The organism is Bradyrhizobium huanghuaihaiense, assembly GCF_007830635.1.
Classification (GTDB): domain Bacteria; phylum Pseudomonadota; class Alphaproteobacteria; order Rhizobiales; family Xanthobacteraceae; genus Bradyrhizobium; species Bradyrhizobium huanghuaihaiense.
Genome location: NZ_VLLA01000025.1, coordinates 57,672 through 115,342, shown reverse-complemented (window position 1 = coordinate 115,342; position 57,671 = coordinate 57,672). Strand labels below are relative to the sequence as shown.

Genomic DNA, 57,671 nt, shown 5'->3' with positions numbered 1-57,671 from the left:
AAGGGTGCAACGAGGCGCAGGGATTCCTATTCAGCCGCCCGGTCCCTGCTACCGAGATCGCATCAACGATCCTGAATCTGAGAGGCGGCCTCGCGAGACGTCATTTAAGCGGTGCGATGACCGGCTAAGACGAACCAGGACTTTCCTGAGTGTTGTTCGGTCCTGAGTTCGCTCTCGCCGTTGGGTTTCAATGCGTTCAGGATCCACATGGTGCGTCGACATGTTAGCAACCGAGCCACAAAGGTTCCGATCGTCGGGCGCGATCATAATCAACGGCGCTATCAGCGCGCCGCAGCTCCTGCCTACGGTTTTGTTGAGCGCTCTGAAATGAAACTCATCGAGGGCTTCCATTATAATGTCACACGGGCCCACTTCATCAATTGTTGGCGCGCCCCAGTCATGGAGGCGCAAGGGTTCTCTGAAGGAGATTTCGATTAATCGCCAGCATCCGATACTTGCTATTAAGGCTTTTTTTCCGGGGTTGCCATATAGGAGCACTATATCGTCGAGGAGCCGATGAGGATCTGGGTCAGCTTAGCTTTGCTCGCGGCCCTTTTTCCGCTGGGCCAACCTTTTGCCTCGGCAGCGGCGGAGACATCAGCGGATGCCACGGCGCGCGCCAGCTATCGTCGGCCGGCGGCGATCCCTTTTCCCGATCGTAATCCCTACACGGTGCCGAAAGCTGCTCTCGGGGAAAGACTCTTCTTCGATGCGCTGCTCTCGAAGTCCCGCACCCGTTCCTGCGCAACGTGCCACAATCCGTCGCTTTCCTGGGGTGATGGCCTCGCGCGTGCGGTCGGCGAGGATCCCAGCGGCCTGCCATTGCGTGCGCCGACCCTGATCGACGTGGCGTTCACCGAACCGTTGGGGTGGGACGGCAAATTCAAGACTCTCGAAGCCGTCACGTTCGGGCCGATCACAGGCCGGCCCAACATGAATTTGACGGAATCAGAATTGATCGCGCGTCTCTCCGCTATCCCGGCCTATGCTGATGCATTCGCAGCCGCATTCGGGGACGGTGCGATCACGCGACCCAGGATCGAAGCCGCGTTGGCGACTTTTGAACGAACCATCGTGGCTGGCGAAGCGCCATTCGACCGGTGGATCATGGGAGACGTGACATCCGTCAGCGCCGCGGCAAAACGCGGCTTTGAGATTTTCAACGGCAAAGCCCATTGCTCAAACTGCCACAGTGGACCATCGTTCACTGACGGATCGTTTCACGATATTGGCGTCGCAAGGAACGACGACGTTGGACGCGGTCGGCTTTTTCCGACGTCGCAAAAGCTGCGGTACGCATTCAAAACGCCGACACTGCGCGATGTCGCGCGGCGTGCTCCCTACATGCATGATGGATCGGTCGCAACCCTCGAAGAGGTCATCGAACTCTATGACAAGGGTGGGATTGACCGTCCGAGCCGCTCGCCTTCAATAAAGCCTCTATCTCTGACGGAAAGCGAAAAGGCGGATCTGATCGCTTTTCTTCAGACGCTCACCGCATCCTCGACGGATACGACTTTTCCCAGGTTGGCGCGATGACCGGTACCCCGATCGCGCGGTCGGGGAGGCTCTCAGGGGAAGTGCGGCAATGCCGCTCCCAGCAAGCCCAACACGAGGATGAGGAAACCGCCCGCCCACGTCTCCAGGGTTTCACTGCATGCTGTGAGCCGCATCGCGGTGCGGGCCAGCGCAGAGCCGACTGGCACCCTCTTCGTACGAAACGCACCAAACATGGACTACTCCGGACATCCGTTTTTTGTCTGACATTCAGTACGACACTTGCATTGAAGGCCCGTCGTCAAAATCTGTAAAATTGAAGGGACGTGCGCGATAGTCTCGCCGCACAAATCCTTGCCGGCGTGTCCCCATTAACCCAGCAAACAACCTTCGGATGCGAGCGCCGTCACATCCTTAAGATTTGTGCTAAGTTGAACAAATCGTCAGAGGCGGGCGCTTTTCCAAAAGGGGTGGTTTTTTATGTTCAGGTCTCCGACGCGGGATGCCTTTGCGGCATTCCGGAGAAGCTCCCTTTTTGCAAGGTCCATCGTGGCACTTTCTTTCTGGTTCTTGGGAACACAAGGTGCCAGTGCCCATGTCAAATGGTTCTGTGCCTATGACGCTGCCGGCCAGCCCCGATGCCTCGAAAACGTACTGTGCCAGGATTTTGAACTGCTGTTGGCTCTTGCCCTGCTCTGGTTTTTTTCCGGCTGCATGGTTGAACGGACGTCTTTGGCTGAGCTGGCGGCCCGCTCCCTCAACCGCTTCACGGACGGATTGCGACTACACACTGAGGAAATCATCCGGGCTGTCTGCGGATTTTTCTTCATCTCGCTTTGGGCGGTGGGCGGTATCTTGCTGACCCCGGAATTGAAAACGACTTCGTCAATGGTTGGGCCTTTGCAACTCGCCATCGCAGCAGGCCTGCTGTCGCGCCGCACGATGCCCTTCTCCGCGGCGGGAATTGTCGTTCTGTTCGGGCTCGCCGTTCGAGATTACGGCACGTTTCATCTGGCCGATTATCCGATCTTTTTGGGCCTTGCGGCCTACCTCGCCCTCGCTGGCTTGCAAAAAGATCTGTTCGGCGTTCCGCCACTCGATGTCGTGCGCTACGCAACCGCCGTCACGTTGATGTGGGCTTCGGTGGAAAAGTGGGCCTACCCGGAATGGAGCTTCCCACTTCTGATCGAGCACCCCGGCATGACGCTCGGGTTCGATAGTGAGTTCTATATGCGCGCCGCTGGCATGATCGAATTCACGCTCGCGTTTGCCCTAGCTTGGACGCCCTTGGTCCGGCGCGTTGCGGCTGCCATACTGCTTGGAATGTTCATCAGCGCGTGCTTCGAATTTGGCAAGCTTGATGTGATCGGGCACTCGGCGATCATCGTCGTACTGGTCGCGATACTTTCCGATAATCAGCCGAGGGAAGCCGACTATCGCGCTCCCTGGCTCGCTCCGGCCGGACTATGTGCGGCGTTGACGGTTACGCTGTTCGCCTACTATGTCGGTCATGCAGCGATCTTCAACACCTCAATTCTGTAGGGCCCTACTTTTTGACGTGCACGCCAAGCTTCATCTTGGGATGAATGCCGCACAACACAGTGTAATCACCAGCCACAGAAAAGACGACGTCGAATTGGCTGCCTGGCTGTTGATCGCCAGAATCGAACTCGAAGGTGTCTGAGCTCAAATAGGTGTGGTGCATGAGCTCACCGTCATCGTTGATAAACCGTAGGGTCTCGCCGCGCTTTATTACGATTTCTTGGGGTCTGAATTCTCGGTCCTTTTGCGAAATTACATAGGGGGTGGCGCCTAGAGCGGCTCCAGCGAGGAGCCCTCCCACTATTGCGGCTATCATCTGAAAACCGAACTTGCCTGTGCGTGAAGGTATTAGCCTTTCTCTCATTCCGACCTCACTGAAGCTAAATTCTATAAAAATGCGACCTTACCGCGGACCGCCGGAGCCCGGGACTAGCGACCCTTATGACAGATTGATCTTTATTTTGCGCCTCGGTTCCAATCATTATTAGAGGAAAACTGACGCGAGGCAGGCGGCCGGCTGTGTCCACGCAGCATGTTTGCGCTTTGGCGGTGCGAGGGGACTGCCAGTCGTCGCCAGGTGTCCCTGCGGCGAGACAAACGGTGCTCCCTCATGGCATCAGCGGTTGAAAAGGTTGATTGATTGTCTTGAGATCATCAGAGCAAAACTCGTGTGGGTCACAATGAATTTCGGCATAGAGGGAGCATGACTAAACTCTCGCCTGACATCTGAAATGTTCTCTGGCGAGGCGCGGTTGCCTTAGTGGTGCTGTGTTCGTCTCACGCAACGGACTTCGCAATCCCCGGCCAGGCGGTAACAGCGTGGCGCGCTGGTCTGACGGCGTTCCGGCGCCGACGAGTCCAAGGCGAGTTGCTCCACACCCCGGTCGGTCCCCGTCAGGCGTTGAAATTCGTCAAAGACGCCGTCTTAAGGCCGGATTTGTGCTCAACGCGCTGCACATTGCAGGAATCCGTATGGGTATTTGGCTACGTTTCCAGCAGATATCCACGCTATGAGGACGCACTGCACTATGACCAATCGGGTGCCAGCCGTCCTTGAACCGCGGGACAGCTCGGGTGACCCCGCTCTCGCAGGAGTTACCGGCACACAGCCGACGCTTCGTCGGCTCGATAGCCTGCGACCTAATACGCGGCCCCCTGTCAGAAATGCTATCCTGTCCAGAATTTCTCCGGACGGCCTCGCGGCATTGGGGGAGTGCCTTGAGCCGATCGTCCTGAAAGAGCGTATGGTTCTGCAAGAGCCGAAAAGGCATGTAGAGCACGTCTACTTCGTGGAGTCGGGCCTCGTCTCGCTAAGGGTTGTCGCGGCGGGGAGCATGCTTGAAACGGCCGTCATAGGATATCGGGGTGTGGTCGGTGCTTCGTTCTTGTGGGGAGGACATCTTTCGACGCATCAATCTGTGGTGTTCTTTCCCGGAAGCGCGTACAGGATCCGTGTTGAGGAATTGCGCCGGCTAGTAGAAGAGCGTCCTGAGATCCGAGAGCATCTCTTTGAGTACGTTCAAGCGCTGACATTTCAGTGCGTTCAGACAGGATTGTGCGGGGTTCGGCACGATCGTGAACAGAGGCTCGCGAGCTGGCTTTGTTTGGCGAGTGATGCTGCTGACGTTCGTGTGCTGCCAGTTACCCATGACTACCTTTCGTCTGTCTTGGGACTTCGTCGCGCTGGGGTGACGCAGACTCTAAGCCGATTCGAAGAACGAGGGCTGATCCGCAAGATGCGCGGTGTCTTGGAGATTGATGAACCCAAGTGCCTCGAGAAAAGGGCATGTTGTTGTTACAAGCTCATTTCAGGCGCCTATGCCTCGTCTCAGTCCGCGATTCCAGCAAAAGAGCTGATGGGGTAACAACGTCGCATAGGCTTCACCTCTCCAGTTCATATCGAGACGACTTGCCGAACACGGTATTGCTGCGCGGAGCGAAGAGCCGAACAGCATTTGCGCTTGACTCCTACTCAAACAAAGCAAGTTTGAGGATAGAGGTTCTAACATCGATGGCGCCAGAATCGCCTGGCAAGTGCACCGTCGCGAGGATTGCGGGAGGTGAGGAGCTTTTTCAGTCTTGCGCCGGCCCGTAGTCGCTCGCCAGGAACTGATCTTGTGTCCACTGCCTCAACGCATCATCGTTGATTGTCGAGTTGACTAGGGCATTCCAGTTCTCACCTGCCTCTTTCCATTTCGTTCTCCGGTCCGGAAGGCTCCGCAGTAACCGGAATGCGCTCGTTGCAATCTTGCTTGCCTCTTTACCTTCAGCAGCCTCGCGGATCACGTCCTTGAAAGTTTGCTCCGGAAAGATCCACCCGGCGCCCGTGAAGCGCTCAGCAAAGATGTATTCGAATGAGGCCCGAAACGTAACGGCTGCTAGAGCATCCTCGTGTTCCGTGCCTTCACTACGCACGTCAAACCATTGCAACAGTCTTCGGACAGCGGCAGCGGGAGCAAACTGGCGATCACCGAGAGTCAGAGATACGAACATGTACGCGATGTCTGATTGAAGTTCGTTGTCCAGGGACACGTACCAGTCTTTAATCGCTTGAATAGGTGACATAAAATAATCCCGAGAAACGACGCCAAGGCACGTGCTGAGGATCTCCTCGAGAATGAACCTAGAGCTCAGGGATGACCCGCGCAGAGTAGCGCGCTTCGAACCGAAGTATTAGCGAAGTGTCTACCACCCGAACCGCCGAATGCAACTGCTCGGGACTGGATCGGTGCTGGTCAACCTGCCGCTCGAGCTCTTCTACGAGGGCGGAGAATAGGCCGAAATCCGCCGCGTCGGCGCGACGCTGGGCCCGCGCGCGCCGGGCTCAGCGTCACACGCCGCTTCGGAGTGCAGACGTCGCGAGAGCGATCTTCAAATCTTAGGTCGCTGCGTTTGCAGGAAGATTGAAAACTACCATACGCGCGTGAATATATCCGCACCCTTCAACCTGCTAGGCTTGCCTTTGTTATCAACGTAGAACAGCGTCCAAGACGTTGGCATCTGAGACCCCTTAATTGTTCCAACCCAGCGGGTAAAGGAATTGCACTGGGCAAAGGTAACAACAAAATACAAGCCGGTTGGACTAACGGATCCCGCTGCAGGATACGGGATGCCCTGGCACGCAAACCCTTGAGCATGGTTTGTGAAAGTCCCTTGTATCGTCCCGCTATTGGCGGACCAAATAAGCAGTTCCGAACCTCGTTCATTTTTCCAGTATGAGGGAGCGGAAGCCCCTGCGCCATGGCCTCGGCGGAAAGCAAGAAGGATTGGGCGAGCAGCAAAAGCCCCAGAAGTCTCTTCATATTGAAGCCCCAAAATTAGTCGCTTAAAGATCATGTAGTGTGGTTCAACTTGAGGTCATGTTCGCTGCTCTTATCTCGCATTAGGCAACGGAATGCGGCGCATATGCGCCAGGTAGCGCTGGATCGCGGCGGAGTCGGACTCCGTCGAGCCCCCCGGCACCGTTACCCCGACATGGTTCCTGGCGGCCGCGCGCCGAGCCCACTGCTAAAAGTGGATCAATTCGCCGGAAAGCACCAATGCGACACGGGCGGCGAAACACTGACCGACTACGACTTAATGGGATTGAACATTCATCCCGAATGGTGGCTACCGACGGTTCTTGTCCTGGCCGGTCTCAACATCGGAGACTTCGTCAGCGTGCTGATCAAGGCTGTGATGGGTCGCCGAAGCGTTTCGTCTTGATCGGCGACGGTTAACGAACTCGTTGATAGCATCGTAAGCCTGAAGCAAAGGCGGCGTCAGCGAAAAGAAGACGCCCAGCCCGATCGCGATGACAACGTGGCGAAGAGAAGAGCTATCATCCTCTTCGCTTGATGGTTCGGCGTTCTCCTTAATTAATGCGGGTGAAAGCCTACCGGCGGTGCCGTTCTGACGGCTAGATTTCCGCGGTTTGCGCGGAGGAATCATGACTAGTACAAAGAGGACGTTGATCAACAACCAAATACTTAGAGCTATAAGAATCGTTCGCATCAAGTGTCCCAACCCGCTTGCCAAACAACGCTGCGAATGATCGATCCCGTAATCGGCCTCGATCGTGTGATTATCACATACCTCAGAAATCAATCGGTTAGCCTATCGCCTCGGAGGTGCATACAGCCACGATCGAATATGACGAAGCGCGTCTGCATGTTGTCACCGCGAAGTCCACAAAAATGCAACGGCAAGCGTGGTAGACGCCAGGAGACCTATGAGCGCCGTGAAATCTCATGTGCAAATCTCTTTAGTTGGGCTGTTGGCCGCGAGCTGCACGAGATTGGCCAGCGCGAATATCCAAGAAAGATGACGGTCCCGTTTAACGCGGAAGAAGCGGCGCAGAAAGACAGCGCACGAAGGCCCTCCTGCGCTGATTATCATCGCGACTGCCATCTACCGGGATCAGTATCATCAACCATAATTGGAATGCCGCCCGGATACTTGCTGCGGCATGTGCCAAATCGGCGACAAGGAGCATCAGCGCGGCAAAAAACGCGCATATGATGCGTTTCATGAAGTTTTCCTTCACGTTATGTGGGAAATGCGTGAAATCATTGCGCGGCGATTCTAGGTCGCTAAAAAATCGGGACCGGAAAGTCGGGAGATCTGTCTGCGCCGGCGGGAGACCCCTGCGGGGCTTACTCGCGGCGATTGTGTCGGCTATAGGATTGTCCCGAGCCGTCAGTAGTTCTGAACGCCGCACCCCAGAATGACCCACCCCACTCGTCGATGGCTGCTTGCCGCACTGGCCATCCTGGCGGCCGCCGGCGTGGTCTACAGAACAAGGCGCGTGACGAACTCACGGCCATGAAACTTCAGCAGGCTTCGATCGGCCGCGCTTTAGAGGTCATCAAACATCAGCAAGCATCTACCGGCCGTGATCTAGAGGCCGTCAAACATGAGCAGGCATCCACCGACCGTGATTTAGGGGGCCATCAAACATGAGCAGAAATCGACCGATCAAGCGATCGTTGCGCTGACGAACGCTTTGCGAACCTACCGCTCCGAGGTGACCGACTTCGCCGCGCAATATCAGGCGATGTCCACTCGGCTGATGCTACTCGATGTGGCGCACCGGCCGGCATCGGCCACTGCGCTGCGCCTGATGCGCGCGAAGCTTGACGTGATCGAGGAGGCCCTGCAGCGCCAAAGCATCCTGCTCGCGCAGAAACTAGCTAATCTCAGCAAGACACCTGCGCATGCTGACCCGTAGACACCTGCTGGCAGGTTTTTCCTTGCTGGCATGCCCGACGATCTTGCGGGCCGCATCCGCCGTCGTAGTACCCGAGCCATCTCAAAAGCGCATAACCTCACCAATCAGCGTCAGCCATGCCGGGATCGACGGCGCTCAGATCGGCCGCAAAGAACTGCTTGAGGCCCACCCCTAGCCAATTCGCCCGCGGTCGGACTGTCCACGTCTCACCTACCGGCTATACCGCCGCAACTTGGCTGATGCAGCGAGCGGCACCGATGTGGGAAGCCGCGGGCTTCTTGGGTATGAGCGAAATGACGCTTCGCGAAACCTATGGTCATCACCACCCGGCCCGCCCTGCGTACCGCAGCGAACGCTATCGGAACGCATTCGGCACCGAGCAAGAACGTAGGATTGGTTGTTTCGTTGGTTGACGAAAAGACGAAGCGCGAACGGGCGGGCCAAGCCCTCCTTGAAAATACTGGTGGGCCCGGCAGGACTCGAACCTGCAACCAGACCGTTATGAGCGGCAGGATGCGGCAGGATATCGATCGGCTTCGTTGATTTTGCTGCTTTTTCGTTTGAGTTTGATCGCGTTCGTTGCGTTTTGTTGAGGTCGTTTCTGGTGCGAAACTGGTGCGGTTAGTGAATCGGGATCGAACTTGGCTAGCCCCGATCGTTCGGAACACTGCATGTCGGGGTGTGAGCCTGGCCCATGCTGGATTGGACCGGGACATCTGAAAAAGCGAAGCATCATCAGCAGTTAAAAATGTGAGTGACGTCGTGACGGCGGGCGAAGCTTCTGAAGACCGTTGAGGCTGATCTGACCGGAGACGACGACACAGGTCTGACCGATCTAACAGAAGGATCCGATGTCGATCGTACGAGAAATATTCAGGGCAGCGGAGCAAATTACGACATCATCTACTTCAGAGGGCGAGTCGAGCAAGGGGGGGCCGGTCGAGGTCTCTTTCTTGAAGCCTCGCTGCATGCACTTCGCGTCAATTTTACCCGCCTTGGGTCGTGTGGGTGCCAGATGCCCGCAATGGTAGTGCCGACGAGACGCATTGCCATTGCAACTTGGTTCGCCCCCAGTCTAGCCTGTCCGGACTTTCAGTCCGGCATATCTGATAGAGAAGCCGCAAGTTGGCTTCCGAGGTCATTTGATACCTCAGATCAGATTCTTTCACGGATTTTCGAGCGATCCGCTCTTCCACTTCTACTAGCATTGTATTACGATGCTACTTTCCTAGCATTGCAGCAAATGACTGCTAGAGCCTCTGACACAAACTTCGTCGCCTGGTTCGCCGTAGTGACGGTAGATGCTGCCATAATGGCTGAATTTTTCTAGCGAGCGAACATGTCCGCGAGCCGAACAATTCTCATAACGGTCCATGGGATTCGAACGTTTGGGGAATGGCAAGAGCGGCTTAAGAGCCTCGTTCAGGACGCAAATCCGAACATCGACGTCAAATCGTACCGTTACGGCTACTTTAGCGTTATCGCCTTCCTGATTCCGATTTTTCGCTGGCTGGCTGTCCGATCTTTCCGCAACCGGCTTCGTGAGATTATCCGGGAAAATCCAGGAAGTCCGATCACGATAGTTTGTCACTCTTTCGGAACGCACCTTGTGGCTCACGCCCTCCGCGGCATCAAGCCTGACGAATTACCTGTCATCCCAGCACTGATCCTTTCCGGAAGCGTCCTTCGATCCAATTTCAACTGGCGTCGCTTGCGTGCGACTGGAAAGTTGAAGTTGGTGGTCAATGATTGCGGAACGAACGACGGAATTCTAGTGCTGAGCCAAATGCTGGTACTGTTAACTGGTATGGCCGGACGGGTCGGCTTCTACGGATTCACCGACGACTTCATTGTCAACAGGTACTTCGCAGGCGGTCACAGCCATTACTTCCGCCCTGTCGGGAACGATCCGGATTCGTTTATGCGCGAATGGTGGGTACCCATCGCCGCTCTTGCTCAAGCTCCGAAGCCGGCCGGCGCGCTATCGCTAGGCGGGACTCTGCAAGGCGTTTTACATGCATTCATGCGGATTGCGGATCCATTGAAGGGTGGACTGTATTTTGGACTGATCGCCATTTTAGTTTTCTTCGGATACGTTCAACCGCGACGTGAGACGGCGCTTGAAGAGGGACGGCGCCAATATCAGGCCGCCGCCGGACAAGTGGGTAGCGACCGGCTCGTGTCGGATGCCGTGGCGTCCCTCGCTCGTCTGATCAATGCAGGGACATTCACTACCGAAAGGGACGTGGCCCGAATGTCCGATGTCGCGAGGTTCGGCTTGCAACGCCTGCTCACCGCGAACGAGGTTCTTGCTACAGTTCCAGCGGGAAGCATCTTCCGGTGGTCCGGTGGAATCTACCTCAAGGGGGATAGGGTTCTGCGGCTCGACGTTCCGCCGCCGCTCTTTCAGTTTCGACACTCCGACGCTGGAGTATCGGTCCTTATCACCGAGAAAGTAGTCGAGGTCGTTGAGCAGGAGCGGCAGCAACGTCAGATCGAGTTCATCGTGTTTGATCTAAAGCGTGCCACGGTTCTGATGCGCGTTCCTATCAACCACGATGGTCGCGCGAGCCGAGAATTTGTCGTGCGACCCTTGCGTGCCGACCGGAACCGCATTCTCATCGAATTTGCCGTGAGGGAAATCGAAGGAGACGACAGTACGACATACTACGTAGGTATTGACCTTGCGCGCCGAACAGCCCGGACATCGGCGATAAGGGAGGATATTGATCTCCGCTTTCATTCGAACTGCCAGAACTTGGCATGGTTCGACGATGAAGATAACGATGCAAAAAAGACAATCTCAATTGCACCACTGAGCTACCTGTTCGAGGATGCTATCGAGAGACGCACGGTGCCGCGACATGAGGATACGTCGAAATCCTATTCTGATGATCTACACCAGGACTGCGGAACGACTCTAGAGGTTCTCGGAATATCCAGGCTGCAATTCCCTCGATCGGTTCCCGAGCAGAAACTGTTCCAGATAGTGCAAGCCCCGACAATGGAGAATGAGGCAGCCGAAGATGCCTGCACGCCCGACCACAATCTGGGTACCGATACGCGGGTAGTAAAAGACATGACGTCGCTTGACTTGACGTCCATGAGCCTCATCAAAGGGACCAGCACGTCGCTTGAGCAGGCTAAGTCAGACATCCAAGATATGGGATGCCCTCAGATATTCTCCGGAAGCAAAGGGAAACAATATTTAGCGACAGCTATCGCAGTCGGACAATGGATGTACGGTCGTGTGATTTGTGAGATGATAGACGAGCGGCGGGTCGGTAGATGCGGGATCTACCCGTTTGCGTCCGAAGGTGGGGGCAGCATATGGAAGTCCGCTGCAGGAGATCTCGCAGTCCTCGGCGACGCGAGGACTGAGACGAATCCAGGCGGGTTTACAATCGTAGAACTTGCGAGTGGCACGCAGCTCGCGCCCAATGACATTCCACCTGGAACTGTTTTTGCCGCCGCGGTCGATAGCGAACGGCACGCGGTGATGGTGATCTCCGACGTGGAAGGATATCCGGGCGCCGCAGAGGTGTCCGCCTATCGCCTCGAAGCTGATGAGGTGAAATTGACTGGTCGGCGCACGTTTGAAGCGCCCTATGACGGCGTGCTCACTCACGAACGCGGTTCGGCCAACAAGAATGATGCGGCTCGGCCCAGGTTGGTGTTCACGGGCGGCGCGTTCGTCCTCTCCATGATGCCGGACACGCTAATCGCCCTCGACGTTCCAACGCCGACGAGTTGGTTTGATCAGGCCGCCGGGACGATCTCGAGCTGGTTTGTAAAACGTCAGGTGCTCCCGGATGCGTCGATCCCTCTTCGGTGGAGCGTACAACAGCTAGACCTAGGCGATACAGTTGCTGAGCTAACGGCGCGATCTGGAAGCCGAATACTAATTGCGCAGGTCGGTAGCAAGATTCGGCTTTACTCAGCACTAGACGGCGAAGCATTGACACCGCGCATCGATCTGGCTCAATTGAATCTGAGTTGCGTAGGCCGGTTGCTGTCAGCCGTAATCGAAGCGGATGAAAGTCTGACGTTCACCCTCGAAGGCTGCCGCGTACAGCGTGCTCCACCAGCGGCCGCCGAACGTGTTCCACATCTGGTCTCTAACCTCGAGCACTATTTCGAGATCGATGGAGTGAAGTCGAACGAATAGGAGTTTGCGGAGGAGCGGCTGCCTCATGCGTTGCAATTATGGGCAGGCAGAGCGCGCCGATGGACCACGGTGTAGCGCAAAGTCTGAACTCGAAACAGGAATTCGGTTTGTCTGTGCTGGCGGCGCTCAGACGGGTCCTGCTAGTTCGTACGCGGCCAAGAATGGGATGCTTTTGCAGCGCTTCGCTTGCACGTGCCAGATAGCTTGTTCTCAAGAACAAAAGCGTAGATCGCAAGCGTAGATGCGCTTTGCTTCGATTGAGTTCGGGCACGCCATTGCGCCTTTGGTCCATACCTCGTGCTCTCGTCGCTGACGGTCGGACTGCACCTTCAAACAGGAATTATAACGGGCGATTGACTTCAAAAGGGCTCCCCACGTCGGACCGCCATAGTCGCGGTTGTCCGGTTTCAGGCGAAGCGCATTGACTTCTGCCTCGGATTCGGGCCGCACCCGCACGGTTTCTCCCAAGGCACCTGACGGACGCGGCTGTCCGGCCTCGAGATTGATCTGGTCGATGAGCGCACCGAGAGGGTCGTTCTGCGACCAGTTGCGCAGTTTGAAGTTCTCGACACGCTGGAGCGCCTCAACGATTGTTCGGCGTAACCACTGATGCCGGTTGTCTTCAATGTCGATCGGTTTGGCCAAGGCCATGTGGCTCTGAGTGATTGGCTCCTGCTCGAAGCATCCGGCGGTATGGGTATATATGCGCTCGACGACAGTCAACTTGAGTGCCGGGATCTCTGCGACCGTTTCGTACGCGCACGATACGACAAAGGGTTTTCCCTGGCGCGCCTTGATTACCGAGCCCCAGTCCGTCTGCAACCCAGCCAGGAGATGATTGTGTCCTTCCAGCGTTTGCAGGTCCGTAATCTGGTGCCAGCCCGCGCCATACCATTGCGCGACGTATTCACCCCAGCAAACTTTGCGCAAGATGGCTGGAATCCAACAACCCCACGTCTTGACGAAATCAGCGAGCGGTGCACCTTCAGAGGGTGACCCGAGAAGGCCGAGGCCCACGATCCGGTCGAGACGAGCTTGCTCGCCATTCAACTGGAGACGGACAATGGCGCGTCTCAGAACAATACCGCCCATGCTATGGGCTACAAAAAGGACGTTGTTGTATTCGTCCAAAATCCGAAGGAACTCCGGATTGCGTACGAGCGATTCACCGATCTCGGTCGCAGAAATCGTTGCGGGCGCCGCATCCATATAGCTAACCGTATACAAGTCGATATCGCCGAGCGTCCTGCCGCCGGGCAGTGCTGCCGCGTGGTCCCGCTCGAAAATTGTGAACCAGCTCAGTGCTGGCTTTCCGTTCACCGTTCGCTTCCCAGGCTCGTAGCGCGGGCATTCGAAGGATCGTTCGGCAGCATCGGCATTCGTGGTGCTGCTTTCGAAGGTCGAGCAAGGACCGCCTCCAAGCCCATGGACGAAGACCAAGGCGACATCCGCGCCTTGAGGATGTTTACGAATGGTTTCGACCCCGATCGCGGCCGCGGAGCCTATCGAGGTGAGGAGAAGCATGAAGACCAGGAACCCTATTCGCGGCATCGGGTGCGTCCTACGGCTCTGGGAGACTTGACCATTAACGTGACGGGTTTCTCGCCGCGGACCACTAACTCGAGACAGCCGCGTGCGCTCATGTCGACGAACTCAAAGGAACCAGCCTTGTCCGAAATGACCTCTGGTTTTTCGGCCTGAAAGCGGGCAAGAATCATCTTGGGGTTGTTGGCAAGGTAGTCCACCAGCGCCGCTGCCACGGCGTCGCCTGCCTGGCCCGACACGGCTGGTCCCAACAAGATCAGAAGGCTGATGAGGAGCGGTTCTGGCTCGAGCTTGTTCGGATCGATGGCGAGATAGGCGGCGGCTGTCTCCAAGGGCGTTGGCTCAGGCGGCAATTTGATGTCGCTGCTCTTCACTTTCTCTTCAAGAAAATCGACGCGGAGATATGCTGTGTCCCTTGTTCTGACCGACAGGCTGCCGCTGCGCACGCGATCCAGAAATTGACGCTGCGTTGCCCCGGCTCGATTCGGATCAGTGAGCTTTTCGTCGTTGCCGCGCGCAGCATCGAACCAGCGAAGCTGGCATGCGCCGCCGCCCGGTTCGATGATCCGGCACGTCCCTCGCGGCGCGAACGATGCGATCGACCGTACCTCACGGCACGCACACTGGCACTGCGGTTCTGGGCTCGTTCGGCATTGCTCGTCCTGCGCGCGGAGCGAAACGATTGATGAGCAATACACAACTGGAAGAAGCGCGAGAATTCGTAGCCGTCCCATTGTCTATCCCCGGATCTCCGACGAAAGCCGGCCAGTCCTACCCGACCAACGGCCATCGCGGTAGTTGTGGACCTTATCATGCACGCCCTCTGCTGAACACATGCTTATCGTATTCCGGAGCCTGCGGGCGCTACGAGTGAACCGAGGGCAGCCGGTCTACGGAACGCTATGCAACCAGAGGCGCCGTGTCACGCACTCGCGCTAGCGTGTAGCTGACATTGGTAATAGCGACGCTATCCCATTCCTGGCCGGTTTCGTTGGTTTGATCGCATCGGCATCGCGTATGACATGCAATTCGTTTCTTTGCATCAGCGAGATACATCGCGGAATGACCATATGCATTCGCCGATGGATCCCAATAAAAGATCAAATCTCCGGCGGCGAGTTGAGAAAGCTTGTTCGCAGTTTGCGTGTGATTTGCCTTTTCGAGTATTGTTTCGATCAATCCGTCCTCGGTCAGTGTGCTGAACAATCGACGGGCGCTGATGACCCCATAGATCGCAGACGGGAAATCCCGGCGTATTGGCAGTCCGCCGCCGGCCTCGTTTGCCTCATGTCCAAGGCAGCATGAGAGAAAGTGGGCGCAATCATCGACATTGTCGATCTCCATCCCATCTGGTCGGCGCGCTGTTTCGTTAGTGTCAGTGCGGACGAAGATGGTCCCGTTCGGAACCTTAACGTAAGGAGTTGCTTCGCGAACGCCGATGTATCCATCAGAGCATGACTTCGTCCAATACTTGCGGGCGTACGCGAGCGCCTTGGTACGATCGTATGTCATTTTACCTCGTTATGTGCTCAGTTAAAAAACAGATCGAAGCAATGTCATTTACGACGACGTAGAAGACGTACGCAGGCATGCGATGGTATTCGAATCGGCACGCCGGCCATCCTTCCGATCAGCTCTCGGATTTCTCGAAGTCAGCCTTGGCCGAAGGCAGCTGGCCGCCGCCTGTTCGATCCACCTTGACGAGAAATCCGAACGCGTGACCCGAATCCGCTCCTGCCGGTCCGTTGCCGGCAAACGGCCAGAGAAACATTCCGCGCCGGCGAACGTGACCTGCGACCAAGTCGCTGAGCAGATCGGGATACTCGATCGCTTGGGGCAGTGGCGCCGTCGCAAACAGCGTTGTGCCGACGGCAGCGTCCACACGTTGCAGGGTTGCGAGCCCATACGTGGCGGCCGGCGGTGGTAGCACCGGTTGGGCAATGACGCCGACATTAAGTGTCAGTTGTTCTTTGTCGGCTGCTTCGTTGTTCACCGTGACCTGCAACCGGTCACCCGCCTTCAATTTTGCGGGCACGTCGGCCGACGGGCTTTTCGGATCAACGGGCTCTCGCAGCGCGGAGAGCGGAATCGCATAGATTTCGCAACCTTCCACGACATAACGCGAACCAGGGAATTTGGGGTTCGAGGGTTTGGCCTCGGTCGCCGCGATTTGCAGTGATCGCGACGGTCCGCCGTCGCCCGGCACGACCTGAACGATCAACGCCCAGGAGCCCGCAGGCTTTTCGACCTTCGTGTTGAGGCCTTTTTGCCGCTTCCAGAACGCCAAATGGATCGTCGCGGCAGGATCATATTCGGCCCGATCGACCGCAAGGACGTGCGGTACGTCTCCGATACCGACCTGATTGCTGGACGTTGGGCCGCCGAGTTCGCGATCATAGGCCGGATCGCCGAACGCCAGCGTGAACGTCTTGACTGGCAGCCATCGCTGCCGGCTCGGGATGTGCGGCAGGTCGAAAACCAGAACATGCGGCGGACCGGGCAGAAGCTGATTGACGGTTCCGGTTTCAAGCTGTGCAGAGCCGGATCCATTTATCGACGGATCGCCTTCATTCGCCTGATTGGGCCGCGTGCCGCGGATCGTTATCCGTACCGGTGTGTCTGCCGAGGAATCGCGAAGCGCCTGCGCGACGGCTGCCTGCGCCGCGTCACGCGCCGGTCCCTCGACGATGAAATCGATCATCAAGCGTGTTGGTCTGGGTCCGCTTGAAGGAAGCGGTGCCCAAATCATTTGGGTGAATACGACAATGATGTCCCCAACCCTGAGCTCAACCCGTGGACGCCGCTTCTCGGTCTGTGAAGGCAGGAGGCCGATCCGTGCCAGTGCGACGTGAGCGGCGGGATCGGGCCCGGTCAGATCAGTTGGCACGGTTGCGATCAGGCGGAGTCTTCCGTCCCAATCGGCCGAAAGACGCCCGTGATCTGGATTCTCCACGCGGATCGTCACGGCATGTGGGCTCCGCGTATCGCCTGTCAGGTGGCGATCGAAGCGTACGACTTGCGCCGGCCCCGCGACAACCTTGAAGGTTTTCAGATTCTTCGCGCCATCGATCTCGTCCATCGAGAGGTAAGTCTTGCGCCGGATCGCCAGGTCGGAGATTTCGGGGAGCGCCGATGATCGCGGGGCTCGAACCTGGCGTAGGGTTAGGGGTCCACGCCAGGCCGGGCGACCGAACCGGCTGAAATCCTTGTCGAACGGCACCATGAACGATGTCAGCAGTACGCCCTCAAACTGCGAGAGCATGACACCAGGCCGTTGTCCGGTGACAGTGGCTTCGATCGCGCCCGGAAGCATCGGCGCGAGACCGGCACGGTCCGCCGATTTGGCGGCTTCAGGCAGCGGATTTCGAGCCTGACCGAACGCCGCGGCGATCGCGTCAATGGTCGGCGCGCGGGCTCGCGGAGGAGCCAGCACGGAATGCCGGTCGGGTGGGGCGCGCAGACTCTTTGCGGCACGGCGACGGAATGCAACCCGTTGTCCGGCCGTGATGAAGGCGCTCTCGCGCATTTCTGCGGCATCGGCCGGGAGATAGCCGCCTTCAACAGTCTGGTCAGGAGCGCCGGTCGGGTCGTGCTGGATCTCGTCATCCGCAATCGCGCTGCGGTTCCATGCGATTGCTGGCCATGCCAAGCCCCGCACGCGCCCCGCCCAGGCGTGCTGCTCGTTGCGGCGAACTTCTTCCTCGCCAAGACTGACCTGCGCTTTCGCGGTGTCATCGGCACGGGTAACCAGCGGCCAACCCAGTGCCGGCGAGGCATAGATCGTATCGGACAGTCTTCGCAAAACGTGCGGCCGCTGCTCCTTCATGAGCGGCATCGCGGGCTGCGTAACCAGCCACGAAACGTGCGGTGGCGGAATCCGCGACGGCGAATCCGGATCGCGAGACGATTTAGGATCGTGAATCGTCAAGTAGCTGCTGTCGACGCTGGCGAGTATCAGAACCCGCGGATTCGCGCTCAACCCGAATGCGCGCATCGACGCATCGGCGCGTTGCTTGCCGTCAAGGACCACCTGGTTGCTGGCGGAATCGACCAGCGTGGCGGCAAGCGCGGCGGGAAGAAAGTCATTTTGCACCGATGCTGCGTCGGTCACGATAAGTGTCACCGCCGGCGCGGCAGGATCGAGGGGCGGCGAATTCGGGGGCCATGCCGTCACCGTAAACCTGACCTCGCCAGAAGCACGGACACCGTCAAGGGGTACCTCCCGTGCCGTCAAGCAACTGATCCGCCGGACAAATGGTGGCACGGGATTGCTGCTCAGCGCCTTGCCGTAGGCTTCCGCCACCGCACTCAACGCCAGCAGCGTGCGCGGGAAAAGCGGCCGGGACAGCGGGGGAACGGCCGCGGTCTTTGGCACTAGCATGGCCTGATCGACGGCGACCATCGCGCGGGCCTTGCCGCCGCCCACGATGGAAGACATCAGTGTTTCAAGCAGACTTTGCGTTCCGTCCTGAACCGCACACGAACTGGGCGGCGGTCCCTCCAGCGACCGTGGCGTGCCGGCTGTCGCGTCATACAGAGCAATATTGTAAACGCGATCGCCGTTGTCGGTGTGGGTTTGCGGACAGGCTTTCAGCGCACCAAGGGCGGCCTCGCCGTTCGCGTCTCCCCCCGGAGAACTGGACAGGGGCGACCATGGCAGGATCCATTGGGGGACAAGCACGACGCCTCGGTTCGGCGTTTCCAGCGACGTCACGACTTCGGTCAGTGCAGCGCCGGTGAGAACGAGCGAGTCCGGTGCGACGGTCCCTTTCAGCGCCTGCATGACATATTCAACGGGGAAGCCTGCATCAGCAAGCGCGCGGCGAACCACGCCGGCTATGCGGACATCGGCGTCCAGCGCGGAGTCCTTGTAGCGCGCGAGGAATGCGTATCGATCTCGCGCCGGATCCGGCTGCAGATTTGCCGCCGCAATGAGCCCGTGCATGTCGAACATAATGACTTCATCGATTGACGTCCATATCAGCGGAGTGTTCGCCAGCGTGGCTGGCGCACCCGGCCACGCTCCCTTCACGGGTGTCAATGTGTGATCGACGACAGCTCGGAACGACCACGACCTGCCAAGGAGCACGGCGTTCCCGTTGGCAACAAGGATGTCCGTCGGCAATTCATGTGCGCAAAGCCGCGGTTGTACCTTGTGCGCGAGCATCAGCTTTGCAAGCGGGTCGCCGCTGCCACGCATGGTCAGCGTTGCCGGCCAGTCCCCCGGCACGGAGGAATCGGGATCGAACGTGACGCGGCTCGGCGTCGCGTAGCCGACGGGCCACGAAACCGAACTGATGTCGAGGCCCGGCGCCGCAAATGCGGCGTCGAACAACAACCGCGAGGTCCAGCGCACCGGGTTGCCGTCAACTGCCGCGGCGCCGCTGTGACGATGCCGGATGGCGGTGATCCGTTGCGGCGATGTCGACGTATCGGCGTCAAACGCGAATTCGACCAAGGCCGAGCCGAGCGCAGGGGTTGGCCATGTCGGCCATTTCTGGCCTTCGACGGCATGTCCTTTCGGGAATACGACGGCCACCACCCCCTGCAACGTCCCGGCCGGCAGATGGAAGCCGCGGAAAAGCATCGGAGGTTGCTGCCCGTCGACCGGGCCGGCGATCTTGTCCTTGACTTCGATCGTGACCACCCCGGTTTCGTGATCGATCGATTCCGCCCCATCGGCGGGGCGAGATCCGAGGCCAAGCCATTGCAGCGTACCGTTGGTAAAGTTGCGCTTGAAAACTGGCGGGCTATTCGCGTTGCGTAGCGGAACGGTGAGGTCGCCGTCGGCGAGATAAAGCATCGGACCGCCGCGCTCCGGCCAGATCAGTTCCATCTTCTTGAGGTTCAGGATGCCTTCTACCGGCGAAGCGCTGAATGACGCGGTCAATCCGGGCGGATTGAAGCCCGCATCAGTGGTGTCGAGATTGCAGTCCTGTCCGAACAGACGCACACGAAGGTTGGCGGACGCGATGTCGGGTTTACTGTTCTGGACGTCCCGGGTGAAATGGAAATCGAGGCTCAAGCGTGTTTTCGAGGTCTTCGAGGCAGCCTGATTGGGCCCGTGATGTACCTCAACATCCGACACCAGAGAAACCGACTTCGGTTTGTCGCCGGGTTTTGGATCAACCTTGGACGGCGGAACGAACGGGTCGGAGACCATGGTCGGATCCGAAGGATCCTTGATTTCGATCCGAATCATCTTGGTCAGGGCGAGACTACCGTCCGGCATCGATCCGGGCCCAAACGTCAGCCGCACAAGATTGCCGGTCGCATAGATCGCTTCGGCGGCGAACGGCGCGGTGTCATTGTCGTCGGAAGGAGGCGACTTGTATTGCACGGAAGCCAGCAATTCGAACTGCAGCACACCGCCAGCGGAAGCGATGTCAACACTGAGCAGACGTAACGGTCGGGCGGACAAAGGACCAGCCAAGTCGAACTCAAACCGACCGCGCTTTGGTTTTTTCTGGTTCCACGATTTCCCCCCCGGCGGTCTCTCTTCTTGCGGACCGAAGAAACCCCATTCGTACACCGTGCGTGTGACCCGGTTGCGATTGATGGCGGCGGGATCGGGCCCGAGTCCGGTTTCAAGACCACCGGAGGTATCGAAGGTCAGCTGGCCGGCGTCCGTCTTGAGCGGCAGGTCACGGAACCAGAAACTGCAACCGACGTCACCGACCATGACTTTGACCGGCTTGCGCAACGTTGCCAGCACCAGGGCCAGGTCGTCGGGCGCCGCACGCAGCGCCGCGGTCCGGCTAGTTTGAAGAGGCGAAGTCAGATCCGGAACCAACGCGAGCGACAAGCCACGCGCGTCTTGCAGATGGTTGGGCTGGGTCACGGGCGTCGCTGAACCGGGTGACGTGAAGGCGACGGGGAAAGAAGATGCTGCGAAGCCCTTCACCTCGATCTGGCCGGGACCGGGCGCCGTCGAGGGCTTCAGTTCATTGCCGGTCGTGGGAATTGTGAAGTTAGTGTCGGGCAGGCCAGCCAGCGCCGCGGGTCCATACTGCCAAGTGTTACCAAGGATATAAGCGCCGAGATGGACGTCAACGTTTGGTGCCGGAGGCAGAGCACTGAAACCGAATGTCGGCGGCTTCCAGACATACGGCTCTGCGATACCGCGAACGATGCCATCGGTTACGCCGCTTAACCGATGCCAAAGTTCAACAACGGGCTTGTGGTCTTGATCTTGCAATTCACGAAGCACGACGCGATCGCCTTCGGTCCGTGCGCGCGCCAATCGTCGTGCGTTTTCGAACCACACGCCGGATAGCCGCGCCAGATCGAGTGCCGTTGGCGGTGTGTCGATCCTTTTCGGGCTCTCGGGCGCCGCATCGGACGATCCGGCTTGCGATTTCGCGTCACCGGAAATCGGCACCTTCGGCTCCGGCGCCTTGGAATCTGCGAACAGCTCGTCGAGCACCGGCAAGTCGTAGCGGAGTGACACCCGCATCTGGCTGCTCGACACAGGCGTGGCTGCATCCGCCGAAGGCGTGAACTCGATGCCCGGCAATGTCAGCGAAGCCAGCGCCACGCCCGCGCTTTCTTCGGGAGATGACGGATACGGCCCGGGCGCCACGGCCCGCTGCGGTGGCCAAGGCCAGCGCCAGCGGCCGTCGCCATAGGCCGTCGTATTCAACGGCAGTGTATCGATGTACGGCAGCCGTAGCGCGTTGCCGTCGGTGTCGGTGGCGAAAGTCAATGTCAACGGTGTGGTCGGGCTGCCGATCACTTCGGCAGGGACCAGCTCGCGTGTTGCCGAGGGCCGCTTGGCGCTTTCGGCAGTTCTGGTCATCGATACCGATGAGACCAGCGCAAGGGTCTGATGCGGCTGCCAGACCAGCAGGGGATCCACAGCAGACGGGAACAGCGGCAGCCTAAAGCTGATCGACCCAACGCCTTTTTCACGGAAGCCGGCCACCTGGACTTGCCAGTTTGTCGGACCGCTGACACCGAATGCAATTGGAGCGCTGGTCAGGGAAGCCGGACCGGCGTCCAGCGGCGGCAAGATTTCGGTCGGCGAAGGACTGGCCTCGCCCGCCCACAATACGCCTTCAAGCGTTCCGGCCGCAGCATTTACCGCAACGGCGATGCTGCGCGGCAGAGCGGTGTCGAGCGGCTTCTTCCAGATCACGGTGGCGTTGACGCTTTGCGCGCCGACGATTTCCAGACCCGGCAGCGTCGGATCGTCGGCACGTGCGGTGGAGCCGCCGGCATCGACCGCAACCCGAAGGAAGCCGCGGAACGCTGAGCCTGCGGCGAGCAGCTTGACCGGCGGTGGATCATCGGGCTTCGGCGCGGGGGGAAGCGGCATCTGAACCCAGCCGCGTTCGAGCGCAATGAAAGCATAGGGCGGCCGCGTCCCGCTGGCGATGGCGCCGGATACCGCCCAGACCTCGCCGAGACGCGCCGCGAGCGGAGAGGCGTCGACAATTCCCGAAAACGGCTTGACCTCTATCTTGTCCGGATTGAACGGCGGCTTGGCGGCCTCGCTCCATGTCAGCAGGATAGTGGGCGATGCCGTGGCAGCTTCTTCCAGCGCGGCCGGACGTTCGGCTTGCGATGTGATGGTCAGGACAACAGGATCGGTCCCCCTGCGTGCGGATAGGGTGGCCCTGTGACCGGTAAGCTCGGCGACGCCGGGTTCGCCGCCGCCATAGTCCTCGCGCGTCAGCAGCCGAGCGGCCACCGCGTCTTCAAGCATGCGGATTGACGGAATCAGATCCGCGCCGGGCACAGCAGCCGGATTGTCGCACACCCAGACCGGCGCAGCCGGTTCACCTTTGACCTGAAGCGGCCAGGCCAGCGGTGGAAGGGCGGAAGTATCGACCTGCAGCGAGATGCAGCCGCCTCGATCGGTGAGGTCGCGCGACATCCAGTTCAGGCCGGCTTTCAATTTGATCAACGATGCCGAATCCGAAACTGGATCGATCAGGTCCAGTTGCAGGCCGGTCAGTCCGTTGCCGATTTCCACCGGAACCAGACGAAGGCGCAACGGCAATCGGTCACCATTGCTGGTTCCGAACGGATTGGGGGCGAGGACGTCGAATTCGACTCCGTCTGGCGTAAGATCGAAGGTGATGGCATCCGAGACCTTGGTATGGCCGGGGATGGGCTTTGCGGTTTTCCGCCGCCGGATGAACAGCCCGCCGAAGATTCGAATGTAGTCGCCAGGCGTCGCCCATTCGATTGACAGCTGTTTGGTCAGCGCGTAGCCGACGCTAGGTTTCGGTTCGGCATCCAGCGCGCAGGCGACGGGAATCCGGCCGCGTGTAGCGCGAAGCTGAGGCGCGGCAAGTTCGAATACGTTGTCGATCTTGACGAATCCGTCCGGCCGCGGCGGCCATGCGGTTTTCGGCGCCACCCTCAAATCCGAATAGCGGGAAGGGCGGGGCGGCGGTCCAGCCACGCCGGCCGCCGCCGGCAACGGCGACAAATCGGCGAGGGCGAGCGGCGTGAATTGCGCTCTTCCGATCGTGATAGAAGGCGCCGAGCCAGGGTCGTTGCGGAAGTCGACGGTTGTTGCCGCCATCGCCAGCAACATCGGTTCCTGGAACAGGACGTCGGCCTGATCCTGGATGGGTACCTGATCGGCGCGCGCGGCCTGCAAGATCACTCGGATCGAACTATTTCGCGGCGGTTGGTCGGCCGCTTTGGGTTGCGAGCCGAGATCGAGCCAGGCCTGCCACAGCGCTCCGTTGCTGCCATAGTCAGGCCCGTCGATGCCTACCCGGCGAAATGCGGTCATGCGACCAGCCATCGCTACGCCCCTGCTCTTGCGATTGGATCAAACAACGGTACGGCTGTGCCGCGGTAGACTTTCACGCGCGGCGATCGCCCACTGCCGAAAATCTGGTCGGCAAGGCAGCGGTCCACAAATTTCACTAGGCCGGCCTTGTCCTCTTGCGGATCAGACGCGAGTTGATTGATCGCATCCATGATCGACTTGCGCTCTCCGTCGTCAGGTGGCTGCCGCAGCAATAGCGAGCAGACGCGGAGCCTTGCCATGGCGTTGCCATCGAGATCCCCCAGTGCTGCGACAATGCTCGGGTCGGACAGTGCTTGACAGGGCAGATGCATCTCCAGCACGGCGGCAACCCCGTCCTCAAAGGCGCCGAGATCGAGAATGGCGGTTGCCGTGAAATCCCTGGCTTCAACCGCCAGGATCAGTGCGTTGATCTTGGCGTACGTACCTGCCGCGCGGGTATCGACAGTGATCGGGATCGCGACAATCACATCGACAGAACTTGGCAGCGTCTTGGTGGTGGCGAGGCGATAGGCCGCCTTTGCGATGGAGCCGGACGCCGGCAGGACGGCTGGATCGGCCGGCAACACGGTGTTGAGCGGCGAATAGTTCGCAAAGCGGCTCTTGGCCTCCTTGCGCGCGGCAACGACGCGACGCATTTCGGCGCAAATGGGTCCGCTGATCATGGTCTTGAAATCTGCCGCGTTGTAACCGGTCCTTGGGATGAGAGCACGGACACTTTGGCGCTGCGTGATGCCGCCGGCGCTACTGGCGAGCGTCGGCCATGTCCATCCGCCAGTCTGGGTGGTGCTGACGTCGGCCGGCAGGGTCGATGGCCACGGAAGACCCGCGGCGAACGCGGCGGTGGTGAATTGTCTCGGCTGGTCTGCCGGCGGAGGCCAATTGGTGCGGGCCCAAAGATCAAGGAATTCCCAAATGTCCTTGGCTTTCACAATGGCCCGGTAGTCTTGATAGACATCGCGCCACGCCGCGACGGCTGCGGTAAAGGCCGGCCAGCCAGTGTTGACGGCGGGGACATGCACTTCGAAGGTGAGTGTCGTGGTCGGCGCAACGACCGGCCAGATTCCGGCCGCGCCAAAATCTTCCGGCGCAAGCACGAATTTGCGCAACGGGTCGCCGCCACCGCTTGTAGGATCCGTCGTGGCGATCGATGGCGCGAATTTTTCCGATGGCAGCGTCGCGTCGCCCTTTACCAGCACCGACGGATAGAGTTTCCAACATATCCCGTTGACGGCGGGCGGCTCGACGGGGGGAGACGTCGGCGACGACGGGTCGAACAAGGGGCCGACCAGGTTCATCCGGTAGCCGGATGCTGCGGCCGGCTGCCCGGGCACTGGTATGACTGGCCGCTGCTGTCCGATGATGTCGAGTTCAGCCGATGCGGCCGACAGCCCGGCGTCATCAGTCGCGACAACGCCGATCTCATAGCGCGCCACTGGATCGGGCAACATGAAGACGTCGGGAATATTGTTGGCTTGCAACCAGACTTTCCGCGAGTCCTGCGGCATCGAATCGAACAACCGCGCAAGGGGAAGACGGAAGGTTACCCAGACGCGATCGGGATTGTTCAGCCTTTTGACACACCAGTCAGGCGGCGGAGTGGGAGCATTGATGTCACCAGGCTTGGGCGGGACGCTCGGCCTCCACGGCAACGCGAGTTCGTAGTGCCCTTCCTCGATCGTCGCGACGACCGGCTCCGACACCACCACGCCGGCCGAGGCAAATGCTGCGACATGGGTGCGGAAGAAGAACGGAAGCGCTTCGGTGCGTAGCGCTAGAGCACCACGCCAGCCATCAGTGTAGCGGCCGGGGACAAAGTCGGTCTTGCCCTGCGGCGGAGGCAATTGCGCAAGTCCGCCGAACTCGTCGCTGCTGTCGATCAGCTTGAACGGGGCAGGGCGATGGTCCCAGCCGCCAAACGCCTCCGTGGTGTCGATATTCGCTTGCAGGTCGTTGGCCCAGCTCTGCATCGGGAATTCACGCCAGAAGCCGAACGAGACGGTCTCGAACGACAACGCGCCCTCGACGGTGACGTTGGCCTCGGAAAGAACTTCTTCCGGATGTCGTGAGTAAAGAAACTCGAGCACCTTGCGCGGCGCGGGATCGGTGGCGGCGGTCGGTGGCAGAATCTCGATGCGCCGGGCATCGACGAGGACCGGAGGCGCCAAAGGTTCGCTTCGCGGGATCACAACGTCGAAGAATCGCTGGCTCCAATTGTTCTCGAACTTTTGTTGTGCGTCGGTGCTGTCAGCCAGCACGTCGACCCAAGCGCCGCCGAGTCGCGGCGGCTTTGGCGGAACGTCGGGGTCAGTCGCGTGGGTCAGCGCATCGGTGAAAGCCTCGTACCTTCCGTATGGGCGTACCGCGTACCGCTTCAAGCGCCGCTTGCGGTCGTCATGCGTGAACAATACCTCCATCGTGCCGTCACCGGCCACGCCGACGCGCCAAGGATCCGGGCGTGTGACTTCGGCGATCGCGAACAACGGCATCTTCGTCCGCTCCGGCCGCGACGCAGGCCCGTGTTCGATGAAGCGCCGCGTCCATTCGGGAATACGCGCCACCACGGTCGGCTCGTCGGTTGCGTTTGGCCACCCATCCGGCAGGCGGCGCAGCGCGTAGCTGCGGAAGCGCTTGATTGCGTCCAGCAAGGACTTGTGCCCCCCCGGCCCGGCCAGTGCGCTGTACCGCCGTGCCGTCATCTCCGGGAAGCGACCGAAAGGCTGCACCTTGCAATCGTCGGGTGATGCGACCTGCTCGATGTCGGCGCCGGTGACCCATGCCGCGCCGGTAGGCTGGCCGAACACGGCCGCTGCATCGGCCAGGTTGACGGTGACGCGCGCAAGGGCTGCAATGTCGCCCTTCTTGAGTTTGCTAGCGTCGATTTCGAGCGTTTGCTGCTCGCCGGCGCCGTCGAGCATGGCCTCGCGCAAGGTCTTGACCGCATCGCCGGTATCGGCCTTGGCGATCAACGTCACGATCGGGGGTTTCGCCAGTCCGGACGAAAGATCGATAACCTCTGCAATGGCCACCAGCCCCTGGGCAGGATTGAGGCCGTTCAGATCGATTTGGATTTTCGCCTTGTCGGTACGGTCCGGGAAGGCTGACTTGATGGCGAAGTACGCCACGACCTTATCGATCGGCTGGCGGCTTCCGCCCCTTTCATCGCCGCTGTCGACCCAAGCGCCGGCAAATCTATCGACGGTCGGTCGCAGCGAAATCTGGACCAGCGACAACGCCTTATCGTCAAGAAGCGCAGCTACTTCGTTGGCCGCAACGCCACTCATGCCGCCGTCGAACGAGGCCAGCGACATGGTCCCGCCGGCGTGGGTGACGATATCGACGAACGGCGAGCCGAAATCGGTCAGCGGATATCTCCGCAGAATCTCATCAAAGGCGGTCCGCAGGATCTCCAGCGCATCGGCGGGAGGGACATAGTCACGGGCCTCGGTGTCGTAGAGCTTGAGGCCCGCGGCGAGCCCGAGGCTGCGCATGATACTCCAGCCGTAGGGATCGCGCTGCACCGGCGTTTCATCGAACCAGCCTGCGACCTCCTTTGCGCCGATCTTGGGCGATTGCTCCAGAACCGGTTCGTAACGGCGATACCGCGGTCCCGGCCTGGTCTGCGCCGCGATCTTGAACGGCTGTGGACCTGGACCGGGCGTACCTGGTGTTGCGCCGAGATTGATGACGAGTTTCGCCGCCGCCTGCTGCGCGCCAAGTGCTGCGACTTGTACGCCGTCGAGTCGCAGGGCCAGCCGACTGATCGCGGTCATGATCTGGTTGACGATGTCGGTCCGACTGGCTGCCGTTTTCCCTTTCGGAACTTCGAGCCGTAATTCGGTGATTTGACCCGCCGGCGGGAACTGGAAGTCCTGGCCGAGTTGGAAGCCGAGCGCCGGCACCAGGCCGCTCCAGTCTGCGATGGAGAATTGGACCGAGGGTCCGATGTTGGTTGCCGGGTCGGATAGCCACGTCTCGATCGCCTCTATAGCCGGCTTGGCCAGATCCAACTGAGGGTATCGCAGCCTGAGGCGCGGCGCGGTCTGATATCGCGCCCAGTCGATGACGTCGGCGAGCACGGGATGCACGGGCGGGTCGAGATCGATCTGCCAGTCGGTGCTACCAAGCACGATGTCCGGCGCGCCGGTCGCGCCGGGTTTGAGGGCCCGGACGGTGATGCGCGCGTTGCGGAACGGTGCGGGGTTCGCTTCAAATGCCGCGCGAATATCCGGAGCGTTCGCATTCCAGACCAGGTTTTGAAAGAGTTCGCGCAAGACCGCGGCGGTCCATTGTGCCTTCAGTCCTTCCGGATGCAGGATTTCTTCGGCTCCGTCGGCCAGAAGCCGCCGCACCTCGCCGCTGAGTTGATCGCTAATCTTGAGTGCAACGGCAATGCGTTCAGGCCGACCGTTGGAGAGCAGTTCGGTCAACAGCGGCTCGTCAACATTGATCGCCAGCGAGCGGCGCAAGATCCGCTCCGGCCAGACAAGGAAGGATTCCGCAGGTGAATACCACGCGCCCTGCCTTATGGAGCTCGACGCCAACAGCCGGCTGGTTTCACTTGGATAGTGCGCCTCGAGCTTGGCGAAATCAATGATTTCGGCTGGATCGAGCCGCGCCAGCGACGGCGGTAAGCCTTGAACGCGCGCCAGGTGGCCTGCGGGAGGATCACGTGTGAAAATCAGTGCCAGAATTTTGCCATTGGCGAAGGGAGGCTTGCCGCGTACGGGCTCGACGATGAGTTTGCGATAGCCGCGCGCGCGCACGCATAATTTGAGATCGAAGGTCAGGGCGTTCGCCAGATTGTCGATCTGGACTAGGCGGATCTGGCCTTTGGCAGCGTCGCCGGAATCGTCAAGCCGGTCCAGCGCCGCCAAATCGCCGCCGACGTAGATCGCATCCATCGTGCCATCTACGGTGTGGATGCGCAGTGCGGTGCCAGGATTGGCATCCACGGTGGAATTACTGAATGGGTAACGCAGGCTCAGCGCCGCCGGGGCACTGGTGGCGCCTTCGGCTTCGCCGGCGACATCGAGCTCGAAAATGTCGTATCCACCGAAGTACAACGCAGACCGCTTGGCACTATGGTCCGCGGCCAGCGTGTCTGATGCGGCGGGCCGGGCGTTCCATCGAACCTTCGTAGCGACGCGGCGCGCAGCATCGCGCATGCGCCGAACCGGCGGCGTACCTGTTGAGCCGTCGTTCCAGCCGAGCAATTGGGCAAGGGTGGCATCCTTGTCGGGGTGCAGGATGGTGACCCGGCCGGCGTCCCCATCGAGATCTTCCGACAGCAACGGCGCCGACTCGATTTTGACCGGGTGTTCGAATACTTCGACCGGCGCGGCGACCGCCGGTAAATTGTCCTTGGTAGCGACGCCGGTCAGATCAATCAGGATCGTTGCGTCCATCGGGCACCACGGCGGCTCAACGCCTTTAAGGCCGAGGTCAAGCTTGGGCTGGATCGCGAAGCGAACGCCGATCGGTCCGCTGTCGAGCCGATTCCGCGCTGTCCGTTTTGCTCCGATGGCCTCCCTGAAGCCATCCAGGTTATCAATCATGTACCCCGGCTTCGGCGGCAATGCCGCGGCCACGACCCCGGTCGGGTCGTCGAAGCTCGGCTCCTTTACCTTGCCTGCGTCGGGTCCGGGCAGCACTCCATCGGTCAAGGTGATGACGAAATCCCGGTCTGTCGGGCGCTTGATCGCGAAGTCGGCCGCGGACGGCCGTGCACGGGCGTCGCTCACCGCATCCGAACCATAGAGCCCGATCGGAACCGCAAGTTCATTCCGGACCCGCACGACGTAGGAGCGCGGCGACTTCAGGTCATTGCGCTTCTTCGGGTCGGCGGCCGGGTGGTCGGCAGCGTCGTCGATACCGAGCGTAAAGGTCGGTATGAAGGAGGCCGTCGAGGTAACGTCGGCGATTACCTGGTCTTTGCTGCCGCGATATTCGAAATGCAGCACCGCACGGCTGACACTTTTGCGCGCCGGCTTGACCGCTTCGGTTTGCAACACCAGCGGCGTCGGCGGTCCATCTGTGCCGGCCGTGTCGACCGGCACAACGACGTAGCGCAGCACATTGGGTGGCGGGTTCGGAATGTTCGCCGGTGGTCCGCCCGGCTTGCTCGCGGGTATGTTCGACGGCGGCAGCAGCAAGCGGCGCAGCTCATCGGGAAGGTCAGACAGATCGTCGACGAATTGCGCGTTGGGTCGCACGAAACGCCAAACGAAATTGGCGGTGACCGGGTCGCGCACCAGACGCATGGGACCGGCCGCCTTGGTCGTGATGCGCATCGGCTTGTACTGGCTGTCGACGCTATCCGGCGTCGTTACGACGCGCTCGATCCGGTAGTGCTTCAGGTTGAATTCAGGGTCGTTCCACACACCGGTCGATGCGCCGAATGCGGGCTCGAGGTCCCAGTCGAGCCGGATGCCGCTCGCGGTCGCTTCGATGACCGGATCGGCCAGCCTCGGCGCGCGCTCCCTGAACATCCGTTCCGGCGGATTGAAGAGATGGACGTTGCCATCGAGCGGAACGATCGAGCTGACTGCGGAATCCACGTTGAAATTTGCGACACGCGGAAGATCGTCGGCTGAAGCCCGTTCGAACAGCTTGTCGATGTCGCCTCGTTTCACGACAAAGGCAATTCCCATGGTCCGGATGTCCAGCCCGACCTCAGCCGCGCCCGCCTGCCAGGAAGCATCGGCGCCGGCCGCAAGCCTGGCTGCGGAATCGCACAACGAGGCGATCGCGGCCGAGCGTCGTTCCTCGATATCGTTGGCTGCGCGATATTCGATTCCGAGATTGATCTGATCTCGGCCCGCTTCGGTGAGCACTTGAGCGGCGGACTCGCGGTTATCCGGCAGTCTCTCGCGGTCAGCCTTGATATGCGTATTCAACGGCTCGTTCAGATCCGCCGCGCCGGCCGCGTTTGGCTGCCGAATGAAACATTGCGACAGGAACCGGCCCATCGGGAGCGCTTCGCCGCCGGACACGGCGATCTTCCAGTCCAGATTGTAAGTCAGCGGCACGGGAGTTGCCGGAGGGGTTCCGAATTGGATAGGCTGCTTGCCTGACTCGGCATCAAGTCGGAACAGATCGACGGGCGTCATCAAAGGAGTGCCGTCTGCTTTCGTTCGCGTCGATATGCGCAGCGCCGTCGGGTAAACACCGCCGCCCGACTCGAAAATCGTCGGCGGTGGGTAGAAGCTGCTGAAGGACTGGCCATCTCTGCTGGTCGGGAGTTTGTTGGTATCCAATCCGGTTTCGGTGTGATCCCGGGGCACGAAGACCATCACAAATCGCTCGTCGTCGCCGGTGCCTTGGTCGCCGGCGACCGGAAACAGCATCGCCCAATACGCGGTCGGCTGCAGCGGCCGCCCCTGCGCGGTCGGGGCCGCGCCGGGTGCGGGGGCGGTCACCGCGTCGTGCTTGTCCAGCGCGTCGTTGGCAGCCTGGTCGGCATCGGCTGCACTAGGTCCGCGCGGCAGCTCCGGTGCCGGCGGCGCGATGCCCTTTTCAGCGTCCGGCATCGCAACCGTAAGGCCAAGCTGCATGAAGCGTTCGACGCGCGCCCGTGCCTCGTCGAGGCGTCCGGGATTGATCGCAAACCCGATACCCAGCCGGATGTGACGACCAAACGCCCCGACGGCAACCGATGCCGCACCACGCGCTGCGATGCTGTTCGGCGTGGCGGCGGCCTCAAGTGCGATCGAGATCGTCAGCGAAATCGAAAAACCGACTTCCAGATGGATGTCGGTGAAACCGACACTGAACTCGAGCCATACGCGAACCTGCAGCGAAAGCGAGATGTCGAAAGCGATCGAGCCGTAGAACAGTGTTTCGCTGAAGCGCTTGACCGAGATGTACGCAATGAATTTTGCATCGATGGCGAAGTCCGCGCGCGCCGCCACAGAAGCGCCGAACGAGCGGCCGCCGACCTGGCCGCCAAATTGGGCGTAACCTCGGGCGCGGAAGGCGATGCCATACAGCATCGAGCCGTCCTCGATGCGGTTGATCAGCCCGCCCTCGCAGACGATCTGGAAGCTGCCGCCGCTCTGCCTCTCCTCGAACGTGAAACCGAGTTCGTAAGGCCAGCCGAATTCCTGGTGGAACAGCCCGGGACGGATGTATGTCGTCGCCGACCACCGAATGTTCTTCATGGCCTTGACGAGCGGCGCCGGCAGTTTTGGATGAGTACCCTCGACGTCGCCGGTGCCATCGGCGATTAGGCGCCCGAGAAACTCCTTGCGCGGGACTGAAAGGTAGACATAACCGCGCAGGGTCGGGTTGTTGCGCCATCCATCATTGACACTGGAATCATGCCAGTCAGCGTAGTTGCGTGCGATCCAGACCCGCGCGTTCAAGAAGAAGGTGAAGTCGCTGCGCAGGGCTGCGACGATGTCGAATAGGATCGGGTTAGGAAGCTCCTTTTCGCCGTCGGCGTTATATTCGGTTTCCTCGGAGGCGCTCTCGATCGTGATCAAGCCCCGTAGCGCCAGCGTGACGCGATTGCCCTCCGCCTCCGGCTCCCACGATTTTACCGAGGCAAGGTTGCCCTGGTATTTGGATATGTCGTCCAGGACTTTGATGAGGTCCTTGACGTTGGTCACCTGATCGGCGCGGTTGAAGGCGGCGAGCGTAAAGCGGTAGCCGAAGCCAAAGCCGACCTCCCGAAGATAGATCGGACCGACCGGGGTCGGTATTTCGATCGAAAGGTCGTCGGCCTCGCCATAAAGGAAAAACGCCTGGCGCAAATCGCCGCCCGGTTTGCGAAGCTCGAGGAAGCCCATCGCGGCGGACATAGCGCCCCAGCCCTTGATGGTCAGCTTGCCGGAAGCAAGGAAGCCGTGGACGGTGACGTCCTTTGGAAGTGCGCCCGGCGAGTAAAGACTCGGCAAGGTATCGTCCACGGTCATCGCCGTGCCTTCGATCGATGCCGCACCGCCGAAGCGTATGCCGAGCGTCAATCCGTCGAACCGGATCTGCGGGAGTGACTGGCCAGCCTTCGGCGGCGCGATCCATAGCTCGTGAAAATCAATTCTCGGGCTGACGATATCGCCGGCTTCGACGAAATTGACCTGTCCGGAAATCGACAATGCCGGCTTGCCGCCGAACGCCGGCGAAGCCGGATGGAATCCGATGCCGCGCAGCTCGAAGTTGAATAGATTGAAGAAGTTGAATCGCTTGGCCGGAACCACGGCGACCTGGAACTTAATCGCGCGCAGCAGCATCGACGAATCCCGAGCGAGCGGCGCCTTGTCCAGGGTGATGGTAATGCTACCGAGGTATTTCAGCAGCCCGTCGGTGAATTCGCCCTCCCGTGGCTGGAATACCGCGGTCCCAGTCAGGGTGAAGTAGAAATGATAGCCGGCGCCATTGCCGGTAAAGTTCTGAAATTCGAGGCCAAGCGCGGTGATAGTCAGCACGAACCGTGTGGCGTGGCAAACGATCGGATCGTTGGCCTTGTCGAGTTTGGCTTCGGCGCTCTGCACAATCAGCGAGCCGTCGCTTCCCCTTCCCATCGAGATGGAAATCGTGGCGTTGGCTTCGCCGACCAGTTCAGGAGGCAGTTGCCCGGAGCCTTTGATCGAAAATGCCTGGATTTCGCTGTTCTTGATCGAGAGCCCGCCGCCATCGAAGCGGAACGGCATGTCGACGCCGGCGAGTTGCACCGGAGTGTCACGGTCGACCTTGGCCGCCAGGTCGAGCCCGCTGCGCGACATTCCGAGCTCATCGACATGAAACACGATGCCGCGGCCGCCGCTGGCCACCTGGCCGTAGGCAAGGTCGAGCCGCGCCTCAGGAGCCAGTGAGAGGCGCACGTCGCCGCTCGAGAAATCCAGCCCGAAGAACGGAAATTTGCCGGCAGGCCAATCGGCGCTTCTGGGCGCATTCAGGACGATGTTGCCGTTCAGGCCAAGCAAACTGAAATCCGATTTGCTGGCTTCGCCGAAGATGCGGACCTTATCGCCGCCGGACAATCGTACGCTGAAATTCGTGAGGTCGATGTGGACGTTGAGATCGAAATCGACATTTGCGTCCTTGATTTTCAGCGTCACGCTGATCGGCAGATCAAAGGCACCGTTTCCGACCGGAACAGCAGATTTCTTCGCGGTGACCTGGATGTACTGGCCGAGCGCGTCAACAAACTTCGGCGTACTCTGTTTGGATGATTGAAGGAACGGCAGCAGCCTGTCGGTCTGAGCCTCGATGTTGACATCGACACTCGCCCAATCGAGCGGCGAATAGGTGATCGCGCCCGTCATGCGCGCGACCATCAAGCCCGCGGGCAGGCTGGTCCCGGCCGGCGGCATGATCGGCGTCGCCTGGACTGTCGCCTTGCAGGCCTGCATGAATTGGGCCTTGCCGCCACTCAGGCGGATGACCGCAATCGCCGTCGTAGTATTGAATTTCGCGGTGGCTTGGATCAGACGCTTATCAGCCCGTTTGCCGTCCGGGTCGGTATCCCTCACGGCTTCCACGCCGGCGTCGCGCGACAGCCAGAGATCGGTTCCCAAGGTTGCGAGTGAACCTACCGGCGGTACGGCCATCAGCGCGACGCTCGGCGAGCCATCCAGCTCGACGAGGAGCATCGGTTGCCAGTCCAGCGGTATGTCGATGCTGAGGCCGAGCTCCTGACCTGAAAAATTCCCGCCCGGCGCATTGACCCATGCCGGCGTGATGACGATTTGGCGCAGCGCATAGCTGCGCGCGTCGAGCCGCACCTCCACGACGATTGCGATGCCGGGGCCGCTCGTCCCGAGGGCCTTGATTGCATCCCACAGCATGCGCATCAGCTTCGCCAGGACCTCGGCGACCGCTTCGGCGACGCCGAGCAGCGAACTGGCGGCGGAGCCGGCCTGCTGCGCCAGCCAGCGCACTGCCGCCGCCATCATGTCCGCGAAACGTTCGAGCACCTTGAGAACATTTGACAGATCGGGGACGTTCGGACCCTGAACGTGGAGCGCCGACACGAACCGGACCAGCGCCTGGGCAAGATCGGCCGCTTCCTGCGCTGCCAGCGCGACAAGTTTGACCGGATAGGGTTCGACAATTTCCAGCGCGGTCAGTTGGCCCGACGAATTGCCGGTAAGGGTGTCGAACGTCTGTGAATAGGCGGCATGAACGGCGATCAGCAGTGCCGGATCGTTCTTGGCGCGGACCAGGATGCGCGGCATGTTGAGCGTGGCGGTGACGCCCACCGCCGTCGGATTTGAGAGGTCGACCGGGGGCATAGCGAGGCTCAGCTCCGAGGCCGCCAGTTCGATCTTGAACGGCAGCGCGTCGGGCTTTTCGATGGTGGTCGCTGGCAGATCGATGGGGGGCACGCCGGTCGGGATGACTTTCCCCGCAAGCGACAATGTGCCGGCGGCATCGAGCGTGATGCCGAAGCCGTTGATCGCAGCGATATCGGTAGTGTGGCCTGCGCTCTCGTAGATCAGCGTACCATCGCCGCGCTGCGCCGGACTGGTGGTGATCTCCAGCTGCTTCTGCGCGTTGATCGCCAGTGTGGGCTTGGGCGCGGTAGCCCATCGGATCGATATCGGCCACTTGCCGAGATCGAGTTTCGGAATCGGTAGATCGAACTTGAACAGATTGATCAGACCGCTCAAATCGAGCGCGGGCCAGCTTAGTTGGGGCCACGGGATCTTCGGCCAGCGCAGATGCAGCGCGGGAAACTGGGGCAGCGGGTGCAGCGATATCGAGGGCAGCAGATCGACCACTTCGTTGCGGGTCAGCGAGACCTCAAAGCGGACGTCAGCGCGGGTGATTTGGTTCGGCACCGATATCTGGCCAGTTCCGGTCAGCGTCGCGGTCAGCAGTGGAGTATCGTCCTGGCCAGGATCAAAAGCCGCAATGTCGATACCGAGATGGGCCTCGAAAGCTCCGGCCGCTGCGAACGGTATCCCGCTGATGCCGAAAAAGCCTGCAGCCGCAAGGTCTATCGATACGCCTTGAAGCGCTTGCCGCAGCGTGTCCCGTTCAGCTTCGGCGGCTGCGGCCAGCGCGAATGCCGCACTGTCTCTGAGGGACTTGATGTCCTTTTGGATCTGACTCCAGGACTTTAGCTTCCACGGATCGAGCGCGACATCCGCGTCTTCGATCAGGATAGATTCTAGTGGATGGCCGGGCGTCTGGGATGCATGGGACGGAATTACAAACGGATTGATTTTGATTCTTCCGCTGCCTTGCGGCGTCGTGACGAGAATCTCCTCGACCTTGAATGGATCGTTCGGGGTTAGGCCCGCGATGGTCAGCGCATTCGTTGCGCCGGAGAAAAAAATTATGCTCGCCGCCATCCACGCCCCCGGTGTCGGCATTGAGTTGGCGAAATATGCCAACAATTTTCAGTTGTATCTTGCCATTCAATCATAAATGATAGGCCATTGCCAAGCGACATCGTCAGATTTTTAGAAATGGTTTTTCAACCGCGCCGGGGGACGCAAGATGGCCGATCAGCAATTACTCGCGATCGTGTGGGGAGAGACCTCGGGGCTCGCGGCTAAGGATGGTAGCAATCAGACGCTCGCACGATTACACGCGGTGGTCGCTAAGCTGGCCGCCGCCGCTCAGCGCCGCGGTCTCGGTGGAAATCTGAAACAGCAACTGGCGCCGCGCGCCAACGACGCAGTGGCAATGGTCACCTACAACGCGATGTCGTCGACGGTGAGCGCAGTCGAGACGAACACGTATCGCGCCGAGATGGAGTTGCCAGCGCGCGCAGTGCTCTGGGAGGTCAACGAAAACGGCGCGCCGCCGCGCGACAATTTGCCGCCAACATCCGTCGCCTGGATGTTCGACGCGGATGTCACGTCCGGCGGCGATTTTGTTGCCGGTACCGGCGCCGATACGCGAACCTACCGGCTCTTTGAATCGCCCAAACTTCCTGCCGAGGACGAGTTGCCCTACGTCTCCGGTTATACCGATTCCGGTGTCGTTCGGCCTTCGGACCGGCGACGCTGGTATCGAAGCCCAGCTTGGGGGATAGGACTTTCCGGCGGCGCGCTTTTTTTTCTAGCGGCTTTCAGCTTGCTGTGGACCGCGAGCAGCTTCAGCCTAGCGTATGATCTGCTCGCGAATCGGCAGATCGAAGACGGTCAGAAGTTCAGCAGTTCCCTGCCGTTGCCGGCGTGTCCAGCTGGAGGGGGGCCGGATCAGAAGGCTTGCGAAACCGCAGCCGACACTCTAAAAGGCAAGAGCGGCACAGCGCTGGATGACGCGAGAAAGAGTCGTGACAAAAAACTGTATGACCTCTTTTCCGATCAAGGACCTACGTGCGTTGAACGGTTGACGAAATGGGCTGACGAAACGAAACCGCCAGTTGATCCGAAAACGAAGAAGCCGATTTCGGCCGACGATCAAGCCAAAAATCTGTTCTGCCTTGCCCTGCTCGGAGACGCGGTCAAGTTTGCTGCGCAAAATCTCGTCATCAAGGCCGACACGTGGGTCGGACACGCCGCACAATTCGTGGGTTGGTGGCTGTTTGGCTGGCATGTGCCGACGAGCGGAGCGCAGGCCGTGTCGCTTGGTATGCCAACGGCTCTGATGATGCTCGGCGTGATCCTTGTGCTTGTTGGGTTGGGCAAGGGCGTCAACGGTACTCCACTTGGTGCGCTGATCAGTCCAAATGGCCGATACTCGCTCGCGCTCGCCCAAGTGACCTCCTGGACTGTTCTCGTACTGACGAGCGTGATGGCGATCGCTATCTTCAACGGAGGTCTTGTCTCCGAGATGGTCCGTAATTTCCCAAGAGCGGTGAGCGACCTGCCCAATGCTGTCAAGAATGGATTCTTTCCGGATATCCCTACCGGGATCTGGGGTGTGCTGGGGATTTCGTTCGGGTCAACCGTCTTGTCCACGCTGATCAAGTCAATCAAGGGCACCGACGATTCGCCAACGGTTGTTTCGTCCGAGAGGTCGCAGCCAGTCGGCAGCGTGACCATGTTCAAGGACAAGGTCGCGGGATACGACCCGCGGCACCGCGCCTCCATTGCAGACTGGTTCCTGGGTGAAGACACCGACAACAAGGACAAGATAGACATCACGCGCGTGCAGATGGTGCTGATAACGTCCGGGCTGCTTGTCACCTACGGAAACGCGATCTTCGCGGCGGTCCGCGATCTCACTGCGCAGGAAATCTTGCTCGTGATCCAGAAGGTTGATGTCCTCATTGGCGCTTTGCCGCCGGTAGGAACGTCAATGGCCGCCATGCTGGCTGTCAGTCACGCCACCTATCTTGTGGCAAAGGCTGCTGACACGCCGTCGCCAAAACCAGTGCAGCACTAACCGCGCGGACTTTCCGGCATCGTTCGCCGATCCGCACGCCCAGACAATAGCCGGTCCAATCGGTTTCGCAAGCCTGCAAGCGCTTGAGGCGCGCAGTGTCGCGGTGCGTATCGCTCTGTCGCTCCGGGCATGGCAAGATGCGTAGCCACGATCGGCTTGATCAGGACGACTGGCTATCGGAAGCACCGGCTCTGGGTGAAGGCGGAAACTCTGTTTCCGAGACGGACGAATTTTGACGCCCTCAATGTCAGAGTTAGACTTAATGTTGAAGAGCGGATCCATCTGATCTGCTACCTCCAGCGCCCAACGCGCCCATTTTTCGAATTCTGGCACTTGCGCTACTTCTGATCTGCGTCTTGCCTCGACGTATTCACGTATTAGCCTGGCATTTCGCCAGTTCTTGGCCTCGGTTAAAAGCCCATCGCGGCGCGCCTTCTCCTCGGCTGCAATGCGTTCCCGTTCTTCGCGTTCAGCTTTCTCCTTAGCTTTGCGCCGTGCTTCGGCTTCCCCTTCCTCACGCTTGCGCTGCCACGTCGCCATCTCGGACTGCCATCGCCGCGATTCGCGTTCACTCACAACAGCAAGGCCGATCACAATTTCAGTCAGCTTGTCTTCGAGCTTACCTGCATCATCATCCATCCAACTCGAAATAATATCTGGATGGTGCCGACCACCTTCAGCCCGTAGCTCCAGCTTGTCCTTTGCGTCCGCATCGTCAGAGCGCCGGTTACGGGCCTGACGCTTCTTTGGGGAACCCAAAGTTATGCTGACGCCCGCAGGTCCGCGGATTGAAATCTCGCGTGCCTCCCGATCGCGGATGTAAGCACTTCCTCCCCCCACCCTGGCAAAGGCGAGAAAGATTGAGTTGAGAATGCGTAGACGCCGCCGTTCGTAGGATGATTCGAAACGAGGCTTCTCCCAATGGAAGGAGCTTGCTGCCATCTTCTGATGAATCGTTTCATCGCGATTGAGCAGTTTGGCGATGGCGGGATCTGCGCGCGTCAGGTCGCGGGATAAGCTTACTTTGCCGAGACGCTTCCGAAACCGCTCCGTCAGCACATCTATGTTCTCCGGTTCGCCGTCAATGCCGGGCTCACCGGTAATCCGAGCTTTTAGTTCGGGCGGCAATGCTCCACCCATTTCAATCAGATTGATCGTTGCGAGATCGCGCGGAGGAAGAGGCGTTCGCGTAACCTTTTGACCAGCATGCAGCTTGTTCCAGTATCCGCGTTCCGGGATGGGTATATCCGCCTTGCCGCAGTGCTTGGCTATCGCCACGTCAGAAATGCCGATCGCTTTGCAAATTCGGCTCATGGCCTCCGGCCAAACCAATTCATAGAGTTGTTCGCGCGTTAAGCGTAGCGTCACTTGTTTCTCTCGCGGGATTCGGATTTAGGTGCTGCAACTAGGCCCTTTTGGCAGGCGCCGCTGCAAGCGATCGGATATCCGAAGTGCGAAGCTAAGACTAGAAATCCGAGCAGGCCTTGGCCCGACTATAGCGGGCATCACCATCGAACTAGGGTAAGCGGCGTCCTGCGGCCACGTTTCGGATGAAGTGGTAATCTGCGAGCCTGCGGTTAGTTTCGACCGCTAGGCGTAGAATGGACGCAGTGCATAGTGCTATCACGGAGCCGGTTCGGCGTCTGGAAGTCTTCACCGGCGCCGGTCGTCGGCGGAAGTGGAGCGACGAAGACAGGGCGTGGATTGTTGCCGAGATCGTTGCGAGTGGTGACTCGGTCTGTGCCGTGGCTCGGCGCCATGGATTATCGCCGCAGTTTGGTTGGCGCCGCCAACTGCGAGAAGCCGCGGCCGAGCGTTCCCGATCGGAAGACTTGCAGTTCGTGCCGGCCGTGGTAGGCGCGGTCGCGCAGACGCCTGTTCTTGGCAATGAGCGCAAACCGCCGCGATGCAAGTCCAGGTCCGACGTCGGAATGATCGAGATTGAGGTCGACGGCGTCACGATCCGGGTCGGCCGTGGCGCGGATGCGACGATGATCGCGGCCATCGTTCAGGCGCTGAAGGCTGGCCGGTGACCGGTCCATCCGGGACGGTTCGAGTGATGGTGGCGACCAAGCCGCTCGACTTCCGCAAGGGCGCAGAAGGGCTGTCCACACTGGTGCGCGAGAGCATGCTGGCCGAGCCGTTCTCGGGCACGGTGTATGTGTTTCGGGCCAAGCGAGCGGACCGGATCAAGCTGATCTTCTGGGACGGAACGGGTCTGTTCTTGTTCGTCAAGCGTTTGGAGAACGGCGTCGCTGGCCGAAGATCGAGGATGGCGTGATGCGTTTGTCGGCGGCGCAATTGTCTGCGCTGCTGGAGGGGCTGGACTGGCGGCGGGTCCATGAGGCACGGGAGACGGCGACACCGACGCAGCCCGGATAATTGTTAGCAGCGCTGCGGCGAAATGAATCAGACGCCCCGCGCTCGTCGCAAAGTGCCGCCGAGTGTGATCTGATTTGCTGGTGCCGAGCGACTCCCTGCCTGACGATCCTGAGATATTGAAAGCGATGCTGCTCGCCGAGCGGTGCGAGAGCGAGCGGCTGTGCCAGATCATCAAGGAATTGCAGCGCCATCGCTTTGGCCGCCGGGCGGAGACACAGCGCGAGGAGCAGATGCTGCTTGGTCTGGAAGACGTCGAGCAGGTCGCAGCGTGCGGCGAAGCAGAGCAGGATGCGAGAGCGCCCGAAGGTCGCGTAACACGGGCCCGCAATCGTCGCATCAATCGTGGAGCCCTGCCGGCGCACCTGCCGCGGATCGAGGTCGTCGTCGACATCGACGCCAAGACTTGTCCCTGCTGCAAGGGCAAGTTGCACCGGATCGGCGAGGACAAAAGCGAGCGGCTGGACCTAGTGCCGGCGCAGTTCCGGATCTTGGTCACCCGGCGGCCCAAATAGGCCTGCCGATCCTGCGAGGACGGCGTCATGCAAGCGCCGGCTCCGGCGCGGTTGATCGAGGGCGGGCTGCCGACCGAGGCCACCGTCGCCCAGGTTCTGGTGTCCAAATGCGCCGATCATCTGCCGCTGTACCGGCAGGTCCAGATTTACGCGCGGCAAGGCATCGCGCTGGATCGCTCGATGCTGGCGTGAGAGCGCATAGCGGATGGCCTCGGCGAGCTTGCCCTTCTGGCTGATCAGGGCGAGCTTTGCGCGTAGCCAATTCTGGAACGTATCGGCGAGTGGCCGACTCTTGCGCTGCCGGATGAGGCACCGCTCTTCGGCACTGCGGCCCCGGATGTTCTTCTCGATGGCGTAGAACTCGGTTGTGCTTGAGCGCCTCGCTGGCAATTGGCGCCGGGCCGGGGGTGGCGAGTTCGTAGAAGTTGCGCCGCATATGCACCCGGCAGAACGCGAGCGCAACGTCGCCGCGCTCGGCGAGCTTGCCGTAGCCGGCATAGCCGTCGACTTGAAGAATCCCCTTGAAGCCTTCGAGATGAGCGATCGGCCGTTCGCCTTGCGGTCAGGGGCGTAGACATAAGCGACGCATGGCGGATCGGCGCCCACCCCATGGCCGGTCATCCACGGCATAGGTCCACAGTTGCCCTGTCTTGGTGCGGCCACGGCCCGGATCGAGCACCGGCACCGTTGTCTCGTCGGCGAACAGCTTTGATCTTTGCCGGAGCGTGACGAGAAGTCGTTCGTGCAGCGGACGCAGGTGCCAGGCGGCATGGCCGACCCAATCCGTTGGGAGGGACTGACGCGCTTCATCGATGATGGCCGTATCGAACTCGACAAGAATGCCGTCGAACGCGCGATCCGTCCGATCACCCTCAATCGGAAAAATGCGTTGTTCGCAGGCTCCGACGGCGGTGCCGAGCATTGGGCAGTGATCGCCTCCCTGATCAAGACTTGCAAGCTGAACGATGTCGATCCGCTTGCCTACCCGACCGATGTCCTCAACAAAATCGTCAATGGGCATCCAAATAGCGAGATACATGATCTGCTGCCTTGGGCCTATGCTGACAAGCCCGAAATCATGGCTGTAGCCAATACAGTGATCTAAGGTTGGGACGACACTGAAACGGCAGTGGGACCTTTTGCAGATGCCAGATATCTGTGTCATTTTTGATCTGGATGGAACGCTCGTTGACAGCGAGACCCTTTGTAATCAAGCCTTTCTCGACCTGCTGCCGGAGTTGAGCGATCCTGCCGAGGTATTAGTCAAAAGATACCGTGGCAAAAAGCTCTCGGCTATTCTCGCCGATATCGAACATCGTATCGGCGGAAGCCTGCCCGATACGTTTGAAAACAACGATCGCGGGCGCGTCTCAGAGTTATTTGCACGCGATTTAAAGCCTATGCCCGGCGTTGTAGCGATGCTTGATAACTTGAGCCATTACAAGTGCGTTGCATCCAGTGGACCTCCAGCGTTGACGATTTTCGGCTCGTGACGGCTTTACGTAGGCCGTGAACCCACAAACGTACAGGGCTGACGGCTTGTCGAAGTCCGCTCTGCCCCGATAGCCGACGTATTGTTGCACAGCAGCGGAACGGCGAGATGGTCCATTAACTGACTTTGTCTACTTCAATTACGAAGCTGGACTAAGGCCGCATGCCTAGCGTTTGCCGCTTGGTTTGGCAGCCTTCCTCACCGAACCTCTCTTTGCTGCGATGTTTCCCTTCGAAGTATTTGAGGCCTTGGGCTTGCTGCTTGACTTCCTATTTCTGCTGATGCCGGCGTTGGGATCAAGAAAATTCGCCGCGCCGCGAAGTCGACCTGCAGCTCGTTCAATTTCCTCTATGGCCGAACTGACGGATTGAGGCGAAACCTGATAATCACCGTCGCGGGCCTCCAGCCCATACATGTATTTGTGGCGGCCAGTTCGAGGTTTGCCATCAATGAACACGTCGGCGCTGCGTAACAAGTAGCCAATGTGGGGAAGCTGCTTCGAGAATATGTCGTCCAACTCATCAGCGTTGGGAATTTTGAACACGCCTTGTAGGGTGTCGTTTGTGAAATTGATAAGTGTTGCAACTTGGTGCGACGATTCACGCGGCACCATGCCGTTCGCTAGTTGATCCTTGGTGGTCTCAAGAAGCTCTGCAATTTCTCGAAGGTTCTTCCCCAGACGCCCTTTATGCTTCGCGTCGATTTTGAAACCCGCCCCAACAAGCTCTTTTATAAGTCCAATGAATGTCTTGACGACTTTTGGATCGATCATTTGCGCAAACTCCGCCAAGTAACAAAGTAAAGTTGGTACGGCGCCAACGCGATTGTCGGCTCAGGGAATACACTCACCTTACATCACAGAGAAATTCCAGCAATTGGCTCGCATCGTCCATTTACGTCGATTTTGGCATGTCCGCATGTCCGGTAAGGGGGCAATCTCGGAAATGCCGATTGTCCGGCTTCCGCTGATTGAAGGCATCGGTTTGGACGTGATTCAAGCGTCCAAACCGGGGCCTCGAGTCATGCTGCATGAACTCTCGGACTTTGAATGGACCTCTAAGCCTAACCCTTGTTTAGAAACTCGCGTATCCGAGTGCGACTTGTTAGAAGGAAGCCAAGAACGCTGATGATTGCACCAAATGTGAAAGTGATTGTTGTATTCTTCCATAGCCAGTGAAGAAGGCTCGGCGTGAGAGTCGATTGGGTACCACGAACGTCTACGGCGTTGCCATTAAATGCCACATTCAGCGTCGTGGCCTTGGCGCTCAGTTCAAAAGCGCCATTTCCCCTAATTACCGAAAGTGCCTGTCCGCCGAAGGGGGACGTTTTTTCGTCGCCGAAGCCCAAAAATGCGACCGTCGCTGACTGGAGAAGGTTGCTGCGGCCATTCAGTATGCCATTGACGGGCACCCGCTTGTCGAACGCGATTAGGCCCATTTGACCGCTATATTGAATGACGGACAGACGTTCACCGGCTTTTGGCCGTCTCGTCAACAGCACTTCAAGTGCGGGTCCGCTCTGAAAATGAACATTCCTCTTTGCCGTGAGCGCTCCAGCTTGGAGAGGCTTGCCATCGCCATCGAGCAATCGAACAGCTGTGCCATTGAGCGATAAGTCTATGCCGGACCCCGGACCGTGCAGGGACAACCGCATTAGATCGGAACCGAAAAGCTCCACGGAAAGTTCGTCATCCTTCGCGACGTGGATCTCGGCGATAGCTGCGTCTGCCTCAATCTTAAGTCGCTCGTTCTTTACGTTTAGCGGTAACGTGGCCCCGCCTCGGGCGTCCGTGACCGCTGCGGCTCCAGATATTTCGGTGATGTCGTATCCGACGAATGCTAGTCCTTCTCCCTTCAGCCTAACGTCTTTCTCGAATGCGAGACGAACACCTCGGGACGACGCTTCCATTGAAATCAGTCCGGCGGTGGGGTGAATGCTGAGCAATAGCGCAACCAACGCACATGCTATCCCGATAAGAAGAAACCATCCCCCTGGTCCTAGCTTGCCATCGCTCGCATCCGGCGCCTCGCCACTCAACGCAACTGTGAACTGGCTGAGGTGTATGAGTCTGTTGGCAGCTTCTTCAATTGCGTTGGCATCGTTGGCTCGACGGGCAGCGTCGAGTTCGGAGAGTGCCAATTGCTTCTGGCTTCGGGCCCAGTCCTTAGCGGCCTCCAGACCCATGCCGCGCCCCCTTATTTTCGAAAGGACAGGTAGGTACTACCTTCGACGAACTTCCCGTCAAGATTCTTGGTGCTGAAGGTAACCTCGATACAAAACATTCGGGGAATAGCAGCAGGTAGCGTCAATTCTATGGGCGTTGAAGGCGACGAGGATGCCAGGCTCAGAAGCTCGCGATCAACGGTGCACTTATTGGATAGGTCGGAGCGGCCGACGCTGACAGATACATTTCGGGCCGGCGCTGTAAGCATCATCCGAAGCGCGAGGTCGGACTGTTCGGAGGGACCAGCTGACTGTGGCTGGCGCAGAGCTATGGGGAAAAAGATCGTCTGTCCAGGTTGTGCCGGATCTTGGATCCGACCGACCAGGTCCAGGCTAGTCAGAGAGACACCAAGTGGTTTGGCAACATCGTCGAGCGGCCAAGCAACGGCCTTCGCCTTATCGAGCGCCGCGTCGAGACGATAGAAGTGTTGTGCTGTCCTCTCCAAAATGGTTGCAATGGCGCTCGCGCCTTTGGGTATATCGGCGGTGCGAGTTATCGTCACGGTCTTGACCAAAGTGAGGTCTACCCTTGGTAGGACTTCGAGACGCAATATCGCGACACCGACCGAGCCAGCTTGATCTTCCCGAATAGTCCCCTCGCATCGCTCCTCAGAGCGCCGTCCGTACGAACTCGCGCCATGTGCCGGCGATTGGTTGTCCATCGTAAGCACGGCACCACAGTCCATGGCGGCTTGTGACCGCTGAATGGACGAAAAGCTAATAACCGCGACCGGCAAGATGGTCATTAAGCGTGAGCCACTGATACAGGTGGTCATAGATTCTCGCAATTCCGTCGCTGAATGCGGAAGTCGCGTGCTTCGCTGAACTGGGTTTCTTTTAGCTTACTGCAGTAGTCCGTAGCCAGTTCTATCACCACGCGTCTGGCCTGCTGTTGTTGGACGTCTGTCAGCTTATAAAAGATAAGGTCACTGAAGATACGCTCCTTGCCGTTGCGGTACCCGAGCGGGCTACCTCCTCGCTTGGCTAGCAGCCGTGCAATTTGGAAGTTGCCGCCAAAAATCGCTGCTTCAAAAGGCGTTGGTCCATACAACCCGCCCTGATAGTCGCGAAGGTCCACGGGCACACCCATCGCTAGCAATCGCTCGACCTGTTCTGAATTTCCCACAAAAGCCGCGGCATGAAGCGGACTTCCCGTCACGTTATCGCCCACTAACCCTTTGCCAGCGCCGGTGTTCAGGAGTTTTTCAACCATGCTTGACTGCCCTTTGAGGATAGCAGAAACAAGCAGTTGGTCCTCGTCGCCTAGGCCGGCTGGCCTTAACTCGAACAAGGCTGCTGCGACGTCCTCTCTTCCAGCCTTGATCGCTGCATTCACTGGCGTAAGCCCGCCGCAGTTTCCCGTTACGAGCTCGCGGGAGTTTGCCGCTAGGATCATCCTGATCGAAGTCTCATCTCCCTTGCTGAGCGCGGTATTAAAAGGGCACGCGGTACCCATGCCTGCGTCCAGCATGATCTTCAGGGCATCGTAGCGCTGCGCTGCCATTGCCGCGCCAATAGCGGGGCCATAGTGAGCACGCGCGCCGGACTTGATCAAAGTCACGGCCATGTCGATCTGGTTCGCCCAACCGGCAACGGCAAGCGGTGGGTACGGGCTATTCTCATCGTTGAACTTATATGATCGATCGAGATTGATGCGCTTGGCCACGACCGCCTTAAATTTCTCTCGGTCGCCGCCATTGATGGCCCGTCCCAACCGCTCGCCGAACTTGAGTTCCTCGGCGTCAGTATAAATGTTCCACGGCACCCCGGCTTTTTCTGCAATTCTCCGAATCTCATCAAGCCTAAGCGCAAGCGCAAGCGATTCATCGCGCTCTCCCAGAATGTTCAATCCAACGACGTGTCCTTGCTCGTTGAAGACGACCGCGCCAGAGGTCCCGACTTGCGTCGCAAGCCTTTCAACCAGGATTCCACATGCTTTGGTTGTATAAGCGGTGTCGCAGACATCAACGACGACACCTAGCTGTTGGGGGATGATCGGCCGCTGTAAATAGCCCAGAAATGTCACAGCCGTACCGTTCGCTAGTTCGGCGGCGTCCGCCATTAACGTGTGCTTCGTTGTCCAGGTTTGAGGCTTAGGTACCGATAGGAAGGCGATGTCCTCGGAGCCACTGGTACCCGCCGCAGGCAAGGCGATCGGGTCTGCCCGGCCAAAGCTGAAAGGCTTCCCGTCGCTCGAATACCCCCCCAATTGGACGACTTCGGCAACCGGTGGAGTAAATACCCGGCAGTGGATTACGTGATCCGGCACCGCCAAGAAAAGCTTGTCGTCGTTTTCGCCAACGATAAACGCAAAGCCCTCCTTCGCGTTGCAACCCTTGAAGCTGGCGTTCACTCGAAGAAAACTGGCTAGCAGGGAGACTGCCGATGCCCTGAATGTGTCAGACGGGCGCTCCTGTGAGGCAGCACCACCTACCGAGGCTGACCAACTGATTGCGAGGACCAGTGCAACAATAACTGCCTCGCGCAACAATTCGCTCAACAGCACAGCCCTTCCCCAAGTCAAATTGGGACATTATTGTTTGTGCGAACTAGGCACTTAAGTCTATGAAATATAGCCGGATTTTTCTAGTTTCTTGCCCTCACTTAGCTGCCACGCGGTTGCGTGATGTTGGAGCGAAGCAAAGGTAGCATGTCTTGCCAGCATCAACCTTATTGCATTTTGGCCCGCCCGTCACGATCCGAAAGCGTGGACCTTTGCCCTCGGAGGATAGGCTAACGATTAGAGTGGTTGGTTCAACTAGTTCGCCGCTCGTTGGTCGTTTGATGGTCGGCGGATGGATCGGCCATTAACGGAACGGAGCCGGAATTTATCTTCAGGCCGTAGCTCAAACAGTGGTTGCTTGTCCGGCAAGATCGAAAAATGCTCTATTTTTCAATGGGAATTTCCTGATACTCTCTCTGCCTCGAACAAAGGTCTTCTGACGGACGTCGGGTGAGCTCGATAGTCATCAGTTCGGGTTGCACCAGCAATCCAATCCCCACGAACTCCATTCTTCTATCGACGCAGCGGCAGTACCGAATCGAAGTTGCCGCGGTTTCCTTCGATCTTCCTCTCTCGCTTGGCGATCTTCTCAACGGCGTCTGCGAGATAATCGGGGTGATGATGGCCGTAGGTGTTGAGCAGAACGTCAAGCGACATGCCTAGGTAGCCCGCTGCCTGCCACGGATCGGCGCCACGCTGCATCAACCAAGTCGCTGCTGTATGCCGAAGCGTATGGGGCGAAATACCCACGCCAAGGCCGGCCAGTCGCACGGCGGTTTTGAAGGCCGTCTTCACTGAGATGACGGGTTTTCCATTGAATTCCACGAAGTGTTTCGCGTGATGATCGATCCGGTGCCAACGCCTGAGATGCGCAAGCAGGCGCGGCGGGATCGGCACTGGCGGTTGCCGCTTGTTGGTCTTTGCGTCGCCCTGGCGGCGCCGATAGTATATACCGCGCTCCAGGTCGACAAACGCGCGGCCGACTGCCGGAATCGGCGAAGCGGCGGCGATAGCGCCGGCTCGCGACCCGCTGTAAACACCAATCAAAATGAACCGTGCCAGGTGCCGTAAGGGCCGCTTTCCGGTCGCGACTTTCTGGCCTTTCAGTGGCCCCCGCGACATCTTCTGCAGCTCGCGGTATCTCCAGCACGTCCAGATCAGCTTTGCGGCATCGGATCTCGTGAGCCACTTATCGCGGGGCTCGCCCTTTGCTGGCAACGTGATCTTGACGATCCCTCGATGATAACCTTCCGCCGCATGATGATTGATAGCTGCGCGTAGGTCTTCAAGATCGCGCCTTGAGCCGCCCTTGTTGCCGCGCTCCTTAGCGTATTGACGGCACTGCTCACCGTCGACCCCGGCTAGCATTTTTGCGCCCCACCAATCGTTCAGGCGCCCAATCCGCCTTGAACTTGCGGATGCCGGGAATCGTCTCTTCATCATCTTCAGCGACCTTGAAGCGATCGCGGAGCTTGGCGAGCTCTGCATCGAGGTAGATCGAGAGCACATCCCCGATCGGGATTGATTCAATGTCTTGGGCCTTGCGCTTGGGGGCGTATTTCGAGGCAATATAATCCTTTAACGCTTGCTCGGCGGCCGTAATTTCATCTGACGCGCAGCCTGTGCTGATATCCAGGCCGTTGTCTCGGATGATCCACGTTGCCCGGTGGGTAATCTTGCCGGCTTTGTCTCGTCGAGCGGCCTTGAGATGGAGCCTGGCACCCTTGCTTCGACGCGGCATAATTCCCTCATTCTCTCTATATAAAAGAGTGTTGTGTAGTCCTTGCCCGCAATGCGCTCGATGATGAGTCGTCCGCGGGCGCTCTCTCTGCGCAGTCCGGAAGCGGTCATCGAACCATCGGGGAATGCCACGGCCGCTGCTACAGCAAGACGGAGTGGATCGTGCAGACCAACGCCCTTCGGGCGCTTTGTTATCTCGATCATGTTAGCCGAATCGCGATCTGCGAGGGACTAACGGTGATCGAGCTTTATGCGGGCGGCATCGACGCGATTCTATTCGTCGGAGGAGTGCGCTTGCCGAGAAGCAAGGGGCAGATGTGGGGATTCGAAATGTGTGGCAACGCTGAGTAACGGCAACGTTCTGCTCAACGCTGCTGCTATTGCGAATCCTTCCGTTGGTGCTATCCGCCTCGAGATCGCCAGTGCCCATTGGCACATACAATCAACGCGCGGGCGATAGCTCAATTGCGACGAGCTGCTGTTTGAGCCGATATGGGCCGGCGCGGAGAAGGCTTGGTGGCGGCCGCGCCAACGTCGTCCTAGGTGCGGGTATCGATCACTTTCGTGATATGCCTCATTTAACTTTCAGTCCAACTGGTCTGTGGTTGCTTCGCTCGCTTGCTCGGTGAACGCACGCAATTTGGACGAAGCGTAATCATAGGCTTCGGGTTGCCGAGCTCCTTGCCAAGGGCTTTCCGGTCGCCGCCGGAGAGCGGCGTCGGGTGATGCTTCGGAGCCATCCGGGGCCGACGCAGGGGGGATCGGTCAAACCGGCCCGAAGGCCGGCCAGCAACCGTCCTCCTCGTGGCGGCCGGTTCGGTTCTGGCATGTGTTGTCCAGCAAACGGTGCCCGACCTCCTTCCAGCTCGCCTGTTGCCCGTAGAGACGGGCGGCATCCGCTTTCTGGATCTCAACAATGCGCTCGCACCTGCGGCAGGAAACCCGCAGGACATGCTGCGGCATCTCACAGAGGCGCTGGCCGGGGCTCGAACGTCCCGAAACCGCGGCCTGGTCATCGGCATCATCGAGGAGGGCATGCCAGTACTCGTCCGGCATGTCGTCCTTGGGACCGAGCGAACGCTCCCTCGCGGCTTTCTTTCCCATTGAGGCGGCTAGCTTTTCCATTTGCTTCGGGGTGGGCATTCGCCAACTCGCAGGCCGATCGTTCATCCCGGAATTAGAACATAAAGAGAACAAAAGTCGAGTCCGACGAAGGGAGGCTGGCCGAATTATTTGCCCCTGACATTGTCGGAACCAGCCGCTTTCGATCGTCTTGAGTCCGAGCCGTCCAACATGGAGTTCTGCGTACACGGCCCCCGTGCCAATTGGAAAGGCTTCCTGCGTCTGTCCCTCGTGACTTGTCCGGTGGCGCTGTACCCAGCGACTTCTGAGTCCGAGAAGATCTCCTTCAATCAGCTCAACCGCCAGACAGGCCACCGCATCAAGTACATCAAGGTGGACCAGGACACGGGCGACGAGGTGCCTAACGAGGACATCGTCAAGGGCTATGAACTGGAGAAGGGCCAGTTCATTGAAGTGACGAAGGAGGAGCTCGAAGAGATCGCGTTGGAATCGACCCGCACGATCGAAATCGATGAGTTCGTCGACAAGTCAGAAATCGACCCGCGCTACCTGATCCGACCCTACTACCTTCGTCCGGACGGCAAGGTCGGCCACGACGCCTTCGCGGTGATCCGCGAGACCATCCGTGAAATGAACAAGGTCGCCATCGGCCGCGTCGTGCTGACCAATCGCGAGCACATCATTGCACTGGAGCCGATTGACAAAGGGCTCGTGGGAACGTTGCTGCGTTACCCCTACGAGGTCCGCAGCGAGCAGGAGTACTTTGACGAAATCCAGGATGTCAAAGTTACCAAAGATATGCTCGACCTCGCCAGGCACATTGTGAACCAGAAGGCAGGCACGTTCGATCCCGAAAAGTTCGAGGATCACTACGAAAGCGCACTGGTCGAATTGATCAACCAGAAGCGGGCCGGAAAGTTGATCCGCCCTAAAGAGCGGCCAAAGGGTGAGAACGTCGTTGATCTGATGGAGGCGCTACGGCAGAGCGTCGGGAGAGAGAAGGCGACGGAGCCTGCAAATGCTCCGAAGAAGTCGGCCAAGAAGCCGCGCAAGGCCGCAAGCGGTCAGAAGGAGATGTTGATGCCTATCGCCGGCAAGAAGCAGGCAAAGGAGGCAGGTGCAAAAAAGCAGCCGGCAAGGTCGCAGCGTCGGTCTGCCTGGCTCGGCCCTAACGTTTGTTGAGTTTCCGAACGACCTCGGCGGGGTCAAAGCCAATGGCTCGCCCCAACTCGATCAGCTCAACGACGTCTATTCGACGTTGCCCAGATTCAAGGTGGGTTACCCAGGATTGGTAGACCCCTAGTTTGTTGGCGAGATCAACCTGACGGAGTCCCGCGCCCTTTCTTAGCTCGACCAACATGGCGGCAAGCTTCTTTTGAATGGGCGAGGTAACCGTCTTGGGCATCTGGCCTCCGGAAGGGGGCCAGACACATAGAACGACTTTTCAGATACCGATAAATTAGGTATTAGCGGAGGGAAGCTTACGTTGACGGAGTTAAGTTATTGGCTCTTGCTGCTCGACAAGCAGTTGAACCCTTTGCCGAACGCGTATGTCTCGGAAATGCGGGAACGGCGGATGATCTTTATCGGTTTGGATACAGAATCAGTGAGACCGGGGCCATTGTCGCGGCGATCGAAATTCCCGCTGAGCTCTTAGAAGAAGCAATTTCATCCAACATGGCGTTGTCGTGCAGGCTTACCCCGGACGGCGATCTGATTCCTGAGTTCTCGTTTGAACGCGGTAGGACTTCTTCGAATGGAGCTCTCATATTGCCGATTGATCAACTCATCCGCGCGACTTTAACCCCGCAAAATCTTCACATGGACGAAGCAACGATCGTGAGCTTGACGACCATGCTTCAAAGACTGGAAGCATCGGTCAACGTCGTAAGAGATGCTCTGGCTCGTTGTACTGATAGAGCGAAAGATCAAAGTTTCGAAAATTGAGTTTCGAAGCACGGCTGAAAAAGAACTGGCCAGGACAGCGTAGTCTCGCGGCTGCTGACGCGCTTTCGTCGGAACGATTGGCCGTACGTACTGGCGCTAGTCAAAGAACGCGCCCCGCTGGACTTGCGGCGATACGTCAACCAGTGGGTGCAAGGGTCATCTCTTGATCGACGCTACGTTCTTGAAGCCGAGCGCCGGCTCCTGTCGTTTCGTATGGCCCATGGCGGCGAACGGACATCCTCGAACAAGCGAAGCAGGTCCTTGTGACCATCGCTTCGGCTATCTGGGTCAGCGCGCGGTCTTGTCGCTCCTCTTCGATCGATAGGCCTCGGCGGCCTCTTCCTTCGACTTTAATGGCTTGGCGTCACGATCGGCGCCACGCCGGTACCACGTATTGAACGATTCTTCATAGACCCGCCCGTGCGCCTGATCGACCGCCGTCGTTTCGAGCGATGCGATCAGTCCTGCGGCCTCGAGTTCGAATCTGGTCTTGTGGTCTTGCTCGGGATTGCTCCTAAGAATGTCGACCCATGACCTGATTTGCGCATTTGCGAAGGATGCGTCCGGGTCATGCGCGAACTCGTTTCGAATCTTTCGGATCGTGTGAAGTGCTGTGCATTCGTCTTCGTTGATCAGATGCAACGCGCGGCAGAGATTGATCTTGCCCGAGAACGTGCCGAGCGGTGGCGAGCTGCCCGCGAAGAGCTCTGTTCGCGCCTTTCCTGGTGCAAGATACGCACAAAGCACAAGTTCCAGCGCGCGGTCCAGCTCAGCTCCGACCAGAACCGCCATGCCACGTTCACTCTCGACGCCGAGCGTCCGTATCAGCTCGTAGTTGCGCTTCCATTCCGGGTCACTATTGATCAGTTCTTGATAGGCATTGGACATGCTCGTCGCCAGGATTGGGTTAGAGGGAGTCCCTGCGCAGGGCGCGATGCTGCAGAATGCCTCACACGCGTCTCAAGGTTTGGGCTCCGGCCGTTTCGCACGCATGTTCTGCGTCAAATATTCGAGTGCGATATTGCCGTCCCAGCCCCGTCGACCGAGGCCTTCAGGCGTCACTTCCGGGACCGGCCACATCACACCTGTAAAGAAATTCTCGATCCCGGCCGCGCCAAGGCGATCGCGGTAGGCGAGGTGCTCGGCATCTGTCTTATCGAACCGCGCGAATGCCGAACACGCGCCCGCCAGAACGTCGCAAATTTGCAACTGCTTCTCCTGCGCGGAATCGCCAAAGCGCGTTTGCGTGACGTTCATCGGAAACCGCGCCACCGTGCCGGGGTTCTCGAACTTGGCCGGCGGCATAGTTTCCGCCGAATAGGCGTCCCATATCCATTTTTGCTTGGACATGTTGGAGGATTGGTCGTGCACGACGCTCCACGGACCACTGTGCCGTTCGGTCCACATATGACCGAGCTGCACGAGGCCGGTCAGCGCGATATCGAGCGCGCGCTCGGGCATACGGCGTACGTGATCGTAGCCGAGGAGCATGAACGACACGGACAGATACCTTAAAAGCTCTTCTCGGGTGGGATCGCCTGTTGCGTGCCGGCGCGCCTTCTCGATCAGGAGCTGGCACTCCGTATATCGTTCCAGGGTTCGCGTACGGAGCATGCGCTGGAAATGTTCAAGGACCTTTCGCCTGAAACCTTTCGACCAGTAGGATTCCAGACAGAAATACAGCATGTTCGCCATACCATGATTTGCGCCGTCCTTATACAAGTTCAAGCCTGCCTCGTAAGCAAGGGGCTCCATCCACCAATCGACGATCAACGTCATCATGGCGAATTCCTTGTGGGCGATCCACGCCCCGGCGCGCAGAGGATCCTGCGCAAGTATCCCGATGAACTCGACGATCCTGTCTTGGTGACGGCCGCCGCGCGCGAGCCGGCTATATTTGAGTTCGGTGCTGCCCAGACCGCCAAAGGTCGAAGCGATGAGTCGATCCGCCTCGTCTTCGCTGAGGTCGTTGGTCGCCTGCAAGAAGATCGGCTGGTCTGCCGCCAGGAGGTCCTCGCCGGTAAAGCCTGTCTCGTCGACGTAATAGGTTCTCATAACCGATCGCTTGCAGTGCCATCTTTCTATCACGGGCCGTGCGGAGGATTTGCCTTGACCGCAAGAGTTTGCGACGGCGCCGCCGCTTAGCTCGGCTTAGGTCCCTCTTATAGGTCGCCATCATCACCGCATCGATCCCAGCCTCCGATTTGTTGCGCTCGGCGAAGTTCTCGTGGTCGTACGTGTAGCTACGGACCGAGATGATCTCAGGGCCCCTGACGGCCCGCGATGTCCAATGCAGCACAGCCGCATCGTCGCCATACCCCGCTTCATGAACCATCGTGGAAATGCATGAAAAATCAAGCCTCACGCCCGCGACTTGTATGGCATCGATATAGAGCGCCTCCATGTTTTCCGGAAGCGCAACCTTGGGCCAGCTTGCCCTGAACCGAAGCGGCTGGATGCTGTTCACGCCCGAGCCTCAGATTATCGCCGGGATTTTAACTGTGTTTATTAGGGGCGCGTGCGAAGAGCCGGCGCGAAGACGGGGCAGTATGTCCGCCTAATGGTTTATTTCAGACGTCGGGCGCTTTGGCGTCCAGCAGCTTCAATGGCCTCGCGCGTGTACTGAGGGCCTTTCTTGCGCGTGTATTGGCGCGCAGCAGGGCAGTGACCGTCAGCTTGCCGTTGATGTCCAGGAGTTGAGCTCGTCCCGCCCGTCTTGCCCTGCCGGATCTACCGTATTGCTCAACACCTGCGGCCACCGCCACGACAGCACGTCGAGCTCCTTTGCTTCCGCCGGCGTCTGATAAAGGCAGCCCTTCACTAAAGGAGTGTCGGCCGGCCCTGCTCGCGGCGCGGGCGCGCATGCTCCGCTGGTAGGCTGCACGTTAGTGACCGCTCGAACCTGTCGCGGCCGGAAGGCCGCGCCGCGGAAATCGCAGCGCTTGAACTGGAGCAACATGCTGCGCTGCAGGCCGTGGCCGGCAAGGCTGGCGTCGCTTTCATGCAGCGATTGCGCGATCGGGCCGAAATGACATCAGACTCCAAGGCGCGGTGGTCATTCCATCCGAATCTCGCCCTAATTCGATCGTAATCAAACGATCGCCGTTGTAGGTCGGGCTGAGCTCAAGCGTGAGATAGTCGAAAAGCTGTCGATCGTGCACCGCGATAATGATCTGGCGCCCATGCTGCTTGAGGGTACGCAGCAAGGCCGCAAATTGGGCAATATGCACGTCATCCATGCTTTGAACTGGGTCATCCAGAACCAACCAAGGCAAGGCTGGAGAGACCGAGAGATGAAGTCCGAGAAAAAGCGTCAGCGCAGCCGTATTGAGGTTGCCGGCACTCAACATAGCTCGCGGATTTCCACCTTTTCCGCCCGATCGATAATGTGTCTCAAGGACAGCTTCGACGGCTCGACCAGGAATGGACGGCAACGCGAAAGCCGGAACGAACGCCTCGTCCGGCGCAAGCCGAATAAAGAGGTCGCGCCACACAGCATTGAGCTCCTTGTTAAATACGCGCCGCGCCTCGTCTGCTCGTACCGCTTGCGCTTGGGCCAAGAGCCCCTTTGCTACGGCAATTCGGCGCTCCGACTCCTGCCGTAGCGCTGTCGTGCGCCGTTCGTCCTCGAACGCTGTCGCCAGGTCGATTGTGGCGTTATCGAGCTCGCGCTGATTTACTTCCAACTTGTCAAGCAGCCGCAGAGCTCGGTCACCCTGATCGCCCGACTTCGCTTCTTGTGCTGAACGATATTGAACCTGCGTGAGTATCTCATCGACAATCTCTTCTAATGGAACATCTGCAGGAAACGGCTGAAGTGACAACCGTTGCCCATAGGAGACGAGCTCCGCCCTCAACCCCGAGATCGAGGAGATCCGGCTTCTTAAAACGGAAAGTCGCTCCGCCGCCTGCTTTGCTTCCTCCCAGAGGCGCCCGCCGTTGCTTGCAGCATCTGCAAGACTATCGAGCGCATTCATCCACTCCGTCAGATCCGCCAATTCAAGTAAGATCGCATCGCGCCTATCATTGGGCAGGCGGCGAGCGAACAGATCCGCTTCTTGCCGCTGTGTCGCTACGACAGCCGCTGCGGTCGTTGCGCGGTCCCTCACCAACGCCTCGACGCGCCCTGCCACCGCCACCAACCGAGCAACTTCCTCGGATACATGAGAAGCTAGTTGTTCTTCGGAGATTTCAGCAAAATTACGAGAGCAGACGGGACATATCTCGTTCTCAATATGAGAGGAAATCGTCGCGAGCGCTTCCGCGAGCGCACGATTTGCACCTCCAGCATCTGCAAGCTGCTCATCGATGAGCTTCAGGCGCCCTTGCCCCTGTTGCACCGACACCTGCGCGCCCGACAACGAGCGAATGATCTCATCGTCGTTAGTCAAAGCCGTTTGAGCGCGACTTAGAGCAGAGCTGACAATTGCCAACGCTTTGGCGTGCGCCGTTGCTGGGCTGACGTCCACAGACACAACATCGGTGAACTTCTTCTGTATGCTTCGCAGCAGCACCTCGAGTTGTTGACCAGCGACGCTGCGCCAACGCGCAAATGCGTCTCGCGTAGCACTGCTCACCTGCTCTGCCGCAATCCGCTCTCCCTCCTCTTCCGACGTGCTGGCCTCAAGTAGCTGAGCCTTCGCCGCCGCAAGGTCTCGTCGAATTCGCGCCAAATCGGCGAGCTTCGTCTCACGCTCCTCGATATCGCTCTTGACGACGGCTCGTAACGCTTCGATGTCAATTGGACCGTCAGCAACAAACTGAGGCCCAAGCAATTCACGGAGATCATTCTCGGTCTTGATCATCTCGTCGCGGCAAGCTTGTTCGATCTCTGTCGCCTCGTCGACGCCCCGCTCCAGCATTGGAGCATCGGCTCGAGCCGCCCAAAAATGCGGCGCGCTTTCCCTGAAACGCCGCACGTCACCAGCGGCATGCAACCCGTCAATGAGGGAATCCAACGCGTCCAATCCGAGCATTTCCTTGACAAACCGAGTGAGAGGCGATGCCGTGTCTCGGTTGTCTTGGTGTTCGTAGATCTCCAACAGGCGCCCTAGAGTGACCTGCGCGAGATAGCATCTTTCAAGGTAGAATCGCGATTGGTCTCCATCCAAAAGCGCGGATCCGACGATCGCTTGTCCGTTGATCTCCAGAGACGCCTCTGTCTTTGATCCAACGCCTTCAGCCTGGATCGATACGCGTCCCAATCCATTCTTGGCCAGCTTGTGCGGCAAGTATGCCATGTAGTCGCGATCGAGGCGTGCGAGCGATGGCACACTGCCGGTTAATGCCAGTTCGATTGACGAAAGCAGGCTCGTCTTGCCGGTACCGTTCGGCCCATGAATAAGCACTGCCGGCGCATCAAGCGAGACCCCGGCTGGCCCGCGGATGCTGCGAAAATCCTCGACCTTTAGAAATTTCAAGCGCGGCGCCACCTATGGCTCCTTTTCAGACAAGAGATCTTCGAGGAAGGGAGCGTCGATCGCGTCTGCCAAATGCGACGCCACCCTCAGCACGCCCGCAGACGCAATTTCGACGAGCTCGAGCGCAAGCGGATCGTCAAAGCCTTCTAGAAGTTTCGCGCGGATCGCGATTGCCCTATCTTCGCTCGCCTTTGGCAAGGTCAACGGCAGCAGTACAGCCAGCCAATTGAACAAGTCCTGTTCGCCGGCTGTCTCTCCCACCGCTAGCACGCGCGCATGGCGAGCCAGTGCGGACAGCGTCGACGATTCCGGCCGCGGCCCAACGACAATAAGCGTCAACGGCCGACGCG

General features: G+C 59.3%; 36 protein-coding genes and 4 pseudogenes (2 of these 40 cut by a window edge). 16 read left to right on the top strand and 24 right to left on the bottom strand.

Annotation, left to right across the window (positions count from 1 at the left end; translation table 11 throughout):
- The 3 genes and pseudogenes from IQ16_RS47710 to IQ16_RS35940 all read left to right on the top strand — a co-directional run.
- A pseudogene (locus IQ16_RS47710) lies at positions 1-128 on the top strand (putative bifunctional diguanylate cyclase/phosphodiesterase); its annotated part reaches 685 nt to the left of the window's first position; the annotation flags it as partial.
- A 388-nt stretch (positions 129-516) separates the two neighbouring features.
- Positions 517-1,539, top strand: a complete 1,023-nt coding sequence (locus IQ16_RS35945; RefSeq protein WP_011084368.1) for a cytochrome-c peroxidase — start codon at positions 517-519, stop codon at positions 1,537-1,539.
- Between the two features lie 507 nt (positions 1,540-2,046).
- On the top strand, positions 2,047-3,039 hold the full coding sequence (locus tag IQ16_RS35940; protein WP_018646721.1) for a hypothetical protein: 993 nt from the start codon (positions 2,047-2,049) through the stop codon (positions 3,037-3,039).
- 4 nt (positions 3,040-3,043) lie between these two features.
- Here the strand turns inward: IQ16_RS35940 and IQ16_RS35935 are convergent, their stop codons facing one another.
- Positions 3,044-3,403 carry a methylamine utilization protein gene (locus IQ16_RS35935; protein WP_014498121.1) on the bottom strand — a complete coding sequence of 120 codons (360 nt, stop codon included), beginning with the start codon at positions 3,401-3,403 and terminating at the stop codon, positions 3,044-3,046.
- Positions 3,404-4,049: 646 nt separating this feature from the next.
- Here IQ16_RS35935 and IQ16_RS47560 point away from each other — a divergent pair.
- Complete coding sequence (locus tag IQ16_RS47560; protein WP_306328939.1) at positions 4,050-4,904, top strand: Crp/Fnr family transcriptional regulator; 855 nt, start codon at positions 4,050-4,052, stop codon at positions 4,902-4,904.
- 208 nt (positions 4,905-5,112) lie between these two features.
- Here the strand turns inward: IQ16_RS47560 and IQ16_RS35925 are convergent, their stop codons facing one another.
- From IQ16_RS35925 to IQ16_RS46020, 4 genes are all read right to left on the bottom strand, one after another.
- Positions 5,113-5,604 (bottom strand): hypothetical protein, encoded by a 492-nt coding sequence (locus tag IQ16_RS35925; protein WP_014498119.1) that lies wholly within the window; start codon positions 5,602-5,604, stop codon positions 5,113-5,115.
- Positions 5,605-5,949: 345 nt separating this feature from the next.
- A complete protein-coding gene (locus IQ16_RS35920; protein WP_244635997.1) occupies positions 5,950-6,375 on the bottom strand; it encodes an avidin/streptavidin family protein in 426 nt (141 codons plus the stop codon).
- 273 nt (positions 6,376-6,648) lie between these two features.
- On the bottom strand, positions 6,649-7,125 hold the full coding sequence (locus IQ16_RS35915) for a hypothetical protein (protein WP_225895088.1): 477 nt from the start codon (positions 7,123-7,125) through the stop codon (positions 6,649-6,651).
- 229 nt (positions 7,126-7,354) lie between these two features.
- Positions 7,355-7,549, bottom strand: a complete 195-nt coding sequence (locus tag IQ16_RS46020) for a hypothetical protein (RefSeq protein ID WP_014498117.1) — start codon at positions 7,547-7,549, stop codon at positions 7,355-7,357.
- 293 nt (positions 7,550-7,842) lie between these two features.
- On the opposite strand from IQ16_RS46020, the gene IQ16_RS45320 reads away from it, so the two are divergent.
- From IQ16_RS45320 to IQ16_RS35885, 3 genes are all read left to right on the top strand, one after another.
- The gene (locus IQ16_RS45320) at positions 7,843-7,980 is read left to right on the top strand and encodes a hypothetical protein (protein WP_155256745.1); all 138 of its coding nucleotides are present in this window, start codon (positions 7,843-7,845) and stop codon (positions 7,978-7,980) included.
- Positions 7,981-8,044: 64 nt separating this feature from the next.
- A complete protein-coding gene (locus IQ16_RS35905; RefSeq protein ID WP_011084377.1) occupies positions 8,045-8,248 on the top strand; it encodes a hypothetical protein in 204 nt (67 codons plus the stop codon).
- A 1,339-nt stretch (positions 8,249-9,587) separates the two neighbouring features.
- Positions 9,588-12,416 carry an alpha/beta hydrolase family protein gene (locus IQ16_RS35885; RefSeq protein WP_011084380.1) on the top strand — a complete coding sequence of 943 codons (2,829 nt, stop codon included), beginning with the start codon at positions 9,588-9,590 and terminating at the stop codon, positions 12,414-12,416.
- A 210-nt stretch (positions 12,417-12,626) separates the two neighbouring features.
- Here IQ16_RS35885 and IQ16_RS35875 read toward each other — a convergent pair whose 3' ends face one another.
- From IQ16_RS35875 to IQ16_RS35855, 5 genes are all read right to left on the bottom strand, one after another.
- On the bottom strand, positions 12,627-13,940 hold the full coding sequence (locus IQ16_RS35875) for a lipase family protein (protein WP_161170733.1): 1,314 nt from the start codon (positions 13,938-13,940) through the stop codon (positions 12,627-12,629).
- 14 nt (positions 13,941-13,954) lie between these two features.
- Positions 13,955-14,695: a hypothetical protein gene (locus IQ16_RS46825; protein WP_225895087.1), complete on the bottom strand. Its 741-nt coding sequence runs from the start codon at positions 14,693-14,695 to the stop codon at positions 13,955-13,957.
- Between the two features lie 166 nt (positions 14,696-14,861).
- Positions 14,862-15,473: an amidase domain-containing protein gene (locus IQ16_RS35865; protein ID WP_011084384.1), complete on the bottom strand. Its 612-nt coding sequence runs from the start codon at positions 15,471-15,473 to the stop codon at positions 14,862-14,864.
- A gap of 118 nt (positions 15,474-15,591) precedes the next feature.
- On the bottom strand, positions 15,592-23,712 hold the full coding sequence (locus tag IQ16_RS35860) for a hypothetical protein (protein WP_231166597.1): 8,121 nt from the start codon (positions 23,710-23,712) through the stop codon (positions 15,592-15,594).
- Positions 23,713-23,726: 14 nt separating this feature from the next.
- Positions 23,727-36,032 carry a hypothetical protein gene (locus IQ16_RS35855; RefSeq protein ID WP_028175392.1) on the bottom strand — a complete coding sequence of 4,102 codons (12,306 nt, stop codon included), beginning with the start codon at positions 36,030-36,032 and terminating at the stop codon, positions 23,727-23,729.
- 148 nt (positions 36,033-36,180) lie between these two features.
- Here IQ16_RS35855 and IQ16_RS35850 point away from each other — a divergent pair, with 148 nt between their 5' ends.
- Complete coding sequence (locus IQ16_RS35850; RefSeq protein ID WP_011084387.1) at positions 36,181-38,019, top strand: hypothetical protein; 1,839 nt, start codon at positions 36,181-36,183, stop codon at positions 38,017-38,019.
- On the opposite strand, the gene IQ16_RS35845 is transcribed toward IQ16_RS35850, so the two are convergent.
- The gene (locus IQ16_RS35845; protein ID WP_053815124.1) at positions 37,930-39,387 is read right to left on the bottom strand and encodes a hypothetical protein; all 1,458 of its coding nucleotides are present in this window, start codon (positions 39,385-39,387) and stop codon (positions 37,930-37,932) included. The genes IQ16_RS35850 and IQ16_RS35845 overlap by 90 nt on opposite strands.
- Positions 39,388-39,620: 233 nt before the next feature.
- Between IQ16_RS35845 and tnpA the strand changes: the two genes are divergently transcribed.
- From tnpA to IQ16_RS35830, 3 genes and pseudogenes are all read left to right on the top strand, one after another.
- Positions 39,621-40,052 carry an IS66-like element accessory protein TnpA gene (gene tnpA, locus IQ16_RS35840; RefSeq protein ID WP_011084389.1) on the top strand — a complete coding sequence of 144 codons (432 nt, stop codon included), beginning with the start codon at positions 39,621-39,623 and terminating at the stop codon, positions 40,050-40,052.
- A 26-nt stretch (positions 40,053-40,078) separates the two neighbouring features.
- Complete coding sequence (tnpB, locus tag IQ16_RS35835; protein WP_370141156.1) at positions 40,079-40,300, top strand: IS66 family insertion sequence element accessory protein TnpB; 222 nt, start codon at positions 40,079-40,081, stop codon at positions 40,298-40,300.
- 226 nt (positions 40,301-40,526) lie between these two features.
- A pseudogene (locus IQ16_RS35830) lies at positions 40,527-41,102 on the top strand (transposase domain-containing protein); the annotation flags it as partial.
- Between the two features lie 42 nt (positions 41,103-41,144).
- On the opposite strand, the pseudogene IQ16_RS35825 reads toward IQ16_RS35830, so the two are convergent.
- Positions 41,145-41,661, bottom strand: a pseudogene (locus IQ16_RS35825) (IS66 family transposase); the annotation flags it as partial.
- Between the two features lie 39 nt (positions 41,662-41,700).
- On the opposite strand from IQ16_RS35825, the pseudogene IQ16_RS35820 reads away from it, so the two are divergent.
- Positions 41,701-42,018, top strand: a pseudogene (locus IQ16_RS35820) (transposase domain-containing protein); the annotation flags it as partial.
- Between the two features lie 40 nt (positions 42,019-42,058).
- Positions 42,059-42,406, top strand: coding sequence for an HAD hydrolase-like protein (locus IQ16_RS35815; RefSeq protein ID WP_011084395.1), 348 nt, complete (start codon positions 42,059-42,061; stop codon positions 42,404-42,406).
- 165 nt (positions 42,407-42,571) lie between these two features.
- On the opposite strand, the gene IQ16_RS35810 is transcribed toward IQ16_RS35815, so the two are convergent.
- The 6 genes from IQ16_RS35810 to IQ16_RS46820 form a co-directional block, all read right to left on the bottom strand.
- On the bottom strand, positions 42,572-43,177 hold the full coding sequence (locus IQ16_RS35810) for a hypothetical protein (protein ID WP_011084396.1): 606 nt from the start codon (positions 43,175-43,177) through the stop codon (positions 42,572-42,574).
- A 290-nt stretch (positions 43,178-43,467) separates the two neighbouring features.
- Positions 43,468-44,589 (bottom strand): hypothetical protein, encoded by a 1,122-nt coding sequence (locus IQ16_RS35805; RefSeq protein WP_028175393.1) that lies wholly within the window; start codon positions 44,587-44,589, stop codon positions 43,468-43,470.
- Positions 44,590-44,600: 11 nt separating this feature from the next.
- Positions 44,601-45,404 carry a hypothetical protein gene (locus IQ16_RS35800; protein ID WP_014498104.1) on the bottom strand — a complete coding sequence of 268 codons (804 nt, stop codon included), beginning with the start codon at positions 45,402-45,404 and terminating at the stop codon, positions 44,601-44,603.
- A complete protein-coding gene (locus IQ16_RS35795) occupies positions 45,401-47,134 on the bottom strand; it encodes an ankyrin repeat domain-containing protein (protein WP_028175394.1) in 1,734 nt (577 codons plus the stop codon). Before IQ16_RS35795 ends, IQ16_RS35800 begins: the two co-directional genes overlap by 4 nt.
- Before the next feature lie 510 nt (positions 47,135-47,644).
- Positions 47,645-48,499 (bottom strand): site-specific integrase, encoded by an 855-nt coding sequence (locus tag IQ16_RS35790; protein ID WP_011084400.1) that lies wholly within the window; start codon positions 48,497-48,499, stop codon positions 47,645-47,647.
- A complete protein-coding gene (locus IQ16_RS46820; protein WP_011084401.1) occupies positions 48,477-48,872 on the bottom strand; it encodes a hypothetical protein in 396 nt (131 codons plus the stop codon). Before IQ16_RS46820 ends, IQ16_RS35790 begins: the two co-directional genes overlap by 23 nt.
- A gap of 161 nt (positions 48,873-49,033) precedes the next feature.
- Here IQ16_RS46820 and IQ16_RS46015 point away from each other — a divergent pair, with 161 nt between their 5' ends.
- Complete coding sequence (locus tag IQ16_RS46015) at positions 49,034-49,222, top strand: hypothetical protein (protein WP_028170338.1); 189 nt, start codon at positions 49,034-49,036, stop codon at positions 49,220-49,222.
- Between the two features lie 414 nt (positions 49,223-49,636).
- Here the strand turns inward: IQ16_RS46015 and IQ16_RS35780 are convergent, their stop codons facing one another.
- Entirely contained in the window at positions 49,637-50,041 is a 405-nt protein-coding gene (locus IQ16_RS35780) for a hypothetical protein (protein ID WP_161170732.1), read from the bottom strand.
- 123 nt (positions 50,042-50,164) lie between these two features.
- Between IQ16_RS35780 and ku the strand changes: the two genes are divergently transcribed.
- The gene (ku, locus tag IQ16_RS35775) at positions 50,165-51,136 is read left to right on the top strand and encodes a non-homologous end joining protein Ku (protein WP_028175395.1); all 972 of its coding nucleotides are present in this window, start codon (positions 50,165-50,167) and stop codon (positions 51,134-51,136) included.
- On the opposite strand, the gene IQ16_RS35770 is transcribed toward ku, so the two are convergent.
- Positions 51,123-51,359 (bottom strand): helix-turn-helix domain-containing protein, encoded by a 237-nt coding sequence (locus IQ16_RS35770; protein ID WP_011084405.1) that lies wholly within the window; start codon positions 51,357-51,359, stop codon positions 51,123-51,125. The two genes, ku and IQ16_RS35770, sit on opposite strands and share 14 nt — an antisense overlap.
- 98 nt (positions 51,360-51,457) lie before the next feature.
- Between IQ16_RS35770 and IQ16_RS46010 the strand changes: the two genes are divergently transcribed.
- Entirely contained in the window at positions 51,458-51,901 is a 444-nt protein-coding gene (locus tag IQ16_RS46010) for a hypothetical protein (RefSeq protein ID WP_014498101.1), read from the top strand.
- A gap of 288 nt (positions 51,902-52,189) precedes the next feature.
- On the opposite strand, the gene IQ16_RS35760 is transcribed toward IQ16_RS46010, so the two are convergent.
- From IQ16_RS35760 to IQ16_RS35745, 4 genes are all read right to left on the bottom strand, one after another.
- Positions 52,190-52,789, bottom strand: coding sequence for a hypothetical protein (locus tag IQ16_RS35760; RefSeq protein WP_011084407.1), 600 nt, complete (start codon positions 52,787-52,789; stop codon positions 52,190-52,192).
- 72 nt (positions 52,790-52,861) lie between these two features.
- The gene (locus IQ16_RS35755) at positions 52,862-53,956 is read right to left on the bottom strand and encodes a DUF3800 domain-containing protein (RefSeq protein WP_014498100.1); all 1,095 of its coding nucleotides are present in this window, start codon (positions 53,954-53,956) and stop codon (positions 52,862-52,864) included.
- 944 nt (positions 53,957-54,900) lie between these two features.
- Entirely contained in the window at positions 54,901-57,321 is a 2,421-nt protein-coding gene (locus IQ16_RS35750) for an AAA family ATPase (protein WP_202557266.1), read from the bottom strand.
- A 12-nt stretch (positions 57,322-57,333) separates the two neighbouring features.
- Positions 57,334-57,671, bottom strand: the 3' portion of a protein-coding gene (locus IQ16_RS35745) for a hypothetical protein (protein ID WP_011084410.1). The gene runs 232 nt beyond the window's last position; only the last 338 of its 570 coding nucleotides appear in the window; the start codon falls outside the window, past its right edge; it ends in the stop codon at positions 57,334-57,336.

Bases quoted from the DNA above. Each gene is read 5' to 3' on its own strand.
- IQ16_RS35945 (WP_011084368.1), top strand. From the start codon at position 517: ATGAGGATCTGGGTCAGCTTAGCTTTGCTCGCGGCCCTTTTTCCGCTG.
- IQ16_RS35935 (WP_014498121.1), bottom strand. From the start codon at position 3,403: ATGAGAGAAAGGCTAATACCTTCACGCACAGGCAAGTTCGGTTTTCAG.
- IQ16_RS47560 (WP_306328939.1), top strand. From the start codon at position 4,050: ATGAGGACGCACTGCACTATGACCAATCGGGTGCCAGCCGTCCTTGAA.
- IQ16_RS35925 (WP_014498119.1), bottom strand. From the start codon at position 5,604: ATGTCACCTATTCAAGCGATTAAAGACTGGTACGTGTCCCTGGACAAC.
- IQ16_RS35920 (WP_244635997.1), bottom strand. From the start codon at position 6,375: ATGATCTTTAAGCGACTAATTTTGGGGCTTCAATATGAAGAGACTTCT.
- IQ16_RS46020 (WP_014498117.1), bottom strand. From the start codon at position 7,549: ATGAAACGCATCATATGCGCGTTTTTTGCCGCGCTGATGCTCCTTGTC.
- IQ16_RS45320 (WP_155256745.1), top strand. From the start codon at position 7,843: ATGAAACTTCAGCAGGCTTCGATCGGCCGCGCTTTAGAGGTCATCAAA.
- IQ16_RS35885 (WP_011084380.1), top strand. From the start codon at position 9,588: ATGTCCGCGAGCCGAACAATTCTCATAACGGTCCATGGGATTCGAACG.
- IQ16_RS35875 (WP_161170733.1), bottom strand. From the start codon at position 13,940: ATGCTTCTCCTCACCTCGATAGGCTCCGCGGCCGCGATCGGGGTCGAA.
- IQ16_RS46825 (WP_225895087.1), bottom strand. From the start codon at position 14,695: ATGGGACGGCTACGAATTCTCGCGCTTCTTCCAGTTGTGTATTGCTCA.
- IQ16_RS35865 (WP_011084384.1), bottom strand. From the start codon at position 15,473: ATGACATACGATCGTACCAAGGCGCTCGCGTACGCCCGCAAGTATTGG.
- IQ16_RS35860 (WP_231166597.1), bottom strand. From the start codon at position 23,712: ATGACCGCATTTCGCCGGGTAGGCATCGACGGGCCTGACTATGGCAGC.
- IQ16_RS35855 (WP_028175392.1), bottom strand. From the start codon at position 36,032: ATGGCGGCGAGCATAATTTTTTTCTCCGGCGCAACGAATGCGCTGACC.
- IQ16_RS35850 (WP_011084387.1), top strand. From the start codon at position 36,181: ATGGCCGATCAGCAATTACTCGCGATCGTGTGGGGAGAGACCTCGGGG.
- tnpA (WP_011084389.1), top strand. From the start codon at position 39,621: ATGGACGCAGTGCATAGTGCTATCACGGAGCCGGTTCGGCGTCTGGAA.
- tnpB (WP_370141156.1), top strand. From the start codon at position 40,079: ATGGTGGCGACCAAGCCGCTCGACTTCCGCAAGGGCGCAGAAGGGCTG.
- IQ16_RS35815 (WP_011084395.1), top strand. From the start codon at position 42,059: ATGCCAGATATCTGTGTCATTTTTGATCTGGATGGAACGCTCGTTGAC.
- IQ16_RS35810 (WP_011084396.1), bottom strand. From the start codon at position 43,177: ATGATCGATCCAAAAGTCGTCAAGACATTCATTGGACTTATAAAAGAG.
- IQ16_RS35805 (WP_028175393.1), bottom strand. From the start codon at position 44,589: ATGGGTCTGGAGGCCGCTAAGGACTGGGCCCGAAGCCAGAAGCAATTG.
- IQ16_RS35800 (WP_014498104.1), bottom strand. From the start codon at position 45,404: ATGACCACCTGTATCAGTGGCTCACGCTTAATGACCATCTTGCCGGTC.
- IQ16_RS35790 (WP_011084400.1), bottom strand. From the start codon at position 48,499: ATGCTAGCCGGGGTCGACGGTGAGCAGTGCCGTCAATACGCTAAGGAG.
- IQ16_RS46820 (WP_011084401.1), bottom strand. From the start codon at position 48,872: ATGCCGCGTCGAAGCAAGGGTGCCAGGCTCCATCTCAAGGCCGCTCGA.
- IQ16_RS35780 (WP_161170732.1), bottom strand. From the start codon at position 50,041: ATGAACGATCGGCCTGCGAGTTGGCGAATGCCCACCCCGAAGCAAATG.
- ku (WP_028175395.1), top strand. From the start codon at position 50,165: ATGGAGTTCTGCGTACACGGCCCCCGTGCCAATTGGAAAGGCTTCCTG.
- IQ16_RS35770 (WP_011084405.1), bottom strand. From the start codon at position 51,359: ATGCCCAAGACGGTTACCTCGCCCATTCAAAAGAAGCTTGCCGCCATG.
- IQ16_RS35760 (WP_011084407.1), bottom strand. From the start codon at position 52,789: ATGTCCAATGCCTATCAAGAACTGATCAATAGTGACCCGGAATGGAAG.
- IQ16_RS35755 (WP_014498100.1), bottom strand. From the start codon at position 53,956: ATGAGAACCTATTACGTCGACGAGACAGGCTTTACCGGCGAGGACCTC.